Here is a 56,769-nt window from a genome sequence, read left to right as displayed (position 1 = left end):
AGAACCGTGTCTCGGACCCGAGGCACGCGCCGATCCCAGGAGCTGACACACATGGACCTTCGCGACTACCTCCACGCCGTTCGCAAGCGGTGGTGGTTCGTACTGCTCGCCGTCGCGGCCGCGGCGGGCGTGGCGGCGCTGGTGACCGCCCTGACACCGGCGCGGTACGCCACCTCGACGACGTTCTTCGTCACCACCGCCAACCAGGGCGTGGCCGACGCGTACCAGGGTGAGCTCTTCTCCCAGCAGCGGGTCAAGTCGTACACGGACCTGCTGACCAGCGACCGGCTGGCGCGGGCGGTGGCCGGCCGGGCCGGGCACGGGCTCAGCGCCGCCGAGGTGCAGTCGCGGATCAGCGCCAAGGCGGTACCCGGCACGGTGCTGCTGCGCTCCACGGTGACGGACCGGGACGGCGACCGTTCCCGCGCGGTCGCCGACGCGGTGGCCAGCGAGTTCACCGCGCTGGTCGAGGAGCTGGAGACGCCGCCGGGGCGCAGCACCTCGTCGGTCAAGGTGGCGGTGGTCTCCGGCCCGACCCTGCAGAGCACGCCGGTGGCGCCGCGGCCGGTGCGCAACTACACGGTGGCCCTGCTCGTCGGCCTGGTGCTCGGCGCCGCCGCGGCGGTGCTCCGCGACGTCCTGGACACCACGGTCCGCGGCGCCGACTCGCTGCGCGAGGTGACGCCGGCGCCGCTGCTGGGCACCATCCCGTTCGACGCGGCCGCCCGGCAGAGCCCGCTCATCGTCGCCGACCAGCGGCGCTCCGTGCGGGCCGAGGCGCTGCGCCAGCTCCGTACCAACCTGCAGTTCGTCGACGTCGACCGGGCCGCCCGGTCCATCGTGGTCACCAGCTCGGTGCCGGACGAGGGCAAGTCGGCCACGGCCGCCAACCTGGCCATCATGTTCGCCGAGGGCGGCCGGCGGGTCCTGCTGGTGGAGGCGGACATGCGCCGGCCCCGGGTCGCCGAGTACCTCGGCCTCGAGGGCGCCATCGGCCTGTCCAACGTGCTGGCCGGCCACGCCGAGATCGACGACGTGCTGCAGCGGTGGGGAAAGCACGACCTGTGGGTGCTGCCCAGCGGGGCGCTGCCGCCCAACCCGAGCGAGCTGCTCGGCTCCCAGGCGCTGGTCGACCTGCTGGACCGGATGCGCGAACGGTTCGACATCGTCATCATCGACACCCCGCCGCTGCTGCCGGTGACCGACGCCGCCGTGGCGACGGTCCGGGCCGACGGCGCGCTCGTGGTGGTCCGCTGCGGCCGCACCACCCGCCCGCAGGTCGCGACCGCGGTGCGGGCGCTGGCCGCGGTGGACGCCCGGCTGCTCGGCTTCGTGCTCAACATGACGCCGCCGACCCGCAACGAGGACTACTACTACCAGTCGCACGGGCCGGACGCCCGGCCGCGGCTGGACCGGGTCGAGGTCACGGCCGCGCCGCCCGTCGCCCGCTCCACCGAGAACGCCACGGAGAAGGTCGGAAACGCCGCGGAGAAGGTCGGCGACGTGGCGGAGCGGGTCAGGTCGGCACGATGAGGCCGAACACCACGTCCAGCGCGGCGGTGACCGTGCGCGAACAGGTCCGGAAGCTCTCCACCGGCTGGCCGACCGGGTCGAGCAGGTCGTCGTCGTCGGGCGGGACCGGCTGCGCGGTGCCCCGGGCGGCGGCCACCTCGTCGACCAGCGCCCGGGCCCGGGCGGCGGCGGGCAGGCCGGCCAGCCGGTCGCGGTCGACCGTCGCGGCGAGCCGGGCGAACTGCCGCAGCGTGAAGGTCCGCCGGACCGTCGCCGGGGCGAGCGAGACGCAGTGCGCGCGCTGCCGCCGGGTGGCGGTGAGCACCAGCTGCGAGCCCGCCAGCAGGGGCGCGGTCGCCGGCTGGCTGCGGAACCCGTCCGGTGCCGCGCCGAGCTCGGCCAGGACCTGCTCGGTGTACGGGTGCATCCGCCGCCCCGGCTGCGCGTGCGTACCGGCGCTGGCCACCGCGAGCCCCTCGGCCCGGGCGGCCCGCACACCGGCGAGCCGCTCCGCCATCGGCGAGCGGCAGAGGTTGGCGTGGCAGACGAAGAGGGTCTGGAAGGCGTCGTTCGGCTGTGCCATCGCGCACCAGGCTAGCGCCCGGGCCGGCGCCGGTACGGAGCCGCTCCGGTGACCGGCCGGATCCACCTGTCCGCGCCGGACGTGACCCAGCTGGAGGAGGCGTACGTGGTGCGTGCGCTCCGCTCCGGCTGGGTCGCGCCGGCCGGGCCGGACCTCGACGCGTTCGAGCGCGAGCTGGCCGAGCGGGTCGGCGTGGCCTGCGCGGTCGGGGTCAGCTCCGGCACCGCCGCGCTGCACCTGGCACTGCTCGCGCTCGGCGCCGGCGGCGGGCAGGCGGTGGTCCTGCCCACGCTGACGTTCGCGGCCACGGCGAACGCGGTCGTCTACACCGGCGCCGAGCCGGTCTTCGTCGACAGCGACCCGGCGACCGGAAACCTCGACGTCGGCCTCCTCGACGACCTGCTCGGCCGGCTGCGCCGGGAAAGGCGGCCGATCGGCGCGGTGGTACCGGTCGACCTCTTCGGCGCCTGCGCGGACTACACGGCCCTGCTGCCGGTCTGCGAGCGGTACGGCGTGCCGGTGCTCGAGGACGCGGCGGAGGCGCTCGGCGCGGCGCACGGCGGGCGGCGGGCCGGCTCGTTCGGGCAGGCGGCCGCGGTGTCGTTCAACGGCAACAAGATAATGACCACCTCCGGCGGCGGCATGCTGCTGACCGACGCGCCGGCGCTGGCCGCCCGCTGCCGGTACCTGTCGACCCAGGCGCGGCAGCCGGTGCCGCACTACGAGCACACCGAGATCGGCTACAACTACCGGCTGAGCAACCTGCTCGCCGCGCTCGGCCGGGCCCAGCTCGCCCGCCTGGACGGCATGGTGGCGCGCCGGCGGTCGCTGCGCGAGCGGTACCGCAAGCTCTTCGCCCCGGCCGCCGGCGTCACCGTCCTCGGCGCCGACGACAGCGGCTCGAACTGCTGGCTCACCGTCATCGTGGTGGACCCGCGGAACGCCGGCTGGCACGCCGACGACCTCCGCGCCGAGCTGGCCCGGCACGACGTCGAGACCCGGCCGGTGTGGAAGCCGATGCACCTGCAGCCGGTCTTCGCCGGCGCGCGGGGGGCCATCACCGGCGCCGGCGAGCGGCTCTTCACCCACGGTCTCACCCTGCCGAGCGGGTCCAGCCTGACCGACGCGCAGGTCGACCGGGTGACCGACCTGATCGGACACTTCCTGGAGGTACGGCGATGAGATACGACCACGTCAAAAGAGGCGTCGACATCGTGACCGCGGCGTTCCTGCTCCTGCTCAGCCTGCCGCTGCTGGCGGCCGTCGCGGTGGTGGTCCGCTCGGCGATCGGCCGGCCGGTGCTGTTTCGCCAGGTCCGGCCCGGGATGGCCGGGCGGCCGTTCACGCTGGTGAAGTTTCGCACGATGCGGGACGTGGACGAGCGGCGCGGGCTGCTGTCCGACGCGCAGCGGCTCACCCCGGCCGGCCGGGTGCTGCGCGCGCTGAGCCTGGACGAGCTGCCCACCCTCTGGAACGTCCTGCGCGGCGAGATGAGCCTGGTCGGGCCGCGCCCGCTGCTGATGGACTACCTGCGCCGGTACACGGCCGAGCAGTGGCGCCGCCACGAGGTCCGCCCGGGGATCACCGGGCTGGCCCAGATCAGCGGCCGCAACGCGCTGCCCTGGGCGGACAAGTTCGCCCTCGACACCTGGTACGTGGACCACCGCTCGCTCGCCCTGGACCTGTGGATCCTGGTCCGCACCGTACCGGTGGTGCTGACCGGTACGGGCGTGCGGGCGCCGGGCTGCGCCACCGCGCCGGAGTACGCCGGTCCCCCGGCCGGCCGGGCGGAGGAGCACGCGTGAGCACACCCCTCGTCATCGTGGGCTGCGGCGGTCACGGCCGGGAACTGCTCACCATCGTCCAAGCGGTCAACGAGGCCGCCGGCGGGAAGCCGCCGTGGCGGGTCGCCGGCGCCGTCGACGACTCTCCGTCCACTGTGAACCGGGACCGGCTGGACCGGCTCGCCGTGCCGTACCTGGGCCCGCTGGAGTGCCTGGGCGGCATGGACCCGCAGACCCACTACGTGATCGGCGTCGGCACCCCGCGGGTCCGCGCCGACATCGACCGGCGCCTGGCCGGCTACCGGCTGCCGGCCGCCCGCCTGATCCATCCCGCGGCGACCGTCGGCGGCGACGCCGCGATCTCCGAGGGCGTGGTCGTGTTCGCCGGCGCGCGGATCACCACGAACGTGACACTGGGCCGGCACGCGCACGTCAACCAGAACGCCACGGTCGGCCACGACAGCGTGCTGGCCGACTACGTCGCGGTGCACCCGCTGGCCGCCGTCTCCGGCGACTGCCACCTGGAGACCGGCGTACTGGTCGGCACCACCGCGGCCGTCCTGCAGGGGCTGCACGTGGGCGCCTGGTCGACGGTCGGCGCCGGCGCCTGCGTGACGCGCGACGTACCGGCCAACGCCGTCGTCAAGGGCGTGCCGGCCCGATGACCCCACCGATCGTCCAATCCGAGGGAGCAGCCCTGGTGACCGCGCCGAGCGAGGCGACCACGACCACGATCGAGACCGAGACCGTCACCGCGGGCGAGCCGGGCGAGACCCGGCGGCTGCGTATCGCCCTCGTGCTCAAGACCAGCGAGGGCGGCCTGTGGACGGTGCCGCACGTCGACGAGCTGCGCTCCCGCGGCCACGAGGTGATCGCGGTCCTGCCGCCGGCCGAGGGGCGGCTGCGGGAGGCGTTGACGGCGCGCGGCGTACGGGTGGTCGACTCCCCGTTCGGCTTCCGGTTCTGGCCCACGCTCCGGACGCTGCGCGGCCTGCTCGGGCTCCGCCGGCAGCTGCGTGACCTGCGCCCCGACGTCATCCACTACCACCTGTACGCGTCGGCGCTGGCCGCCCGCCTCGCCACCGCCGGCATGGGGCTGTGCCGGGCGCACATGGTGGCCGGGCCGCTGCCGCTGGAGTCCCGGCTGGTCCGGATCGCCGAGCGCGCGCTGGTCCGCCTCGACACCGTCACCATCTGCGGCAGCGACCACACCGCGAAGCTCTACCGGCGGCTGGGCCGGCCGCGCTCGCGTACGCCGGCGGTGCCCTACGGGGTGGACGTCGAGTCGTTCGCCCCGCTCCCGCCGGGGACGCGGGCCGCCGTCCGCGCGGATCTCGGCGTGGACCGGGACATGTTCCTGGCCGTCATGGTGGCGTACGTCTACGCGCCCAAGCGCCTGGCGCACCGCGCGCAGGGGATCAAGGGGCACGCCGTGCTGCTCGACGCCTGGCGCGCGTTCCACGCCCAGAACCCCCGCTCCCGGCTGCTGCTGGTCGGCTCCGGCTTCGACCCGGCCGCCGAGCGGTACCGGCTGGAGCTGGTCCGGCGCTACGGCCTGGACGGCGACCCGGCCATCTCCTGGCTCCCCTCGGTGCCGGACGTACGGCCCTACTACGCCGCCGCGGACGTCAGCGTCAGCCCGTCGCTGTCGGAGAACCACGGCGCCGCCCTGGAGGCGAGCGCGATGGGCGTGCCCTGCATCGTCAGCGACGCCGGCGGGCTGCCGGAGACGATCGACGTCACCACGGGCTGGCTGGTGCCGGCCGGCGACGCCGAGATGCTCAGCATCGCGCTGGACGCCGCGCACGACGAGTTCCGCCGGGGCCGGCTGGCCGCCCGGCGCGACCGGGCCCGCGAGCGGATGGTGTACCACTTCGACCGCCGCCGGGCGGCGACCGAGGTCGCGGACGTGATCGAGCGGGCCGCCGCGGGGCGCCTGCCGACCCGGCTCACCCGGTCCCGACCGCGCCGCTGACCTTGTCCACATCGGACGTACGAGAGAAAGAAAGAGCACATGACCGATGAGACAGTGGTGGTTGTCGGGCAGGGTTACGTGGGCCTTCCGCTGGCCATGCGGGCGGTCGAGGTCGGATACCGGGTCGTCGGTCTGGACACCGACCCGCGGCGGTCGACCCGCCTGCGGGCCGGCAGGTCCTATGTGGAGGACGTGGAGAGCGCGACGCTCGCCGCGGCGCTGGCCAGCGGCCGCTACCGGCCCAGCGCCGACTACCGGGACGCCGCCGGCTTCGACTACGCGGTGATCACCGTGCCGACCCCGCTGACCGACGGCGCGCCGGACCTTCGGTTCGTCGAGCGGTCCGTGACGGCGCTCGCCCCGTTCCTCACCGCCGGCGCCACGGTGATCCTGGAGTCGACCACCTATCCCGGTACGACCGAGGAGATCGTGCGGCCGCTGCTGGAGGCGGGCAGCGGGCTGCGCGCCGGGCACGACTTCCGGCTCGGGTACAGCCCGGAGCGGATCGACCCGGGCAACCAGCAGTGGTCGTTCGTCACCACCCCCAAGGTCGTGTCCGGCATCGACGGCCGGTCCCGGGAGAAGGTCCAGCGGTTCTACGACACGCTGGTGGACAAGACCATCCCGGTGCGCGGCACCCGCGAGGCGGAGATGACCAAGCTGCTGGAGAACACGTTCCGGCACGTGAACATCGCGCTGGTCAACGAGCTCGCGGTCGCCGCGCACCGGCTCGGCGTCGACGTCTGGGAGGCGATCGACGCGGCGTCCACCAAGCCGTTCGGTTACCTGCGGTTCACGCCCGGGCCCGGGGTCGGCGGGCACTGCCTGCCGGTGGACCCGTCGTACCTGTCCTGGGAGGTCAAGCGCTCGCTCGGCACCTCGTTCCGCTTCGTCGAGCTGGCCAACGACATCAACAACCAGATGCCGCACTACGTCGCCGACCGGCTGACCCAGGCGCTGAACCGGCGCGGCAAGGCGGTACGGGGGGCGCGGATCCTGCTGCTCGGGCTGGCGTACAAGAAGAACAGCAGCGACTGCCGCGAGTCGCCGGCGGTACGGGTGGCCGAGCGCCTGGCCTGGCTCGGCGCCGAGCTGCGCGTGGTGGACCCGATGGTCGACCCGGAGCAGGCGCCGCCGTTCGTCTCGCTCGTGCCGCTCGACGCCGCCCAGGTGCGCGCCGCCGACGCGGTGGTGCTGCTCACCGACCACGACGGCGTGGACTACCAGCTGCTGGACGAGGCGGCGCTGGTCTTCGACACCCGCAACCTGCTGCCGCCGGGGCGCAACGTCGAAGTGCTGTGACGCCGGCGTAACCAGAAACCGGGCCCCGGGACGTCGTCCCGGGGCCCGGTCGCTATCCGGTCGTACGGCTACACCTGCGCGCCGGATATGCGGCGCCGCCGGAGCACGGAGAGCAGTACCAGGACCGCGCCGAGCGCCAGCGCCGCCCCGCCGGCGATGACCATCGTGGTCAGGTTGAACCGGCTGGTACTCGTGACCGGCAGCATGGTGCCGGGTTCGAGCACGGTCACCGTGACCGACGCGGTCCGCCCGGTCGACGAACCGGTGGCCGTGATGACCGCGGTACCGACCTGGTTGAGCCGCACCGTGGTGGTGAAGGCGCCGAGGCCATCGGCCGTGACGGTCTGGGCGCGGCGCTGCGACACGACCTCGGCCGGTACCTCGGCCACGGGTGCCGCCTCGACCGCCCCGCCACCGCCGGAGCCGCCGGTGCCACCGAAGTTGACGTCGATGACCACCTCCTCGTTGGCGCCGAACCCCTGTCCGGTCAGCTCGACCTCCTCGCCGGCGAACACGGTCGCCGACGAGACCACCAGTGACGGTGACGACGGTGGGTAGGGCTGCGCGGCGGCCGGGACGGCCGCCGACAGCATGCACACCGCTGCCACGACGGGGATCGCAATTCTGCTGATCCTCATTTCCTTCCTCCTCTAGCTGTCTTGAGCAGCTGGTCGGCGGCCGCTAGCGCGGCCGCCCACAGACGTGGTCTGGTCCGACACTCGTCCGCCAGGCGGTGGCTGTGGGAGTCAGCCACAAGTCGGGCCGCGGGGCGACCCGTGATCCGCGCGGCATGGGCGCGGTCAGCAGCGTCATCTCGACCGTCCGGCTGGCGCCGGGCGGCACGTCCACCGTGATCACGCCGACCGCGCGGGCCCGCTCGGCGCCGGTGCCCAGGGCCGCGGCGGCGCCGTCCATCCGCGCCGTGACGATCGCGCCCTGAGCGGGCGAGAAGACCATCACGTTGGTACGGACGGTGTACGGGTCGCCGGCCAGGCCGAGCCCGAGCACGGAGCGGGGCAGGCCGGAGCGGGGCGCCGTGGAGCTCAGCGTGACCCGCACGGCCAGTTCCAGCCGGCCGTCCGGGCGGCAGCCGGTGACCCGCAGGTCGGCGGCGGGCCGCAGGTAGTAGCCGAGCTTGGCGCCGCTGCCGTCGTTGAGGAACACGCCGACCGTCGGCCGCTCCCCGTCCCGCTCCGGCAGCGCGCCTTCCAGCACGGTCCCGGCGATCGCGGCCCGTTCGCGCGGGTCCGCGGTCCAGAGCAGGATCCGCCGTTCCCGGGCGGCGCGGGCGAACATGTCCAGCGCGGTCCGGGGGTGGACCGCGGCGCCGCCGAGCGCGTCGAAGACCGCCCGTGCGGCGTTGGCGAAGTACCGGTCCTCGGCGCCGGCGTCCTGGGCGCGCAGGTACACGTCGGACAGCAGGGTGGCGACCGCGCCGTCGGCGGTCAGCGACCGGCCGCCGGGTACCCGCACCGGGCCGGTGGCGCGCAGCAGGTAGGAGAGCGCGACCGGGTCCACCGCCAGGACCCCGTCGACCGTCTGCCCGTACCGGCGGCGGTACATCTCGCGGGCGAGCGCGGCGGCGGTCGGGAAGTGCGGGGTCAGGTTGACGTTGGCCGGATAGGTGCCGAGCCGGTCGGTGTAGAGCAGCCGCATCGCCGGTGCGAGCGGCAGGACCGGCTCGGTGAACGCCTTCAGGTCGGTCGCGGCCGCTCCCTGGCGGACGATCCGCAGCTGGCCGCGGTCGGCCCGCAGGACGGCGAACGCGCCGGCCATGCCGCCGGTGGCGCGCAGCTCGGCGAGGTTCTGCACGAGCATCAGGTAGGTGCGCGGCCGGTCGGCACCGAGCAGGGACGGCAGCAGCGTCGCGGCGCGCACGGCCGCGCCGGTCAGCGAGACGAGGCGGTCCAGGCCCTCGCGGAACGCGGTCACCGCCGCGCGCACCTGCGGTACCAGGCCGTCGACCTCGATCGCGGCGACCCGCCCGAGTACCGCGCGCAGCTGGGCGTCCGCGCCGGCGAGCGCGGGTGCCGCCGCGGCGACGGCGGTCAGGTCCATCCGGCCGCCCCGGGGTACGACGGTGCTCAGGTCGATCCCGCCGGCGGCGTCGAGCAGTGCGGGCAGACCGTGCCGGGCCACGTCGTCGAGGGCCTGGACCAGCGTCTGCGCCGCGGTGGCGCTCGGCCCGGCGACGGGTGCCCGCCGGGCCAGCCACCAGTCCGGGCCGGTGGTCCGGATCCGGGCGGCCCGGGTCTCGGCGCGCAGCGCGGTCAGGGTCCGCCGGGCCGCGGCGATGTCGCCGCCGCGCGCCTCGCGTTCGAGCTGTGCGACGAGGCGGGAGGCCTGGGCCAGGTCTCCCCTGGCCCCCGCGGCCCGTGCCCCGGTCCAGGCCGCGCCGAGCAGCACGAGGCAGGCCAGGGCGAGGACCAGCCGCCGGACCCACGGTCCCCGCCGGCGGCGTACGTGGGCGCCGCTCACGGTCCGGACCCCCCGTCGCTCGCCGGCCACGGCGTGGCGGGCGCGGTCGCGGCGCGCTTGCGCAGCACGCGGCGCAGCAGGGCGGTCTTCAGTCCACATTGCACGAACGCGGGTATGGCGACGGCCCAGGCCGCGCCGGCCAGGCCGTACGCCGGGATGAGCAGCGCCGCCGCGAGGGCGGCCGCGGTCACCGTGACGGCGGCGGCCAGCTGGTTGCCGAAGCAGCGCGCCGCCGACAGCGCCGCGTCCAGGAAGTACGCGGCGGAGGCGAGCGCCACCGCGGGCAGCAGGACGACCAGGATGCCGGCGTACTCGGCGTACTCGGCGCCGTAGAGCAGGCGCAGCAGCGGGCGCCCGACCAGTGCCGTGGCCGGTACGGCCAGGACGGCCAGGAGCACGCAGAGCAGCACCAGCCGGTGCGACAGCACGCGCAGCCGCTCGATCTGGCCGTCGGCGTACATCCGGGTCAGGCGGGGCAGGATCGCCTGGGCCGCGGCGCCGCAGACCAGGTTCACGCCGAGCGCGACGTACCCGAGGGCGGCGAAGATGCCCAGGGCGGTCATGCCGAGCTGGTCCTCGACCACGTACCGGGGCAGGTTCGCCGCCACCGAGGTCACGGTCCCGGCCAGCCCCAGCGGGAGTGCCACCCCGGCCAGGCCGACCATCGTGGAGAGCCGGGTCGCGGGCCCGCCGTCCGGCGCCGCTCCGGTCCGCAGCCGCCGGGAGGCCGGCACGCAGTACCCGAGCGAGGCGAGCGCGGAGGCGGCGACCGAGCCGACGACGGCCCAGACGGCGCTGCCGGTCAGGTACAGCAGCGCGGTCATCGCGACGAGCGTCGCGGCGCCGTTCACGGTCATCGACACGGCGATGTCGCGCATGCGCCCGTGCCGCTGGAACAGCCCGCAGAAGATGTCGCCGACGGCGTCGAGGGCCTTGGCCGCGCCGACCAGGATCACCACGGCGGCGGTACCGGCGTCGAACACCATCGCGACCGCGGCGATGCCGCAGAGGGCGACCGCCGCGCCGGCCAGCCGCAGCCGCAGGTAGTCGCCGAACCGGTAGCGGGACCGCGCGTCGGTGACCTGGACCGTGCGCAGCGCCAGGCCGGCGAGCAGGATCAGCGGGGCGCTGACGGCCAGCCCGATGGCGTACCGGCCGACGACGTCCGGCCCGCCCAGCCGGGCGAGCATCACGATCACGGCCCACTGGGTGGCCGCCGCGGCGGCGTTGCCCAGCAGGAGCCAGCCCGCGTCCCGCCCGGCGGCCATCGCCCGCGTGGTGCGGCCGACGGCGGGCGAGAGCGTCGACGGTGCCGTCATAGGCGCGGCTGCCCCCACATTCACGTACCCCCGATGTCCGTAATGCGGTTTTGTTCCACTTTCTCCACGGCTGTCGCCCGGTGGGATGACGCGAATAACGGCATGTTCTCCGCGATTCACCTCCACGCCAGCAATCACCTCAAACTGGCACGCCGACTTACAAAGAATGTCTGTTTCATAACCTTTTCTGTGTTTAGCTCTGCCGGGGGAAGCGGTTTGCGCGGCTGTCGATTCGCCGTCGCAGATGAGAGGACGTGACGCTTGTGCTTGCCGATCGCAATTTCTTGATCACCGGGGGCACCGGCTCCTTTGGACAGACGATGGTGGCCCGGCTGCTCGCGGCGGGCGCCGCCCAGGTCCGGGTCTTCAGCCGCGACGAGGCGAAGCAGGAAGCGATGCGGCTCCGGCTGCGCGACGACCGCCTGCGGTTCCACGTCGGCGACGTACGGGACCCCGACTCCGTGGCCCGGGCGACCCGCGGCGTCGACTACGTGTTCCACGCCGCCGCGCTCAAGCAGGTGCCGTCCTGCGAGTTCTTCCCGCTGGAGGCCATCCGCACCAACGCGCTCGGCAGCGCCAACGTCGTGGAGGCCAGCGAGCGGGCCGGCGTCGCCGCGGTGGTCCTGCTCAGCACCGACAAGGCCGTCTACCCGGTCAACGCGATGGGGATGACCAAGGCGCTGATGGAGAAGGTGGCCCACGCGCACGCCCGCGCGGAGGGCACCTCCACCGTCGTCTCGTGCGTCCGGTACGGCAACGTGATGTACTCGCGCGGCTCGGTGATCCCGCTCTTCGTCGAGCAGGTCCGCGCCAGCCGCCCGCTGACCGTCACCGACCCCCGGATGACCCGCTTCATGATGTCGCTGGACGACTCGGTGCGCCTGGTCGAGCACGCGTTCCTGCACGCCCGGCCGGGCGACCTGTTCGTCCGCAAGGCGAGCGCCTGCACCGTCGGCGACCTCGCCACGGCGGTCAGCGAGATCTTCGACGCACCGGCGAAGCTGGACCTGCTCGGCGTACGGCACGGCGAGAAGCTCTACGAGACGCTGGTGAGCCGGGAGGAGATGGCCCGCGCGGAGGACCGCGGCGACTACTTCCGGATCCCGCTGGACGCCCGCGACCTCAACTACGCGCTCTACGTCGACGAGGGCCAGGCGCGGGTGGACGGCGTGCACGACTACACCTCCGACAACGCCCACCGGCTCGGCGTGCCCGAGGTCCGCTCGCTGCTGCTCACGCTCCCCGAGATCCGGGCCGAACTGGCCGCCGCGGCGGCGTCGTCATGAGGATCGTGGTCACCGGCGCGGACGGGTTCCTGGGCTGGCACGTACGGGTGCTGGCCCGCGCGCTGGGACTGTCCGACGTGGTCGGGGTACGCACCGACGGCGACCCGGAGGCGCTGGCCGCCACGCTCTCCGGCGCGGAACGCGTGGTGCACCTGGCCGGCGTGAACCGGGCCGAGCCCGAGCGGCTGCTGCGCGGCAACGTCGAGCCGGCCGAGGCCCTCGCCGCCGCGCTGCGCCGCTGCCCGGCTCCGCCCAAGACGGTCGCCTTCGCCAACTCGATCCAGGCCGGCAACGGCACCGCGTACGGCGAGGGCAAGCGGCGGGCCGCCGAGATCCTGGCCGAGGCGACCCGGTGGACCGGTACCGCGCTGGTCGACCTGCGCCTGCCCAACCTCTTCGGCGAGCACGGCCGCCCGCACTACAACTCGGTGGTCGCCACGTTCTGCGCCCGGCTCGCCGCCGGCGAGCGCCCCACCGTCGAGCAGGACCGCGAGCTGGACCTGCTGCACGCCACCGACGCCGCCCGCCTGCTGCTGACCGGCTCCGGGGAGGAGACCGGCGCGGACCGGTCCGGCCGCCGGACGGTCTGCGCCCTCGCCGAGCGGCTGAGCCGCTTCGACGCGCTCTACCGCGCCGGCGAGATCCCGGTGCTGGCCGACCGGTTCGACGTGCGGCTGTTCAACACGTACCGCTCGTTCTGCTTCCCGGACCGCTTCCCGCTGCCGCTGCCGCACCACGTCGACGCCCGCGGCGGGCTGGTCGAGTCGGTCAAGGTGCACGGCGGCGGCGGGCAGACGTTCTGCTCCACGACCCGGCCGGGCGTGACCCGGGGCGAGCACTTCCACCTGGCCAAGGTGGAGCGGTTCGCGGTGGTGCGGGGCGAGGCGGAGATCGCGCTGCGCCGGGTGCTGCACCGCGACGTGGTCCGGTTCCGGGTCGGCGGCGACCGGCCGGTCGCGGTGGACATGCCGACGATGTGGGCCCACTCGATCACCAACGTCGGGGACGGCGAGCTGGTCACCCTCTTCTGGGCCAACGAGGTGTTCGACCCGAGCGCGCCGGACACCTACCCGGAACCGGTCGAGCCCGCGGCGGCCAGACCGTGAGAGTCGGCATCGTCTCGCAGTTCTACGCGCCGGAGCCGGCGTTCATCCCGGCCAGCCTCGCCGGCGAGCTGGCCCGCCGCGGCCACGAGGTCCGGGTGCTCACCGGCTACCCCAACTACCCGTCCGGCCGGGTGTATCCCGGCTACCGGCAGCGGTGGCGGGACGTGACGGAGTCCGGCGGGGTCCGGCTGCGCCGCGTCCCGCTCTACCCCAGCCACGACACCTCGACGCTGCGCCGGGCCGCCAACTACCTCTCCTTCGCGGTCAGCAGCACGGCCGCCGGGGTCCGCTATCTGTCCGATGTGGACGTCGTGTACGTGTACCACCCGCCGGCCACCTCGTTCACCGCGGCCTGGCTGCTGCGGGTGCTGCACCGCGTCCCGGCCGTCCTGCACGTGCAGGACGTCTGGCCGGACTCGGTGACCGCCTCGGCCATGAGCCCGGCCGGCCGGGCCGGCCGGGCGGTGCACACCGCCCTCGGCGCGGTGATGCGGCGGATCTACGCGGCGGCCAGCTCGATCGCGGTGATCGCCCCCTCGATGCGGGAGCTGGTGGTCGAGCGCGGCGCCGACCCGGGCAAGGTCGAGGTGGTGCTCAACTGGACCGACGAGACGCTGTTCCGGCCGGTGCGGGCGACCGCGCAGGCCCGCGCCGCGATCGGGCACCGGGGCCGCCGGGTGGTCATGCACGCCGGCAACATCGGACCGTTCCAGCACATCGAGGGCGCCGTCCGGGCCGCCGCGGCGGTGGCCGGCTCGACCCCGCTCGACCTGGTGGTCGTCGGCTCCGGCACCGAGGACCGGGCGGTGCGCTCGCTCGCCGGCCAGCTCGGCGCCGACAACGTCCGCTTCCTCGGCCGGCGGGACCCGGCCGAGATGGCCGCGCTCTACGCCGCCGCCGACTACCAGCTGGTCAGCCTGAAGGACCTGCCGATCTTCCGCGGCACCATCCCGTCCAAGCTGCCGGCCGCGCTGGCCTGCGGCTCCCCGGTCGTGGTCGCCGCGCCCGGCGACTGCGCCCGGATGGTCGAGGGTACCGGCGTGGGTCTCTCCTGCCCGCCGGAGAACTGGCCGGAGCTGGCCGCCGGCTTCCGCCGGGCGGCGGCGCTGCCGGAGGGGCAGCGGTCGGACATGGCCCGGCGGGCCCGGGACAGCTACCAGCGGCACATGTCGCTCAAGGCCGGGGTGGACGCGCTGGAGATCATGCTGGACGCGGCCCGGACGGGAAGGGGTACGCGATGACGCGGGTCATGACGGTCGTCGGCACCCGGCCGGAGATCATCCGGCTGTCCCGGGTGATCCACCGGCTGGAGCGGACCGTCGACCACGTACTGGTCCACACCGGACAGAACTGGGACCCCACGCTCAGCGACATCTTCTTCGACGAGCTGCGGCTGCGCGCCCCGGACCGGGTACTGGAGCTGGACACCTCCTCGCTCGCCCGGGTGCTCGGCGGCGTACTGGTGGGGGTCGAGGCCGCCCTGCGCGACCTCCGGCCGGACGCGCTGCTGGTGCTCGGCGACACCAACAGCTGCGTGGCGGCGGTGATCGCGCGCCGGATGAAGGTGCCGGTGTACCACATGGAGGCGGGCAACCGCTGCTTCGACCTCAACGTGCCCGAGGAGACCAACCGGCGGCTGGTCGACCACGTCGCCGACTTCAACCTCGTCTACACCGAGCACGCCCGCCGCAACCTGCTCGCCGAAGGGCTGCACCCGCGGCGGATCCTGCACACCGGCTCGCCGATGCGCGAGGTGCTCGACCACTACGGCCCGGACATCCGGGCCTCGACCGTGCTGTCCCGGCTGGAGCTGGCCCCGGGCGGCTTCTTCCTGGTCAGCGCGCACCGCGAGGAGAACGTCGACGACCCGGCCCGGCTCCGGGCGCTGCTCGGCTGCCTGCGCGCGGTCCGCGACGAGTGGGGGCTGCCCGCGCTGGTCTCCACCCATCCGCGCACCCGCAAGCGGCTGGAGTCGCTGGCACCGGACCCCGGCACGCTGGAGGGCATCACGTTCCACGAGCCGTTCGGGCTCTTCGACTACGTGCACCTGCAGACCGCCGCCCGCTGCACGCTCTCCGACAGCGGCACGATCAGCGAGGAGTCCGCGATCCTCGGCTTCCCGGCGGTCACCCTGCGCGACTCGATCGAACGCCCGGAGGCGCTCGACCACGGCTCGATCATCATGACCGGGCTGGACCCGGCCGGCGTCGTCGAGGCCGTCCGGACCGCGCTCGCGCAGGCCGCCGCCGGGCCGCCGCCCTGCCCCGCCGACTACCAGGTCGCCGACACCTCGCGCCGGGTCGTCAACGCCATCCTCTCCACGGTCCGCCAGCACCACGGCTGGGCCGGGATCAGGACCCCGCATGGTCGCGATCCGCGCTGACCGACCCCCCGCCGGCCCGCGCCGGGCCGCGCACCGCCGGATGGCGTGGCTGCTGCACCGCTACCCGGTGACCGTCGTGGTGACCGGGCCGTACCTGCTGCTCGTGGTCGCGCCGGCGCTGGCCTTCGACAACCCCGACGCCGGCTTCGTGCTCCGGCTGGTGCTCGTCGCCGGGGTCACGGTCGCGGTGACCGAGACGCTGCTGCGGCTGCTGACCCGGGGGCGCGAACGCCGCGTCGGGGCGTCGGGACCGGAGCACCCGGCCGCCTTGACGGTGGCCCGGGTGGTGGCGGTGGTCAGCGTCGTGGCCGACGTCGTAGCCGCCCTCGCCGGCCGGGGCACGCTCGCCGCCCAGGTGGCCGTCGAGCTCCCGTCGTCGCCGGTGGCCGCCCTCGCCTCCCTCTTCTTCGGCTGGAAGTACCTGGCCATCGCCCTGCTGCTCTACTCGGTGCTGCGCGGGCAGGCGCGGGCGGCGAGCTTCTACCGCTGGGCCGCCGCCCTGATCGCCGCCCAGCTCGCGGTCGCCGCGCTGACCGCGATCACCGCCCCGGTCGCCGCGTACCTGGTCGTCGTGGTCGCCGCCGGCACGGTCGCCGGCGTGGTGCGCAGCGCCTACGTGGTCGTCGCGCTAGCCGTGCTGCTGCTGGCCTGGCCGGCGCTCTTCGCGCTGCGCAACGACATCCGGATCGCCGGCGGCGTACGGGTGGACACCACGGTCAGCGCGCACGACCGGCTCCGGCTCGACCTGCAGATGGCCCGGCTGGAGCCGTACTCGGTGCCGGCCGACGTCGGCCAGCCGGGCCTGGTCCAGGTGGTCGTGTACGGGCTGGTGCCGCGGGTGCTCGACCCGGACCGCTCGGCCCTGTCCACCGGCGCCCGGATCAACCAGTACCTGGGCGGCTCGGCCCGCTCCTCGTACAGCTTCCTGTCCGTCGGCAACGTCTACTTCCTCGACGGGCTCGCCGGCGTGATCGTCTACTTCGGACTCTGGAGCGGGCTCGCGGTCCTGCTGACGTACAACATCCGCGGCGCGCCCGGCCCGGTCCGGCTCAGCCTGTTCTGCTTCGTGGTGGCCGGGCCGCTCTGCTGGAGCAGCACCTACCCGGACACGATGGTCGCCGTGCTCCAGTACACGGTGGCGGCCGCACCGGTCTTCCTCGTCCTGCGGGCGACCCGGGCGGCGGCCGGCGGGACGCGCCAGCGGGCCGCGGCGTGACCGGCCGCCACGCCCTGGCCGGGCGCTCCCGCGCGCGGCGGGCACCGGGCCACCGGCGCGGCGGGGCGGCGCTGCTGGTCGCGGCGCTGTCCAGCACCGGCAACGTCTCCGTGTCGCTGGCCGTCGCGCACACCGGCTCGATCGCCGAGGTGGGTCACTTCGTGCTCGCCTTTTCCGCGTACGTGCTGGCCACCGGCTGCGTACGGGCGGCGGTCACCGACGGTGTGCTGGCCGAACCCGGTGCCGGGCCCGGCGAGCGGCGGGACGCGGCCGGGCGGGTGGTGCTGCTCGGCCTGCTGGCCGGAGCCGGGATCGCCGCGGCGGGGCTGGTGACCGGCTCGCCGTACCTGGCCCTGCTCGGCCTGGCCCTGCCCGGGCTGGCGCTGTACGAGCACGTCAAGGTGGTCAGCCTCGGCACCGGCCGGCCGCGCCGGGCGCTGCGGCAGGAAGCACTGTGGACGGTGGCCGCGCTCGCCGGTGTGGCGGCCGGCACGGTGCTGCGGTCCGGCCCGGTCGCGCCGTTCGCGGTCTGGTGCGCGGCCGGCGCGGCGATCGGCGTGGCCTCGGCGGTGACCGCCGGGCTGGCGCCGTGGCCGGGCTGGCGGCTGCCCCGGCCGGCCACCCTGCAGGCCGCCGGCTTCGCCGGGCAGCACCTGATCACGTTCGGGTCGGCGCAGGTGGCCCTGGCCGCCCTCGCGGTCACCGCCGGCGCCGCGGTGGTCGGGGCGATCGGCGCGGCCCGGGTCCTGCTCGGCCCGGCGGCGCTGCTGATCAACGCGGTGGGCATGCTCATCGTCGCCCGGCTGGGGGCGCAGTCGGGGCGGTCACCGGCCCGCCGGCTGCGCGGGGCCCGCCGGGTCGCGCTGCTGGCCGCCGGGCCGGCCGCGCTCGTCGCGCTGGGCTGCGCGCTGGTGCCGGACCGGGTCGGCCGGCTCGTGCTCGGCGGCAGCTGGTCGGCGGCGCGGCCGCTGGTGCCGGTGCTCGCGCTGGAGGCGGTCGCCGGGCTGCTGGCCGCGGTCGCGTACGCCGGGCACCGGGTGGAACGGCGGGCCGGCCGGGCGCTGGCCCTCGGCGCCACCCTGGGCGCGGTACGCGTCGCCGGGCTGGCCGCGGCCGGCGTGTGGTGGGACGCGCTGGGCGTGGCCGCCTGCATGGCGGGGCTGGCCGGCCTGACCGTGCTCGCCTGGTGGGGCAGCTACACCCGGCTGCTGCGCCCGGCGGCCGGCGCCTCGGCCGGGGACCCGAGCGACCCGAGCGCCCGGCGTACCCGGGACACGACCTCGTCCACGTCGGAGTTGGTCAGGTCGCCGTAGGTGGGCAGGTTGAGCCCGCGCCGGCCGAGGTCGGTGGCGACCGGGTGCGGCCGCCGGGGCGCCCCGGCGTAGGGCGGCAGCCCCGGGATCGGGCTGAAGAACGGCCGGGTCTCCACGCCGAGCCGGTCCAGCGCGGCGCCGAGCCGGTCCCGCTGCCCCACCGGCGCGCCGGCCGGCACCAGGAACGAGGCCATCCACGGCGCCCGGCGCACGCCCGGCGCGACCGGCTGCGGTTCCAGCGCGCCGGCCAGGCCCTCGTCGTACCGCTGGAGGATCTCCTCGCGCCGCCCGAGGATCTGCCCGGACCGCTCCATCTGGGCGCAGAGCAGCGCGGCCGCGACGTTCGTCATCCGGTAGTTGAAGCCCACCTCGAGGAAGTGGTAGCGCCGCCGCGGGTCCATGCCCTGGTTGCGCAGCAGCCGCATCCGCTCGGCCAGGTCGGCCCGGGCGGTGGTCACGCAGCCGCCCTCACCCGCGGTGATGATCTTGTTGCCGAAGAAGGAGAACGTGGAGACGTCGGCCAGCTCCCCCACCGGCCGGCCGGCCACGCTCGCGCCGAACGACTCGGCCGCGTCGGCGACCAGCAGCAGGCCGTGCCGGTCGCAGAGCCGGCGCAGCGCGGCGTAGTCGGCCGGGTGGCCGTACAGGTCGACGGCGAGGACCGCCCGGGTCCGTGGCCCGACCGCGGCCGCCACCTGCGCCACGTCGACGCACCAGGTGGCCGGCGAGACGTCGACGAAGACCGGCGTGGCGCCGCAGTAGGTCACCGCGTTCGCGCTGGCCACGTAGGTCAGCGCGGGGACCACCACCTCGTCGCCGGGGCCGATCCCGGCGGCGGCGAGCGCGAGGTGCAGCGCCACCGTGCCGTTGGCCGTGGCGACCGCCGCCGGCACCCCGCAGCGCGCCGCGAAGTCCTCCTCGAACCGCCGCAGGTACGGCCCGTGCGAGGAGACCCAGCCGCTGCGCACCGCGTCCAGGACGTACTTCTCCTCCAGTTCGCCGAGGCAGGGCTTGGCGACCGGAAACCGGCGGGTCATCGTTGCGCCTCCAGGCCGTCCCGGGTACCGGCGGCGAAGTCGGACCGGGGGACCGGCCCGGACCGGCCGGCGGCGGCCCATTCGAGGACCGCCGCGTAGTCGCGGGCCGTGTCGTCCCAGGTGCGCCCGGAGAGCCGGCGGCTGGCGGCGCACGAGGCGGCGGCGAACCAATCCGGACGACCGGTGACCGCTTGGACCGCGCCGGCCAGCGCGGCCGGGTCGTGCGGCGGGAAGAAGCCGACCTCGGCGCCGGCGAACGCGACCTGCGCCCGCAGCGGCTCCACGTCGGCGCAGGCCACCGGGATCCCCCAGCTGAACGCCTCGAACATCGCGCCGCTGGCCGCCTCCCAGGTGGACGGTACGACCACGGCGCCGGCGCGGGCGTACAGCCGCTCCAGCGCCGTCACGCTCACGAAGCCGGGGAACTCGACCCGGCCGCGCAGGTCCGGCTCCGCCGCGCGGGCCAGCAGCGCCGAGGCCTGCGGCTCGACCAGCGGGCCGGGACAGACCAGCCGGTACTCCGGCAGCAGCGCCATCGCCTCCAGCAGCGTCGCGTGGTTCTTGTGCGGCGCGGTCGAAGACGGGTACAGCAGCAGGCCGGGCTCGGGCGTCCACGGCGTGCCGGCCGGCCGGGGGTGGAACGCCGGCGGCGGGATCAGCACGGTCTTGTCGCGGGCCCGCGGAAACCGCTCGCGCAGCTGCTCGTACGGGTGCGGCCAGGAGACCACCACCGCGGCGGCCCGCGCGACGTTGCGGCTGATCGTCTCGGCGAAGCCGGCCCCGCCCAGCCCCGGCTGGAACTGCCGCAGGTCGTGCACCACCACGACGGCCGGGTCGGCGCCGGCGGGCACGCCGTGGAACGGGTACAGGTGCACGTCGGCCGGGGTCGAGGGGGCGCCGCGGCCGCGCTCGCGTACCTGGTTGACCAGCCGGCGCAGCAGCCGCGAGGAGCGTACCGCCGGGGGCAGGTGGCGGCGCAGCCCGCGGGCGACCGCCCCGCCGGACAGCAGCGGTACCGCCACCTCGGACCAGCCGACGTCGGGGCGGGGCACCCGGGCCCGCCAGGCGGCGAGCGTGCCGGGCAGGATCTCGACGTCGAGCTCGTGGCCGGTCCCCTCGGCCAGGCCGCCGACCAGGCCGTAGCTGAACGCCTCGACGCCGGCCGACGCCCCGGGGCGGATCGGGGTGGCGTCGACCCGTACCCGCATCAGCGGTCCCGCCGGATCAGCCGGCCGGAGCGCTCGTCGTCGAGCAGCTGCCGGTCCGCCTCGACCATGATCCGGACCAGGTCGGCGAACTCGGTCTTCGGTATCCAGCCGAGCCGCTCGCGGGCCTTGGTGGAGTCGCCGATCAGCGCGTTCACCTCGGCCGGGCGCACGTACGCCGGGTCGATCCGCACGTGGGCGCGCCAGTCCAGGCCGGCGTGGCCGAACGCCGCGTCCAGGAAGTCCCGTACCGTGTGGCCGGTGCCGCTGGCCACCACGTAGTCGCCGGGCTGGTCGGGGCGGAGCGAGAGCCACATCGCCTCGACGTACTCCGGCGCGTAGCCCCAGTCCCGGACGGCGTCGAGGTTGCCCAGGTAGAGCGCGTCCTGGATGCCGGCCTCGATCCGGGCCACCGCTCGGGTGATCTTGCGGGTGACGAAGTTCTCGCCGCGGCGCGGGCTCTCGTGGTTGAACAGGATGCCGTTGGAGACGTACATGCCCCACGCCTCGCGGTAGTTGACCCCGGCCCAGTAGGCGAACGCCTTGGCGCAGGCGTACGGGCTGCGCGGGTGGAACGGGGTGCCCTCGTGCTGCGGCGGCGGGCTGGCGCCGAACATCTCCGACGAGGATGCCTGGTAGACCCGGCAGTCCACACCGGAGCGGCGGACCGCCTCCAGCAGCCGCAGCGCGCCCATCCCGGTGATGTCCGCGGTGTACGTGGCGATGTCGAAGGAGACCCGGACGTGGCTCTGCGCCCCGAGGTTGTACACCTCGTCCGGCTGGATCTCGCGCAGCAGCCCGGCCAGCGAGCTCGCGTCGGCCAGGTCGCCGTAGTGCAGGAACAGCCGGGCGTCCGGGTCGCGCGGGTGCAGGTCGATCTGGTCGATCCGCTCGGTGTTGAACGTGGACGAGCGCCGCTTCAGCCCGTGCACCACGTACCCCTTGGCGAGCAGCAGCTCGGACAGGTAGCTGCCGTCCTGGCCGGTGATCCCGGTGATGAACGCTACTCGGGTCAAGAGCCACCTCCTGTTACGGCGAAACGGTCGGCCAGCGGCCGGGCGGGTACCCCGGCGACCACGGCCTCGGCCGGTACGTCGCGGATGACCACGGCGCCCGCGCCCACCACGGCGCCGGCCCCGACGCTCACCCCGTCGATCACGGTGGCGCCGGCGCAGATCGTCGCCGCCCGGCCGATCCGGGTGGAGCCGGCGACGACGCAGCCGGGCAGCAGGGTGGCGTAGTCGTCCAGCCGCGCGTCGTGGCCGACGCAGGCGTTCGTGCCGATGTGGACGTGGCGGCCGGCGGTGATGTCGGCGGTGAGCACGGCGCCCGGCCACAGCACCGTGCCGGGGCCGAGCGCGACCCGCGGCCCGACCGACGCCCGCGGGTGGGTCAGCCGCTCCGCGCGGCGGCCACCGGGCCGGTCGAGGCGGGCGCGGGTGGGGCCGCGGCCGATGCCGATGACGTAGCCGACGTCGTCCGGCGCGGTCTCCAGCCAGCCGTCCTCGCCGAGCCAGGGCACCGGCAGCCGGGCCGCCTCGGCGGCGTTCGCCGGGCCGACGCAGCCGAGCACGGCGACGTCGCGGGCCGCAGCGATGGCCAGGATCTCGCGGGCGTGGCCGGAGCCGCCGAGGACCACGAGCCGCGCCGCGGTCACCGCGCTCCCCGGGTCACGGCCGCGCCGGGCGCGGGGCGTACCCGCAGCAGCCGGTCGAAGTAGGCGTCGGGGTCGAACGCGGCCGGCTCGGCCGCCGCCGGCTCGGCGCAGCGCAGCACCGCCTCGCGCAGGTCGCCGTCGACGCCGAGCCGGTAGCCGCGGAGCGCGGCGCCGGCGATCTCCCGGTTTTGCGCGGTGTCCGCGGCGATGACCGGCACCCCGTACACCCGGGCCTCGGCGAGCGGGTAGCCGAACGACTCCAGCGCCGAGGGGTAGAACGCGGCCGTGGCGGTGCGCCACAGCGTGGCCAGGGCGATGTGCGGCAGCGAGCCGAGCGGCCGGATCCGGGGCTGGGCCAGCAGGTCCGGCGGCAGCTGCTCCGGCCGGGCGGTCACCCAGATCCGGTCCGGGCGGCCCATCGCGTCCAGCACCAGGAGCAGCTCGCGCAGCCGCGGGAACAGGTTCTTGTACGGCCCGGGCACGACCGGCACGAGCAGGAACGGCACCTCGGCGGGGAGCCGCGGGCCGACCGGGGTCACCGGGTGGGCGTGGACCACGACCCGGCCGGCGACCCGGGGCAGGCAGCGCCGCACCCGGTCGGCCATCGCCGTGGAGGGTACGACCAGCTCGTCCGCGCGGCCGGCGAGGCGGCGGACCACCGGGATCTGCGCCCGGAACGCGCGCGGCATGACGCGGGCCAGGTGCGCCTCGCCGGGATGCAGGAAGTGCAGCGCGTTGCGCAGCAGCACGACCCGGTGCCGGCCGGCGACGCCGAAGGAGACGTTGTTGCTGGCCACGGCGAGGTCGGCCGCGCCGACCTGCCACTCCCGCTCGACCAGCCAGCGGGGCGTGACCTGGCGGCCCCGGCCCAGCACCCGCGGCGGGGCGGGGTGACGGGCCAGGTAGGCGTCGAGCTCGGCGCGCCAGCGGGCCGCGCCACCGATGTCGCCCCCCGCCGTGTCGACGACCACCCGCGCCCCGCTCATGACCGCCAGACTAACAGCAATATGGACAGATGTTGCGGGTCGGACTTTTTACCTATAAGCCGTTCAATACCGTCTTCGCCGCCTATAGTCCATAAGGGAATCTTTGGAGATGCGACGTGCCGTACAACCCTTTCAAGGTCCTGATGACCTGCGGAGTCTTCGAACCCGGCTTCCGCGGCGGCGGCATGGTCCGGGCGGTCGTGCAGACCGTCGACACCGTCTCGGACCGGGTCGACCTGCTGATGGTGACCCGCGACCGCGACCTTGGCGCGCGGGCCGCCTACCCCGGGCTCTCCGGGCGCTGGGTCGCGCGGCGCGGCGCCCGGGTCTTCTACCTCCCGATCGCCAGCCCGCGGCAGTGGCTGCGGCTCTGGTCCCGGCTGCGCCGCACCCAGTTCGACCTGCTCTACGCCAACAGCCTCTGGGAGCCGCGCTTCTCGGTCCTGCCGATCGTCGCCGCCCGGCTGGGGCTCATCCGCGCCCGCAAGGTGCTGCTGTCCCCGCACGGCGAGCTGTCGCCCGGCGCCCTCGCGCTCAAGAACCGCAAGAAGCGCCTGTTCCTGGCGTTGTGGGGACCGCTGCTGCGGGGCATGAGGGTGACCTGGCACGCGGTCAGCGACCGGGAGGCGGACGAGATCCGCGCGGTCTGCCCCTGGGCCGACGTCGTGGTCAACCCGTACCAGGTGCCGCTGCCCCGCGAGCCGCTCCCGCCGCGGCGGGCCGACGCCGGCCCGGTCAGCCTCGTCTTCATCGGCCGGATCTCCCCGAAGAAGAACCTCGACCTGGTACTGGACGCGCTCGCCCGGGTATCGGCGCGGGTCCGGTTCGACATCTACGGCCCCTGCGAGGACGCCGACTACTGGGCCCGCTGCCAGGTGCTCATCCGCCGCCTCCCGGGCAACGTCGCGGTCGCCTACCGCGGCGAGGTCGCGCCGGACGCGGTGCGCGAGACCTTCGCCCGGTACGACGCGTTCGTCTTCCCCACCCTCGGCGAGAACTTCGGCTACGTCATCGCCGAGAGCCTCTCCGCCTCCTGCCCGGTGCTCTGCTCCGGCGAGACGCCGTGGAACCCGGTCCTCGCCGGGGGCGGCGGGCTCGTCCTGGACACCCCCACCGCCGCCGACCTCGCCAAGGAGCTCGAACGGCTGGCCGGGACGAGCCCCGAGGAGCGGTTCGCCGCGCGGCAGCGGGCCGGCGAGACGTACCGGCTGTGGCGCGACGAGCTGAGCAACGAGAACCTGCTGGACCGGGTCCGGGAGGCGACCTGGACGGTCCCGGGCGGGACGAACCCGGCATGACCACCGCGACGCGGCCCGGGCACGCGCCCGGACCGGCCGCCCGCGCGGTCCGGCTCGGGCTGGTCACCTCCGGCTTCAACGTCGCCTCCACCGCCGCCGCCGGCGTCGCGGGGATCCTCATCGCCCGCTCGCTGGGGCCGGCGGCCCGGGGCGAGTACGCCGCGATCATGGTGGTCTTCGTCGTGCTGGTGGTGGTCGGCGGGCTCGGCCAGTCCGCGGCCACCACCTTCTTCGTCGCCCGCGAACGGGACCGGGCGCCGCGGTACCTCGCGGTCTCCCGCAACCTGCTGCTCGCCTCCGGCGCGGCCACCCTCGTCCTCGGGGCGCTCGCCGCGCCGCTGTTCGCCTCCGGCGCCGGCGGCTCGGTCTGGGGCTACCGGTTGATGTTCGCCACCTGCCTGGCCGCGTTCGTCGGCACGGCGTACCTGGGCGCGTTGCAGGCGGCCCGCATCGGGCGCTGGAACGTCATCCGGATCTGCCAGCCGCTCGCCTACCTGGCCGGCATCGCCGTCCTGCACGCGGCCGGCCGGCTGACCCTGGTCAACGCGGTGCTGCTGTTCGGGGCCACCACCCTCGCGCAGACCCTGCTGGCCTGGCTCTGCTGCGCCCGGGACCGCCTCACCGCCGGCCGCCCGGACTACGCGCTGCTGCGCCCGCTGGCCCGGTACGGCGCCGGCCAGCTCGCCGCCACCATCCCGGTCGTGGTGGTCGCCCGCCTGGACCAGCTCGCCATGGCCGCCACCGTCGACCCGGCCGTGCTCGGCCACTACTCGGTCGCGGCCTCGGTGACCACGCTCGCCGTACCGGTCGCGGCGGGGCTCGGCTACGTCGCGTTCCCGCGCATCGCGGCCCAGCGCGGCGGCCAGCCCGGCCAGGTACGCCTCCAGCGCCGGGCGGTGACCGCCAGCGCCGGCATCGGCATCCTGATCATGGCGCCGCTGGTGCTGCTGGCCCCGTGGCTGGTACCCGCGCTCTTCGGCCCCGGCTTCCGCGACTCCGTCCTGCTGGTCGTGCTGCTCGCCCCCGGCGGCGTCTTCCTCGCCTGCCAGCAGGTCTGCGCCGACCTGCTGCGCGGGCACGGCAAGCCGTTCCTGGTGGCCCGGGCGCAGGCGGTCGCCGCCGCCGTGATGGTCGTGCTGCTCGCCGCGCTGCTGCCGACCTTCGGGGCGCCCGGCGCGGCGGTCGCCTCCAGCACCGCGGCGGCAACCGCGTTCCTGCTGCTGCGCCGGGCGCTGCACCGTGTCCTGCCCCCCGAACAGAAGGAACCCACCGCATGATCGTCTTCATCGTCGAATGCCCGAGCCCGTACCACACGCCGGTCCTCAACCGGCTGCACGAGCTGCTCGCCGACGAGATGCGCGTCTACTACCTGTACGCCGCGGACACCTCGCACGGCTGGGGCGCGATCCCGGCGACCCACCGGTACGTGGTGCTCGACGGCGGCCCGGCCTGGCGGACCCTCGCGGCCGACCTGCTCTCGCCGGCGCTGCGCGCGGTCTGCGTGTACGGCTACCGCGGCCGGGCCCGGGCCGCCGCGGCTCTGGTGGCCCGGCTGCGCCGCCGCCCGCTCGTCGTACGCGGTGCCGCCAACGTCCGCGACGAGCAGCGCCGGACCGTGCTGCGGCGGGCGGTCAAGCGGGCCTACCTGCGGGCGCTGCTCGGCCAGCCGGAGATCTGGGCCGGCGGCAGCGCCAACGCCGCGTACTGGCGGATGGTCGGGCTGCGCCGGCACCACCCGATCCCGTACGCCCTGCACCAGCTGCCCGGCGGCGAGGAGGGCGCCGAGAAGCTCCGCGCCGACCTCGGCGTCGCCGACCGGTTCGTGTTCGCCTTCGTCGGCCGCCTGGAGCCGATCAAGGGCGTCGGCGAGCTGCTGCGGGCGTACGACATCGTGCGCGAGCGGACGCCTCGGGACGCGACCGCGCTCGTCCTCGCCGGCCGAGGCTCCCTCGAGCCCGAGGTCCGCGACTACGTCGACCGCCACCGCGACGCCCACTACCTCGGCGCCGTCCCGCAGGAGCGGCTCGGTGCCGCCTACGCCGCCGCCGACGTCTTCGTCGCGCCGTCGCACCGCGAGCCGTGGGGCTGGGTCGTCAACGAGACGCTCGGCGTCGGCACCCGGGTGATCGCCTCGGTGGAGATGGCCGCCGCCGACGACCTGTGCACCGAGGCGACCGGCCGGCGCTGCTCGGTCGGCGACCCGGACGCGCTGGCCGGCCAGATGCTCGCCGAGGTGCGGCTCGGGCGGCGCCGGGCCCCGCGCCTGGCCTGCGTCGACACCGCCCGCATGATGGCCGATCGGCTAGCCGCGCTCACCGGCGGCGGCGTACGGCTTGACGTAGATCGCCGAGTCCCAGACCCCGTTGGTGGTCCAGATGTGCCGCCACGGCGCGATCCGCTCGGCCACCACTGACCACAGCGGCGTCGCCGGGCCGCGCGGGCAGGCGCGGGCCTCCGGGGAGCGGGACGCGGACGGCAGGAACCGGCCGACGTTGTCCACGATCAGCAGCCCGCCCGGGCGGAGCTTGGCAAGCGAGAGCAGCGCGCAGGCGTCCCGGTAGGCGCCGTCCACCAGTACGAAGTCCAGGCTGGCGTCGGCGAAGCGGAGCACGGTACGGGCGTACTCGCTGCGCTCTCCCCGCTCGGCCGCCACGTCGCGGGCCGCGAAGACGTGGTCGACGTTGCCCACCCGGCGGGCGCGGAGCTCGTCGGCGACCTTCCCGTACCAGCGCGCGTCATCGTCCACACTGGTCAGATGGGTGGTCCGGGCGGCCAGCCAGAGCGTGCTGCGCCCCGAGCCGAACTCCATCCCCCGGTCGCCGGGGCGCAGCATGGTGGTGAGGATCTGCGTGGCCTGCGGGGTCAGCCACGGCGCCTGCGGGTTGCGCCGGGTGTAGAGCAGGTCGCGGGTGCGGTCGACGACGTACCGGGGTGTCCAGTGGCGAAAGCTGCGCATTCGAATCCCATCAACGGTCCAGGACGGCAAATATGTCGCGGGGGCTCGTCGGCGTCACGTCGGTGTCGTGCAGCACCCCGGCGGCGTCCGGCCGGGCGAACCGGTAGCCGTACCCGTCGAGGAGCGCGACGATCGGCGACCGGTCCTCGCCGAGCATGCCGACGCTGCGGGCGTTCCACTCGATCTGCAGCGCGCCGATACGCCCCTCGGCGAGCGCCCGCCGGGCCCCTTCGAGCACGAGCCGCTCCGCGCCCTCCACGTCGATCTTCACGCCGGCGACGGCCCGGCCGCCGAGCACCTCGTCCAGCGTGTCGACCTCGATGGTGTCGCCGGCCGCGTCCGGGTCGAACAGCAGGTGGTTGGTGGTGTCCTCACCCCGGCTCAGGGTCATCCGCCCGGGCCGGTCCGCCAGTCCACATTGGAGTACCCCGATCGGGTAGCCGTTGAGCGCGACGTTCTCGCGCAGCCGGCGCGCCGCATCCGGTGCCGGCTCCACGGCGATCACCTGCGCGCCGGCGTCCCCGGCCCAGAGCGCGTACGCCCCGACGTTGCTGCCCACGTCGACGAAGAGGTCTCCCGGGCGGAGCAGGCGGCGCCAGGCCTGCATCTCGTTCCAGTCCGGCGGGTTGGCGTAGACCACTTTGGACGCCGCCGCGCAGTGCAGCTCGGCCCACATGCGGCCGCCGCTGCCGACCGTGGCCATGGTGCGCAGCCCCATCCGGCCGCGGATCTGGAAGCGGGTGGCGCGGGCGATGCCGCGCAGCCGCCGCCCCCGGTTGGCCGGGTGGGTCCACACATAGCTGAGCACCTGCCGGGCGACCCCGGCGGCCGTGGTACGCGTCCCGGTCACGGGCCCCTCCTGTCGAAGACGGTCGCGGGCGCCCGCCGGCCGAAGGCGACCGCCGGCGCCTTCCGGTCGAAGATCAGGAACCAGACGGCGAACAGCACCAGCAGCCGCATACCGGCCCGCACCGCGAACGTGAACGTCCCGACCCACATCAGGTCGGGCAGGCCGGCGGCCACGATGATCGCCGTGGTGCAGGCGAGCAGGGCATGCCGGCTGGCCAGCGGCCGCCGCGTCGACCACTCCAGGAAGCTGTCGACGGCGCGTACCGCGAGCCCCACCACGGGGATCATCAGGATCAGGCCGGCGATCCCGAAGTTGAACAGCCACTCGCCCTGGAAGAGCGCCGCGTCGGAGTGTCCACTCTGGGCGAGCCCGGGGTTGAGCAGCTTGGTCAGCTCGGCGCCGAACCCGTCCGGCTTGCCGGGCCAGAGGCTGCGCGGCACCAGCGACACCACGGCCACCCAGAACGTGTAGCCCCAGTGGGGCTCGATGAGCCCGGCGTGGTAGTAGTCGAGCAGGACGCCGAAGTCGCGCAGCGGGCTCGCCACCGACTCCAGCCCGGTCGACGACGCCACGTAGACGCCGGGCACGGCCTCCCGCACCGCCTCCTTGCGCATGACGCCGAACGTGAACAGCATCGGCGCCGAACCGAGGACCACGGCGAGCTTCACGAGCGGGGTACGCAGCCGCTGCGCCACCACGAACGTCAGCGCGAGCCCGAGCGAGCCGAGGGTGAGCCGGGCGAAGCTGTTGCTCGTGGCGAACGCGACCAGAAACCCGCCCGCAGCGACCAGGCAGCCGATCAGCGGCGGCCGGCGGAGGTCGCGCAGCAGGCCGGTCGCGGCGAGGACGGCGCCGACGAAGCCGGCGGCCTGGCCGAGGTGGCGCGCCGACCCGTCGAGCTTCAGCGACGCCAGCGCCGCGCCGACGACGAGCGCCAGCCCGATCCAGGTCACCCCCCACGGCACCGCGGGCACGGGGTCCACCGAGGGGCGTGCGGCGCGGCCCCGCCGTTCGGTCCCGTGCGGCTGCTCGGTCCCGGCCGGCCCCTCGGACGTGCCGGGCCGCTCGGCCCTGGCCGGCCGCTCCGACGTGCCGGGCCGCTCGGACCTGCCGGACCAGAAGAGGAGCCAGGTCGTGACGTGGCCGAAGTAGCACCAGGCGAGCGCCCGCATCAGCGAACCCTCCGCCGCGTAGTCCACGAAGTACAGCAGGTGCAGCCCGGCGAAGCCGACGAAGAGCGCGAACGCGTAGTTGTAGATGCCGATCCCGGTCAGCCGGGTGCCGCCGTGCCGCCAGAAGACCCAGAGTCCAAACAGGAGCGAGGCGCAGGACAGCACGAGGATCGGCCGTTCGTGGGCCTGGGCCGGGTCGCCGATGCCGAGCAGCAGGCCCACGACCCCGACGGCGTACCACGCGGCGGCCACCGGGAGGTTGGCGGTGATCGGGTGCGGTCCGCCGCTGGACGGGCGCCGGAGCCAGCTGGGAACCCGGACCAGCGGTTCGGATCGGGTCACGGTCTCGCTCATCGGTCAGCTCGTCTCCGTCCGCCGGTCCCGCCACCGGACGACCGCGGCGAGTTGGAGGCCGCCGAGCAGGAGCAGGAGCCCGCCGGCGACCAGCGCGGCGAGCCGCGGCCCGCTCGTCAGGGTGAAGCCGCCGGGGCCACCCGCCGGGTTCCGTCCCGGCGGGGCCGGTGCCGGGGCGGGTGCCGGCCGCGGGTCGTACGTGCTCACGGCGGTACAGGTGGCGCCGGCCCCCTGCGGGATGGTGACCACTGGCTCGGCGGCGCTGGTCCCGCCGAGGCCGCAGCTCAGGCCGGTCAGGGTGTAGCCGTGGACGCTCTCCTCGCCGATCTCGTACCGCTGGCCGGGCCGCAGGTCGACGGTGACGCCGGGCTCGGCGGTCCCCGCCACGGTCCGCGACCGGACGCCGGGCGGGTCGGGCGCCACCGGGTTGAGCGTCAACGTGAAGTCCGCTGCCCGCGCCGCGCCGCCCAGGACCCGCTTGACGAGGGTCAGCGGGGCGGTCTGGTCGGTGGCCACGCACTCGACGTCGAAGCCCATCGGCACCACCACGCTGCCGTCGACGCCGGCCACGTACCCGCCCTCCGGCCGCACCGGCCCGACGACCTCGCAGGCCATCGATCCGGTGGAGGCGGGGTGGGCGGCGGGGTCCGGCCGGAAGTCGTCCTGCCGGTAGTCGAGCAGGGCCGGGTCGTCGCTGGCCGGCCGCTCGGCGAGCTGGTACGGGACGCTGTCGGTCACCTCGGCGCTCACCCCGCTGGTCCCCTCCGGGCCGGCCCGGGCGCCGTCGGGCGGGACCGCCTCCAGGATCCACGCCGACGGGTCGGCGGCGCCGCCGATCACCCGCTTGGTCAGCGTCAGGTTGCTGTGGCACTCCACGTCGTTGACGACGGTGTACTCGTTGGCGCCCGCGGCCAGCCGCACGCCGGCGCTCAGGTCGCCCGGCGGCGCCCCGGTCCCCGCGATCGTGGCACCGGTCAGCGCGCAGCCGGGCAGCCCGACGAGCGGCGCCTCGCCGAGGGTGACCCGCTCGCCGGCGGCGTACCCGTCCCGGCGCACCGACCACGGCTGCCCGCTCGCGGCGCTGCCGCCCGGACCGCTCAGGCTCAGCCGGGCCTGCAGGTCGTGCGGCTGCTCGCCGTCGGCGTACGTCCGGGTGCCGGCCGCGGTCGTCACCCGCCACCGCGCGCCGACCGACACGGAGGCGCGGTCGAGGCCCGGCGCCCGGCTGTGGACGGCGCAGCTGACCGCGCCCCGGGCGCCCACCTCGACGTGGAACCCGGTCGCGCCGAGGTTCCGCACCGGTACCGGCGCGCCGCCCGCGCTCTTGTCGACGCAGACCGCGTTCGCCCCGCCGACCCGGAACGGCGTGTACCCCTCGCCGGTCCCCGGCTCCTCGGTGACGTCCATCCCGGTGGCGGAAGCGGCGGCGAAGGTGAGCGCTCCGGTCCGGGCGTCCGTCGTGGCGTCCGTGGCACCCGCCGTCGTGGTGGCGGTGAAGCCCCAGGCCTCGGCCGGCGGATATGCGTCGGCGACCGTCCCGCCGGGCGGCACCACCCGCTTGACCACCGACACCGAGCGGGCACAGGCCGACAGCACCAGGTCGCGCAGGGCCTCGCCGGCCGCCGCGTAGCTCTCCAGCCGGAGGTGGTCAGCCCGCTGGATGCCGCCGCCGTCGTACCCGGTGCGGCCGGAGATGGCGCGCAGGTTGCGGTCGGCGCCCTCGTCCAGGCCGGCACCCACCCCCACCGCGACGATCCGGGTGCCCTGGGACTTGAGCCGGTTGGCCGAGGCGACCGCCGCGCCGATCTCGCGGAAGCGGGTGTGGCCGGCCGGCGGCGGGTACCCGGCGTCCTGCGGCCCGTGCGCGGTCGGGTTGCCGTCGGTGAGCAGGACGGCCAGGTCGAAGCGCTCGGCGGGGTCGGGGTTCTCGTTCGCCGCGGCGACCGCGCCGAGCGCCCGGTCCCAGTTGGTGAGGCCGCCGGCGGTGGCGTCCGTCCAGCCGGCGTAGCGCGCCCTGAACGCGCGCGCGTCCACTGTGGAGGCCACCGGCATCAGGCCGCTGTTCGGGCCGGCGTCGACGGCCGGGCTGTCGGTGGAGAAGGTGAACAGCGCCGCCCGGGACGGCGTACCGCGCAGCGCGTCCACGAACGCGTCCGCCGCGCCCCGCACCCCGTCGACGAAGCCCGCCACCGAGCTGGACAGGTCGACCACCAGCGCCACCCGCAGCCCGCACCGGGCCGGCAGATCCGGGTCCACTCTGGACAGCGGCCAGGTCCCGCCGGACGCGGTCCGCGTGGTGTACCGCGGGACGCCCGAGGGCGGGTCGGTCTCGCTGCCCGGGTCGCCGAGGAAGCCGCCGCTGCCGGAGGCGTAACCGCGGCCGGGGTACAGCGGCGGGGTCTGGAAGGCGTGCCGGGTCGGCATCCGTCCGGCCGTACCGTCCGCCGGCGCGGTCTGCCAGACCGGGTTGGCGTACCAGCCGGCCGGCCCGGCGGTCGGCGCCACCCAGAGCCGGCTCCCCTCGGCCACGCCCCCGGCGCCGACCGGGACGGTGAACACGCAGTCGCCGTCCGCGTCCGAGACGCAGGTGTGCAGCGGGGTGCCGGTGGCGAAGCCGTCGAGCGGGTCGTAGCCGGCCGGCTCGGTGGCGAACAGTCCGAACGTGACGCCGGGCAGGGCCGCGATCGTGCTGGCGGTCTTCCGGTCGCCGCCGGCGTATACGCTGACGACCGCCGTGTCCGGGCCGGGCTCGGCGACGCGGGCGCGCGGGGTGCCCGCAAACGCGGCCGTGCCCGCGGTCACCACCGCCAGGACACCGGCCCACACCCCGGCCCGCCGGACGCCGCCCCACACAACCAGCCCTGTTCCCACGTACACCCCCGCGCCATTACAGCCGGCCATACGCGAATAATTAGGACTTTTTCGCTGCATTCACCCGAAGGGGTAATTGTCGGCGTTTGCGCGTAAGGGTACGGTCCCTGTCGCCCGCCGGAATAGCAGCGGACCGGCCGGGCGTTGCCCCACCTCGTGAACATGCTTGAGGAGTACCGGCAGGCCCTGCTGTTCATGGAGATGGGCCTCCCGGGCGACGCCGCCCGCCTGCTCGCGCCGATCGTGACCGCCGAGCCGGCCAACGCCGAGGCCCGCCTCCGGCTGGCGCTGGCCTACTACGCGTCCGCCCAGCTCAACCGCGCCCAGGCCGAGCTACGCGTCCTCATCGAGCGGGACCCCACCGACCACTACAGCCACCACCTGCTCGGCCGCACGCTGGAACGCCTCAACCGCCCCACCGAGGCCCTCCCGCACCTGCGCCTGGCCGCCGCGATGGCCCAGGTCCCCGAGTACGGCACCGCCGCCGACCGCGTCGCCGCCACCGTAGGCCGCACCCGCCGCTAGCGCGATTGCCAATAGCCTTGCCGGCTTCGCCGGCCTCGGGTGACCAGCCGTCGATCACCCGGTGAACGTTGGTGGCCACCGCACTGGACGCGGCATCCGCGGTGGTCCGAACCCAACGCCACTCACCGTATGACGGTGTACTTCGCCGTCAGGCCGTGCGCCCTTCCTTGCTCGACGCGGGAAGGTGGGGTCGCTGTCCGTCGCGAAGAACCGTTCCGTGCACGCCCAGCGCCGCCGCCGCACGCGCGAGCGGCACACGACCGACGCCGCGCAGCAGGTGGGAGGCGCGACACAACCCCTACGGCGTCCTAGGAAGGTAGGTTGAAGCTGTCGCCGCCGTGCAGGGCGAGCAGGGACTCCGCCTCGGCCGCGACCTCGTCGCGCTCCGGCCGGGTCAGCGGGCGCAGCGGCTCGACCCGCAGCACGCCCCCGGCCAGCGTCCACGTCGCGCCGACCCGCCCGTCCACCAGCACGAACCGGGCGCCCCGCACGCTCAGCCCGCGGTGCTCCTGGTCGATGATCCGGCTGCGGTCGTCGAAGCCGAGCACCGCGTTGTCGAACGCCGGCAGGAAGCGCACCGGCGCCGGCGTCTCCGGGTCGGGCAGCTCGCCCTCCGGCACGTCGAGCAGCTCGCGCCCGCGCTCGTCACGGAAGACCCGCAGCCGCGGGCGCAGCCGGCCGACCGACTCGCGCAGCCCGCTCAGGCCGGACCAGGCGCGGATGTCGGCGCTGGCGGCCGGCCCGTACGCGGCGAGATAGCGGAGCACCAGCCCGTCGACCGCCTCGGGTGTGTCTCGTACCAGGGATTGTCCCAACCACCGGTCGACGGTGACGTGCAGTGCGGCGCCGCGCTGGCCCCAGAGGCCGCGGGGTGGCACCTGGACCAGCGGGACCAGGCAGCTCAGCGCGTCGCCGAGGTCGCGGGCGGCCACCCCGGGCCAGCGGTCGGCGATCTCGCGGGCGGCCGCGGTGAGCATCCGCGGCTCGCTCTCGAAGAGCGGGCGGCCGGCCTCGGCCAGCTCGGCCAGGTCGACGCCGGGAAGGGCGCGGCGCAGGGTCGCCCACATCCGCGCCCGCAGCATCGGCTGGTGCACGGGGCGCAGGGTGAGCGCGTCGCGGGCGGTGACCACGTGCAGGGTGCGGCGCATCACCAGCGTGCGGACGGCGGTGCGCTCCTCGATCAGCGTCGACAGCTCCAGCGGATCGAACGCCGCCAGCCGGCTCCACAGCCCCACGTAGGGCTCCTGCGGCTCCTGCGCCTGGAGCCCGACCAGCCGCTCCACCGCCTCGAAGGCGGTCAGCTCGTGCCGCCGGAGCAGCAGCTGGCGGGCCAGGAGCGCCCGGTTGAGAGCGCGGCGACCGAGCACGACCATGCCGGTCACCGTAGCGCCCGGGTCCGACAAGGCGTTAAGTGACAACTGGCAGAGAGGAGCTGCGAATGTGCACTGAGGAGTGTCTGAAGCGGGCCGGCCGGGGCGGCGCGTTCGGCCGGCGGGCGGCGCTGGCGGGCGCGGCGGCGATCGCGGCGGCCGTCGCGGTACCCGAGGCCGCGCAGGCCTCGCCCAGGGTGGGCCACCGGGGCGGGCCGCTCGACCTCACGTATCCGCTGACCACCACGTTCCCGGCCTTCGCGCCCGGCGAGGAGGCGAGCCGCCGCACGTACGTGACGATCGAGGAGAACGGCTACTACATGCAGCAGTGGCGGATCCTCGAGCACTACGGCACGCACGTCGACGCGCCCGGGCACTTCACGCCCGGCGGCCGCCTCTCCCCCGAGCTCGCCGCGGCCGAGCTGGTCACACCCGCCGTGGTGATCGACATCGCGGCCCGCGCGGCCCACGACCCGGACACGACCGTCACGGTCGACGACGTCAAGCGGTTCGAGCGCCGGTACGGGCGCATCCCGCGGGACGCGGCCGTGCTCATGTACTCCGGCTGGGGCGCCAAGGTCGGCGACCCGGACGCGTACCGGGGCACCGACGCGGCCGGCACGCTGCACTTCCCCGGCTTCAGCCCGGAGGCGACCGAGTGGCTGCTGCGCCACCGCCGCATCCGCAGCCTCGGCGTAGACACGCTCAGCATCGACCCCGGCGTATCGTCCACATTCGACACCCACCTGATCCTGACCGGCGCCGACCGCTACGGCGTGGAGAACCTCGCCGGCCTCGACCGCCTCCCCCGCACCGGGTCGACGCTCTTCGTGGGGCTCATCCCGTACCAGCGGGGCTCCGGCGGCCAGGCCCGCGTCCTGGCCACCTGGTGACCGCGCGCCGGACCGGCGGGCCACGGTCAGCGCGGGCCCGCGGCCGGCCGTAAGATCATCGAAGTGTTCCGACCGAGCTACCCGATCCACACACGACGGTTGACGCTCCGCCCGTTCACGATGGGCGACCTGGACCCGGTGTGGGGATACCAGCGGCTGCCCGAGGTGGCCGAGCACATGCTCTGGGATCCCCGCGACCTGGTGCGGGTCAAGGTCGCCCTGGAACGGATGGTCAAAGAGGACCGCCTGGCCGCCGAGGGCGACTGCCTCAGCCTCGCGGTCGTCGACCGGGAGCGCGGCGTGCTGGTCGGCCAGGTCGAGCTGGTGTGGCTGAGCGACCGGCACCGGCAGGGCGAGATCGGGTACGTGCTGGACCCGCGCCACCAGGGCGCCGGCTTCGCCACCGAGGCGGCCCGCGAGGTGCTCCGGCTCGGCTTCGAAGGGCTGCGCCTGCACCGGATCGTCGGCCGCTGCTCCGCCGCCAACACCCCCTCGGCCGCCCTCCTGGAGCGGCTCGGCATGCGCCGCGAGGCCCACTTCCGGCAGAGCGCGCTGGTCAAGAACGCCTGGCGCGACGAGCTCGTCTACGCCATGCTCCGCGAGGACTGGCTCCAGAGCCTTTGAGCTACCGCGACGTCCGCGGTGGTCCGGACCGTTGCGCGGGGCCCCCGGGGAAACGTGGAGCGCAGCGGAGCGTTTTCTTGGGGTGCGATCCCGCGGCCTCACCCGCCGCGGTTGGTCGAGGCACCCCGGGCTGGTCGCGCGGACCCGGCAGCGCAGGTCGGGGGTTTCGGCGAGCGCCAGCGAGCCGCCGACCGCAGCGGTGCCCGCGGGAAAGCACCCGCGAAGGGTCCGCCGCCGGCGCGGACCGGGGAATCGCGCTGAAAGGTTCCTGTGGGTTTCGGGCCGTGCGCGGGCGTAACCCGCGGCCGCTCTCAGAAAGCTCCCAGGACCTCTGCGGAACGGGCCATCTCCGCGCGCCACCATCGCCGCATGATCGAGCTGAGAGGGTTGACCAAGCGGTTCGGCGGCCAGTTGGCGGTCGACGGCGTCACCTGCACCATCACGCCCGGCCGGGTGACCGGCTTCCTCGGCCCCAACGGCGCCGGCAAGACCACCACGATGCGCATGATCCTCGGCCTGGACGCGCCGACGGCGGGCGGCGTGACCGTGAACGGCCGGCGCTACGCCGACCTGCCGGTACCCATGCGCGAGGTCGGCGCGCTGCTGGACGCCCGGGCGGTGCACGGCGGCCGCACCGCGTACCACCACCTGCTCTGCCTCGCGCAGAGCAACCGCATCGACAGGCGCCGGATCGACGAGGTGCTCGGGCTGGTCGGCCTGGAGGCGGTGGCCCGGCGGCGGGCCGGACGCTTCTCGCTGGGCATGAGCCAGCGCCTCGGCATCGCCGCCGCGCTGCTCGGCGACCCGGCGGTCCTGCTCTTCGACGAGCCGGTGAACGGGCTGGACCCGGACGGCATCCTCTGGATCCGCAACCTCATGCGGGACCTGGCCGCCGAAGGGCGCACCGTGCTGGTCTCCAGCCACCTGATGAGCGAGATGGCGCTCACCGCCGACCACCTCGTGGTGATCGGCCGCGGCCGGCTGATCGCGGACACCGGCCTGGAGGCGTTCATGCGCGGCGGCGCCGACCGGTCGGTGCTGGTCCGCACGGCGCAGGCGGCCACGTTCGGCGACCGTCTCCGCGCCGCCGGCGCCGAGGTGCGGCGGGACCGGGCCGACGCGCTCACCGTGTCCGGTTTGGACAGTGCGGAGATCGGCCGGCTCGCCGCGCTCGACGGCGTACCGCTGGTCGAGCTCACCCCTCGCGGCCAGTCGCTGGAGGAGGCGTTCATGGCGCTGACCCGTGAATCAGTCGAGTTCGGAGTGGAACGGTGACCGGGATCCTGCTCTCCGAGTGGACGAAGCTGCGTTCGCTCCGCTCCACCGCGTTGACGCTGCTGGCCCTCGCCGTCCTCGCGGTCGGGCTCGCCGCCCTCATCAGCTCCGGCGCCGGTGCCGGGTACCCGGAGCTGGGCCCGGCCGAGCGGGACGCCTTCGACCCCGCCCAGATCAGCACGCAGAGCTACCTCGCGGCCCAGCTGGCGATCGGCGTACTCGGCGTGCTCGTCGTCACCGGCGAGTACGCCACCGGCATGATCCGCACCAGCCTCACGGCGGTACCCCGGCGGGCCCGGCTGCTCGCCGCGAAGGCCGCGGTGTTCGCGGCGGTCGCGCTCGTCGCCGGCCTGGTCGTGGGCTTCGGGGCCTTCCTGGTGGGGCAGGCCACGCTCGCCGCGGCGGGCGCACCGCACACCACGCTCGGCGACCCGCACGCGGCGCGGGCGGCGGCCGGCGCCGGGCTGTTCCTGGCCACGATCGGGCTGCTCGGCGTCGCGGTCGGCACGCTCGTCCGCTCCACCGCCGGCGGGATCACCGTGCTGGTCGCGACCACGCTGCTGGTACCCGCGTTCGGCCAGGGGCTGCCCGGCGGGTGGGGCGAGGCGCTGGTCAAGTGGTGGCCGGCGACCGCCGGTTCGCGGCTGATGACCGTAAAGTCGGATCCGGACCTGCTCGCACCGTGGGCGGGCTACGGCGTGCTCGGCGCCGCGGTGGCGGCCACGCTCGTGGCGGCGTTCGTGGTGCTGCGGGCGCGGGACGCGTAGGGCCTGTATCAAAGAGTCTGTCGGTGCGAGCCGGAGTCCAGGCGGCAATGTCGCATACCGGTGCCCGACGCCGCACGGCGTCGTCTGGCCTCCGGCGCAGCCCGGCAAGGAACTTGATGCGGGCCCTAGAGAGCGGGGAACGGATGGACGGCGCGGCGCGGCTGCTGGTGGTGGACGACGAACCCACCCTGCGCGAGCTGCTCTCGGCGACGCTCCGCTTCGCCGGCTTCACGGTCGCGTCCGCCGCCACCGGCGCCGAGGCGCTCGAGGCGGCCGCCGACCAGGCCCCCGACCTCGTGCTGCTGGACATCATGCTGCCCGACATGGAGGGCTTCGACGTGGTGCGCCGGCTCCGCGAGCGGGGGCGGCCGGTGCCGGTCCTCTTCCTCACCGCCCGCGACGCACCCGAAGACAAGATCAACGGGCTGACGCTGGGCGGCGACGACTACGTCACGAAGCCGTTCGACCTGGCGGAGCTGATCGCCCGCATCCGCGCGATCCTGCGCCGCACCACCGGCGCCGGCGGCGACCTGACCGTCGGCGACCTCACCCTAGACCCGGAGGGCCGCCAGGTGACCCGGGGCGGGCGGCCCGTGCGGCTCTCACCCACCGAGTTCCGCCTGCTCCACTACCTGATGGCGAACGCGGGACAGGTCGTACCCAAGGCCCGCATCCTGGACGAGGTCTGGCGATACGACTTCGGCGGCGACCCGAGCATCGTCGACACGTACATCAGCTACCTGCGCCGCAAGGTGGACACGACCGAGCCGAAGCTCATCCACACCGTGCACGGCGTCGGCTACGTGCTGCGCAGGCCCCGCTCGTGAGGCGGCTGTCGCTGCGGGCGCGGCTGCTGCTGATCTGCGTGGCGCTGCTGGCGGTCGGGTTCACGATCAGCGGCGTGGTGGTCGCGGAGGTGCTGCGCGGCCACCTGGTCAAGCGGGTCGACTCCCAGCTCACGCAGCTCACCGCCATCCTGGGCGGGGTGTCGCCGGGCGCCATCCCCGGCTTCGACCCCACCGTGCTGCCGGCCGAGCTCGGCGCCCGCCTCGACCTCATCGGCGAGATCGAGATCGTGTATCTGCGCCCGGACGGCGGAGTTGAACGCGTTATGCACAGCGCCGGATCCGGTGGACCGGCCCTGCCCCGCCTGGACGCGGCCGGCGTGGCCGCGCGGGACGGGCGCCCGTTCGGAGTGGCCGATGTGGACGGTGGGGCGGGCTGGCGGGTGGTGGCGCTCCCCCGCTCGGCGGCACCGTTGCTGGGCGAGCCGCCACCGACCGGCGCCAGCGTGGCCGTGGCCGCCTCCACGTCCACTGTGGATGGCACGGTCGCCCGGCTCCGCGCCGTCTGCCTGCTCACCGGGGTGGGGCTGGTCGCGGTGCTCGCGGTGGCCGGTTGGTTCGCGATCCGCGCCGGCCTGCGGCCGCTGCGCCGGATCGAGCAGACCGCGGCGGCCATCGCGGGCGGCGACCTCTCCCAGCGGGTACCGGACGAGGCCGCGTCCGGCACCGAGATCGGGCGGCTCTCGGCGGCCCTGAACGGCATGCTCGGCCAGGTCGAGACCGCGTTCGCGGCCCGGGAGGCGTCGGAGGCGCGGATGCGGCGGTTCGTGGCGGACGTGAGCCACGAGCTGCGCACGCCGCTGTCCGGCATCAAGGGCTTCACCGAGCTGTACCGGATGGGCGGTGTCACGGGCGAAGCCGAGGTGGCCCGCACGATGGCCCGGATCGAGAGCGAGTCGAAGCGGCTGGCCCAGCTGACCGAAGACCTGCTGCTGCTGGCCCGCCTCGACGAGGGCGACGCCGGCCTGCCGCTGCACCGGGCCCCGATGGACCTGCGTACCCTCGCCGCCGACGCCCGCCGCGACCTCACCGCGCTCGACCCCACCCGCACGGTGACGGTGACCGGCCCGGGCGGGCAGGGCCCGGCGGCCCCGGCACCGGTCGACGGCGACGAGGCGCGGCTGCGCCAGGTGGTCGCCAACCTGGTCGGCAACGCGGTCGCGCACACCCCCGCCGGCACCCCGGTCCGCATCGGCGTCGGCGTCGAGGGCGGCGCGGCGATCCTGGAGGTCGCGGACCGCGGGCCAGGCTTGGCGCCGGAGGAGGCCGACCGGGTGTTCGAGCGCTTCTACCGCGCCGGCGAGTCCCGCACCCGGGCGGCCGGCGCCGGCGCCGGCCTGGGCCTGGCGATCGTCGCGTCCCTGGTAGCCGCCCACACCGGCACGGTCACCGCCACCCCCACCCCCGGCGGCGGCACCACCTTCCGCGTAGCCCTCCCGGTCCTCCCCCGCACACCCGCGCCCCCGGGGAGTTGACCTCGCCCCGCAGCGGTTGACCTCCTCGCGCGCCGCGCCCTCCCGGGGGGTTGACCTCGCCTCCCGGGGCTGACCCCGGCCCCCGGCCGCGGGGACCTCCGCGCCTCCCGCGCCCACGGGCGGGGTTGACCTCGCCCCGCGCGGGTTGACCTCCGCGCGCCGTGCCCTCCCGGGGGTGACTTCCGCGCTTCCCGCGCCCTCCCCGGGATTGACCTCCGCGCTTCCCGCGCCCTCCCCGGGGTTGACCTCCTCGCGCGCCGCGCCCTCCCGGGGGGTTGACCTCGCCTCCCGGGGCTGACCCGGCCCCGGGCGGGGGACCTCCGCGCCTCCCGCGCCCACGGGCGGGGTTGACCTCGCCCCGCGGGGGGGTTGACCTCCGCGTGCCGCGCCCTCCCCCGGGGGTGACTTCCGCGCCTCCCGCCCTCCCCGGGCTTGTCCTCCGCGCCTTCCGCGCCCCAGGGATTGGCCTCGCCCCGCGGGGGTTGACTCCCGCGCACGGCCGCCCTTCCCCCATGGGGTTGATCAGGGAGTTGGTGGGCGTGTCGTGCGGCGTGTCGCGCCACGAGGTCCCTGATCAACGGGGCTCGGGCCGGGGCCCGTGCCCGCCGGGCTCCGCTGCACGGGCCATGATCGTGTGCGACGCTGACGGGGTGACGGAGGTGCACCGCGCGGCGCGGATCGAGGACGCGGTGCACGACGTCCTCGAAGGCTGGCTGCGCAAGCGAGGTTGGTCGGCGACCGTCGTGCCGTACACCGGATACGGCGCCCCAGGCTGGGTGCGGGTGATGGGCCGGGTGATGGTCAGCCGCCCCGAATCTCGCCGCGCCCACCACGACCGCCCGAGGCCCGGCCACGCCGACCACCCCGGGACCGGCGACGTCGAGCACTCCAGGCCCCGCGACGCCGCTCTCTCTGGGCCTGACCACGACGAGCACTCCGGACCCGGCCACGCTGCCCACTCCAGGCCCGGCGACCCCGACCACTCTGGGCCTCGCCACGTCGAGCACTCCAGGCCCCGCGACCCGGACCACTCCGGGCCCGGCGACGCCGACCTCTCTGGGCCCGGCGACCCCGACCACCCCAGGACCCGCCACGCCGGCGGGCCGGGGCCTGGCCACGACGAGCAGGACGGCCGCGCCGGGTCGGGGCACGTCGAGCAGGGCGGTGGCCGCGAGCCTGGCTACGGCCGGGCCGGCTCCGGCCAGGCTGAGCGCGGCGGTCGGTCCGAGCGGGACCGGCCGCGCAAGGCGGGCAAGGTGCGCGGCTGGCGCAGCTTCACCACGGTGGCGGCCAAGGACGCGCCGGTCACGGTCGAGGTGGCCGGGCGGCGGCACGAGACGGTCGCAGACCGCGGCGGCTTCATCGACACCGTCGTCAAGGCCGACCTCGAACCGGGCTGGCGCACCGTGCTCATCAGCAGCGGCGGCGGCGAGCCCGTCGAGGCGCCGGTACGCGTACTTGACCCCACCGTCAACTTCGGCGTGGTCTCCGACGTCGACGACACCGTGATGGTCACCGCGCTGCCCCGGCCGCTGCTCGCCGCGTGGAACACGTTCGTGCTGGACGAGCACGCCCGCGCCGCCGTGCCCGGGATGGCCGTGCTGTACGAGCGGCTCACCACCGCGCACCCCGGCGCCCCGGTCTTCTACCTGTCCACCGGCGCGTGGAACGTGGCGCCCGCCCTCACCCGCTTCCTCTCCCGTCACCTGTACCCGCCGGGCCCGCTCCTGCTCACCGACTGGGGCCCGCAGCGCGACCGGTTCTTCCGCAGCGGCCGCGCGCACAAGCTGGCGGCGCTCAACCGGATGGCGCAGGAGCTGCCGTGGATCCGGTGGCTGCTGATCGGCGACGACGGGCAGCACGACCCGGAGATCTACCGCACGTTCGCGCAGACCCACCCGGACCACGTGGCCGCGGTGGCGATCCGGGCGCTCTCCCCCACCCAGGCCGTCCTCGCCGGCGGCCTCCCGTCACCGGCCGGCAACCAGCTCACCGCCTCCGACCAGGCGGGCAAGCGGTGGTTCTCCGCCCCGGACGGCGCCGGCCTGTGGAAACTGCTCTCCGAGTCCGGCGCGCTCGACCCTTCCTGAGGCCGGCGTCAAGTTCCGCGCCCGGCAGGGTCGGGGCGGTCCGCGCCTGGCCGCGCCGGGCTGGGCCGCGCCGAGCCTGGCGATGCCGAGCCGAGCCGCGCCGAGCCTGGCGGTGCCTGGCGGCGCCGCGTCGCGCTGGGCCGAGCCGAGCGAGGGCAGCGCCGGGCCGGGCCGGCCGAGGAAGCCGCCCAGGTCGACGCCGATGAGCGGGCGGGCCCGGCAGCGGACCGCGGCGGTGGCGTGCAGCGGCTACGATCCCCAGCGATGATCGCCACTTCGATCCGCGTCTCCGCGTTGTTGCCGGCGACCCTGCTGTGGATGGGCGCCTGTGGACAGGGCGACCCGCCGCCGCCCGCCGGGGCGGTCGACGGCCTCGGCGAGGGCCTCATCCTCACCTCCGCCCAGCCCGCCGTGGCCGACCTGGGCCCGCGTCTGTCGGTCCGCTACGACGGCCCGCGGGACACCCGCTGGTACCGGCTGCCGGCCGGCACCACCTGGGAGCCGGTCGTCGCGCACCACGCGCGCGAGCTCGGCGCGGGCTGGTCCGAAAGGGACTGACAGCGAGAGGGAACCACCACCCGAAAGGGACCGACACACAAACGGAACCACCGTTCCGAAGAGGACTGACACCGAAGGGAACCATCGTGCGGGGGATACGGGGGATGCTGGCGGCCGCCGCCAGCCTGGTGCTGGTCGCGGCCAGTGCCCAGATCGCGCGGCCGGAAGCGGAGGCCGGGACAGCCGGGGCGACGCCGCCGGTCGTGGCGTTCGCCGCCGCCGGCCAGGGCGCGGTCCGCGACCCGCTGCCGTTGCTGCAACTGGAGAACGGTGCCGGCACACCACTGTGGACGCTCTCCCGGGCGGAGGCGGACGCGGCCGTCGCGGGGCACGGCTTCCGGCTGCTGCCCAACCGGCTCGGCTACCTGCGTCAGGCGGCGTTCACCGGTTCGCAACCGGTCTACCGGCTGACCCGGGTGGTCGCCACCGGCTGGCTGCTGACCGCGTCCACATCGGAGCGTGACTCGCTCGTCGCGTCCGGCGCGTTCCGGTACGAGGGTGTGGTCGGGCACACCGCGGCGCGGCCGGCGACCGGGCTGGCGCTGCTGTCCCGCTTCTCCGGCCCGGCCGGCTGGCGCCTGTCGATGGAGGCGCCGTACGGCGACCCGGACGCGCTGCTCGCCCAGGGCTACCGGCGGGACGGTCCGCTCGGCTACGTGCATCCACAGTGGAACCGGGTGGGTGCCCTCTACTTCGGCACCTGGAACGCCGACTCCAACGCCCGCATCATCCAGGGCGGGTACGACTTCTACAAGCGCACCTACCCCGACTGGTGGGCCGGCGTCCGGGACTACTCGGGCGGTGACCCGTCGGTGCCGGTGTACAAGGGACAGTGGCCGGACGCCGACTTCTCCGACCGGGTACCGTCGATCGGGTTCTACGACGACGCCCAGGTGTCCACCGTGGAGAAGCACATCTCCCAGGCCTCCTCGGCCGGCCTGGACTACTTCACGTTCTACTGGTACTGGAACGCGGCCGAGCGCACCGAGCGGCACGCGGCCGGACTGCGCTCGTTCCTGCGGGCCGGCAACCGGGACGCGCTCGACTTCGGGATCAGCGTCTGCGCGCACGCCTGGGACGGCGGCATCCTGAAGATCCCCGCCGACCAGTACGGGCTGGTCGCCGACACGCTCGTCAGCCGCTACCTGGCGCAGCCCACGTACCTGCGGGCCAACGACGGGCGGCCGATCGTGTGGCTCTGCGACACGCGCGGCATCGGCGCCGGCGCCGCCGCGGACGTACGGTCCTTCGTGGACACCCTGCGCGCCCGGGCCCGCACCGCGCTCGGCGAGGAGATCCTCGTGCTGGCCCACCAGGATCTGGGGTTGGCGCTCGGCCCGGTCGGCGCGGACGGCGACTACTGCGCGGCGCCGTACGCGGCGGTGCGGGCGGGCAGCTACGCCGGATACGTGCGCGGGCAGAAGGCCACGTTCGACCGGGGCGCGCCGGCGTACGTGCGATGTGTCATGTCCGACTTCGACGAACGCCCCCGCTACCCGATCCTCGTGCCGGACGCCGCCGACGCGCTCTTCCTGCCGGACCAGTCGTTCGACCTGTTCACCCAGGCCGCGCGAAACACCGCGACCGACATCGCCCGGTCCACCCGTACCTCGGTTGTGGACAACCTGGTGCTCGTCTACGCCTGGAACGAGTGGCACGAGGGCGGCTACATCGAGCCGAACGCCCGCGACGGCTGCCGCTACCTGGACATCCTCCGCCAGGAGCTGAAACTGACGGCCGGGTCAGGTTGCGTCGCGCGGCCCTGAGGATCGCGAAAAGCCAGACGCGAAAGCCGAGACCGGAAACCAGAGGTTCACAAACGGCCATCGATGTTGCTATCTTGTTGCGATGCTGTGAAAGTTCTTGCAGTGATCGCAAGGACTTCCACTGAACCTCACCCCGGGAGGCGCAGTGACACATCGCAGAACGGCCGCGACCGGCTGGGCAGCGGCCGTGACCGTCCCATTTCTCCTGCTCACCGCCGTCGCCGTCACGGTCGCCACCGCACCGGCCGCCCAGGCCGCCGTGGCCAACGGGTCGTCGATCGTGCACCTGTTCCAGTGGCGGTGGAGCTCCGTCGCACGGGAGTGCGAGACCACGCTCGGCCCCGACGGCTGGGGTGGCGTCCAGGTCTCGCCGCCGCAGGAGCACGTCGTGCTGCCGAGCGCCGAGGGCGCCAGCTACCCCTGGTGGCAGGACTACCAGCCGGTCTCGTACCGCCTCGACCAGACCCGGCGCGGCACCCGCGCCGAGTTCGTCGACATGGTGAGGCGCTGCCGCGACGCCGGCGTCAAGATCTACGTCGACGTGGTGCTCAACCACATGACCGGCAGCGGCTCGGCGGGCGGCGGCCCGGGCAGCGCCGGCACGGTGTACAGCAAGTACGAGTACTTGAACTTGTTCAACGACGGCTCCGGCGACGCGTACCGGTACCCGGACTTCGGGCCCTGCTACACGACGATCAGCGACTGGAACAGCAAGGCCGAGGTGCAGGACTGCGAGCTGCTCGCGCTCGCCGACCTCAACACCGGCGATCCTGAGGTACGCCGCAAGATAGCCAAGTACATGAACTCGGTGATCGACCTCGGCGTCGCCGGCTTCCGGGTCGACGCGGCCAAGCACGTGCAGGAGGCGCACCTGGCCGACATCATCTCCCGGCTGCACGACGTGCCCGGCTTCGGTGGCCGGCCGGACGTGTTCCACGAGGTGTACGGCGACGCGACGATCCCGTACACCGCGTACGCGCCGCTGGGGAAGGTGACCAACTTCGACTACCAGCGCGCGGTCGCCGGCGGCTTCCAGAGTGGAAACATCGCCCAGTTCGCCAACCTGCCGGACTACGGCGGGCTCTCCGGCGGCCAGGCGGTCGTGTTCGTCGACAACCACGACACGCAACGGGCCAGCCCGGCGCTGACCTACAAGAACGGCGACCGGTACTACCTCGCGGACGCGTTCATGATGGCCCACCCGTACGGCACGGTGCAGCTCATGTCGAGCTACGCCTTCGGCTCCAACCAGGCGCAGGGCCCGCCCAGCTCCTCGAACGGCACCACCAACGCCACCGACTGCGCCAACGGTCAGTGGGTCTGCGAGCACCGCAACGAACAGGTCGCCGGCATGCCCAGCTTCCGCAACGCCACCGAGGGCACCGGCATCACGAGCACGGTGACCGACGGCAACGGCCGGCTCGCGTTCGCGCGGGGCAGCCGCGGGTACGCCGCGTTCAACGCGACCGGCGACGCGTGGAGCCGCACGTTCGGCACGAGCCTGCCGGACGGGACCTACTGCAACGTCGCGCGCGGCAGGTACGACGCGGCGACCGGCGCCTGCACCGGCGGCACCGTCGCGGTCTCCGGCGGCGCGTTCACCACGAGCATCCCGGCCAACCGTGGCGTCGCGCTGCACGTCCAGGCGCGGACGGGCGGAGGCGGGGGCACGGCGGCCGTCAGGTTCGACGCGACGGCCACCACCTACTTCGGACAGAACGTCTTCGTGGTCGGCTCCACGTCCCCCTTGGGCTCGTGGAACCCGGCCGGCGCCGTCGCGCTCTCGCCCACCAACTATCCAGTGTGGACCGGGACGGTCGGCCTCCCCCTCGGCCAGCCCGTCGAGTACAAGCTGATCAAGAAGAACCCGGACGGGACGGTGACCTGGCCCCCCGGCCCCACCCGCACCCTGCCCCCCGCCGGCGCCGCCCCGGCCCCGATCACCTGGCGCTGACCTCCGCGGTGCCCGCCCGTCCCCGCGCGGGCGGGCACCGCGCCTTGGCTAATCCGTAACCAATGGGTTACGCTTTCGGCGTGGACGAGGTGGCCGGTGCGATCGCCGACCCGGTGCGGCGGGAGATCCTGGCGATGCTCCGCGAGCGGCGGATGTCGGCCGGGCAGATCGCCGACCGGTTCGCGATCAGCCGGCCGGCGGTGAGCCGCCACCTGCGCGTGCTCCGCGCGAGCGGGCTGGTCCACGACGAGCTCACCGGCCGGCGGCGCTTTTACCGCCTCGACCCGGCGCCGCTCGCCCGGCTGGCGGAGTGGCTGACCCCGTTCGTGGCGGACCACCCGGCGTCCGCGGCTTGGTCGCGCCGCTTCGACGCCCTGGAGACCGAGGTGTACCGCACGCGGCGCGACCGCCGCCGGACGCCGGCCGGCGAGCCCCCGGCCGGTACGGGGCGCGGGCCCGCCACGAAGAGCGTGAGACCGTCCACGAAGGACGGCGGAGAGGAGCGCAGCGCATGAGTCCCGTGCCGACCGGGCGGTTGTTCCGCACCGACACCGGGGTCGACCTGGTGCTGACCCGCAGGTTTCGGGCGCCCGCCGAGGACGTGTGGGCCAGCCTCACCGAGCCGGAGCGCACCGCGAGGTGGTTCGGGCCGTGGGAGGGGCAGGCCGCTCCGGGGCGCTCCGTGAAGGTGCGGATGGTGTTCGAGGAGGGCGCACCCTGGATGGAGATGCGCATCGACGCCTGCGAGCCACCCCGGCACCTCGCCCTGTCCACGGTGGACGAGGCCGGCAGCTGGCACACCGAGCTGCTGCTGTCCGACGTGGACGGTGGCACGGAGCTGCGCTTCGTCCACCATCTGCGCGGCGCCGAAGGGGTCGGCGAGATCGGGCCGGGCTGGGAGTACTATCTGGACCTGCTCGTCGCCGCCCGGGACGGCACGGCGCGGGCCGAGTTCGGCGCCTACTACCCGGCGCTGAAAGGCCGTTACGAGGCGCTCACAGCCGAGTGAGCAGCCGCCCCTCGATCCGGTCGAGCGGGACCGGGCTCCACTCGCGCGCCACGCCGCGGGCGTCGCCGAGCACGTAGACGGTCCCGGCCGGCACCGTCATGGGCGCGCAGCCGGCGGGCGCGGCGGGACCGGCGAGGTACGGCTCGTCGAGCACCGCGCCGTTGCGCAGCACCGCACCGTCGCGGCAGCCGATCTCGTCGCCGGCGAGGCCGATGACCCGGCGCACCGCGGTAAACCGCCGCCCCTGCTCCACCCGCGCGAACGCGACCACGTCCGCGTGCCGCAGCCCGGTGAGCCGGAAGCTGACCCGGTCCATCAGCCAGCGGTCGCCGGGGGCGAGGGTGGGCGCCATCGCGGCGCTCGGCACGTACACCGGGGTGAGCAGCCAGTGCTGGACGCCGAACGGCGCGAGGACCGCGACCGCCGCGGCGACGGCGATCCGGCGCCGGAGCGTGGCGGCCCGCGAACGGGCGGCGCGGCGCTCGCGAAGGGCGGTGCGGACGCCCCCGACCGACCAGCGCAGCGCCTGCCACCCGCCGCTCGTGCCGGGAAACTCGGCCAGCACCGCCTCACCCCAGTCGCCGCCGCGATCGCGCCGCCCGCGCACGGCCAGCACCAGCATCCGGTACGCCAGGCGGCGCACCAGCCCGGTCACGCGCCCGCTCCCGTCGCGAGGGCCGGGCCGGCGGCGCGCCTGGGCGGCCGGGCGGCGGCGAGGCGCTCCCGGGCGAGGGCGGCGCCCTCGGCGGTCAGCCGGTAGGTGTGCCGGGGCGGCCGGCCCGGCTCGGTGGACGCCTCCCAGTCGGCGTCGAGCAGCCGCTGCCGGGTCAGGCGCATGAGGATCGGGTAGAGGGTGCCGGAGGCGAGGCCGGTCTCCCGGCTCAGGTCGTAGCCGTAGCGCCGGCGGGTGGGGTCGGCCAGGAGCGCGGCGAACAGCCGCAACGTCTGCGGCGACGTGTGTGGGATACGAGGCACATCGAAAGTCTACATATAGAGACTATGACTGTCCACGCCGCACCACGAGCCTCTCGTAGAGCGCCAGGTGGCCGGCGGCGGCCGCGTCCCAGGTGTGCCGGGCGGCCAGCGCGGCGCCGGCGGCACGGCGCTCCGGGTCCGGGCGGTCGAGCGCGTCCCGCAGCGCCGCCGCGAACGCCGCCGGGCCGGCCGCGACCCGGGCCGCGCCGCCGAACACCTCGCGCAGCACCGGCAGGTCGGAGACGACCAGCGGTACGCCGGCGGCGAGCGCCTCCAACGCGGCGAGCCCGAAACCCTCCTTCGTGGACGGAAACGCGAACGCGGCGGCACCGGCCACCAGCGCGGGCAGATCGCCGTCCGGTACCGGGCCGAGCACCACCGGCGCGACGTCGAGCCGGGCCGCCCGCGCCTCCCACACCGCCCGGTAGTCGCGGTAGTCGAAGAGCGTCTCGCCGCCGGCCACGACCAGTCGGGCGTCCCGGTCCAGCCGCGCGTACGCGTCGAGCAGCTCCAGGGAGCCCTTGCGCGGCTCGATCCCGCCGACCGTCAGCACGTAGCGGCCGAGCCGCTCCCGCCAGGCCGCCCGGGCCGCGACCGCGTCCGGGGACGGGCCGGCGGCGGTGGCGAAGCGGGCCGCGTCCACGCCGTTCGGGATGACGGTCGCCGCGATCCCCCACCCCGCGCGGAGCTCGGCCGCGACGGCGGCGGAGACGCAGACGTGCGCGTACGGGGTGACGATCGCCCGCTCGTGGCACTCGGCGAGCTCCGGCGTGGTGAAGCGGTCGAGGTGGTGCACGGTGCGCACGCAGCGGCCGACCGCGTTGGCGCTGAGGCAGTCCTGGGCGTGCACGACGTCGTATCCACTGTGGTCGAACGCGTCCCGCAGCGCGGCGATCGACCGCAGCACCCGGGCACCGACCGGCTCGCCGTCCACATCGCGGAACGGTACGACGCGCACCCGCACCGCCGGGTCGACCGGACGGAAGAACGCGGTGTCGCCGCCGCGCCCGAGTGTCCACACGGTCACGTCCCGCCCGGCGCGGGCGAGCGCCTCGGCGAGGGCGAGCGTGTGCACCACTCCCCCGCGCGGCCGGGTCGAGTAGCTGAGCAGGGCGATGCGCATCAGTACGCGTCCGGGCGGCGCTCGTCCAGGTGGCTCAGCACCCGCCGGGCCCGGGCGATCTCGGCGGCCACGTCGAGCTCGGCCACCGCCAGCCCGGCCTTGGCCCAGGTGCGGGCGAGGATGTTGCCGGCCGGCCCGACCACCTTGGCCTGCCCGAGAAAGCGCATCCCGCCCATCGCGCCGGTCTGGTTGGAGGAGACCACGACGACCTGGTTTTCCGCGGCGCGGGCGCAGTCGTACAGGTCGAAGAGGCGGGACTGCCGGTCCTGCGACATCCGGGGCGCCTGGTTGGTGATGCTGGCCGGCCAGGCGGAGAGGCAGGCGAGGATCTGCGCGCCGCCGAGCGCGAGGCTCCGCGCCGACTCGGGGAACGTCTTGTCGTAGTCGATCAGCATCCCCAGCCGCCCGACCGGGGTGTCGAACGCGGTGAACGCGTCCCCGGCCCGGTACGCGGCGGTCTCCCCGGCCGGCAGGTGCACCTTGCGGTGCCGGCCGAGCACGCCGTCGCCGTGCAGGCAGGCGGCCGCGTTGTACCGGCCGCCGTCGCCGTCCGCCTCGCAGTAGCCGACGCAGACCACCATCTCGCCGGCGAGCGCGGCCACCTTGGCGAAGACGGGGTCGTCCGGGTCGAGCGCGGGCGGCAGCGCGTCCGGGTCGGGGTGGCGCAGGTCGGCCAGGTACCCGCCGAGGGCCGCGTCCGGCAGCACGAGCAGCGCCGCCCCCGCGTGCCGGGCGTCGCCGACCAGCTTGCCGATCCGGGCCAGGCACCACTCCAGGTCCCGCCCGAAGTGCGCGGCGGCGCCCGCGATCCGCACCTGGCTCACGGGGCCGGCGCCAGGTACGCCTCCGGGCGCCGGTCGCGCAGGTGCGCCATCGACCGGCGGGCGGTGGCCAGGGCCGCGCGGACGTCGAGCTCGGCCACCGCCATGCCGGCCGTGACCCCGGTGGTGGCGAGCACGTCGCCGCCCGGGTCGACCACCTTGGCGCTGGCCACGAAGCGCAGGTCGCCGAAGGTGCCGGACTGGTTGGCGGAGAGCCAGACCATCTGGTTCTCCAGTGCCCGGGCCCGGTCGAAGAGGTCGAACCGCCGGGTCCACCGGTCCTGCGCCAGGTCGGCGGCGGGGCGGGTGCGGCTGCCCGGCCACGCCGAGACGCAGACCGCGATCTCCGCGCCGTCGAGGGCGAGCGCGCGGGCCGACTCCGGGAACGCCTTGTCGTAGCAGATCATCATGCCGAGCCGCCCGACCGGCGTGTCGAACGCCGCGAACCGGTCGCCGGCCGCGTAGCTGGCGTCCTCGCTGAGCGGCTGGTGCACCTTGCGGTGCCGGCCGAGCACGCCGTCGCCGCTGACGCAGACCACGCTGTTGTACCGCGTGCCGCCGGCCGCCTCGCAGAAGCCGGCACAGACCACCATGTCACCGGCCAATGTGGAGAGGCGGCGGATCTCCGGCCCGTCGGCGTCGAGCGCGGGCGGCCCCTCGGCGTCACCGTCCAGGTTGGCCAGATAGCCGCCGAGCGCCGCCTCGGGCAGGGCGAGCAGCCGTACCCCGTCGGCCCGGGCCGCGTCGATCAGCTGGGCGATCAGCGCGAAGCCCGCCTCCAGGTCGCGCCCGAACGGCGCCGCCACCGCGGCCATCCTGAGCGTGGTCACATCGCCTCCCCGTGGCGTGCGGGGGCGCGGTCCGCGAGCTCGGTCACGCCGCCCCCAATCCCGTCACCGCACCGGCGATCGCCTCGGTGCGTTCCCCGTCCGGCCAGCGCAGCCACACGCCCTGCCCGGCCACCAGCGAGCCGCAGACCGCGCTGGCCGCCGGCCCGGCCGCCGGTGCCGGCGCGCCCGCCGCGTCGGCGGTGAGCATGCCGAAGCCGGGAAAGCAGGTCAGCCAGTCGCCCATCGTGGCGCCGTTCGGGCGCGGCACGCGGGCCACGTCGAGCACCGCGCCGCAGCCGCTGGCCTCGGCGAGCATGCCGAGCGTGCCGGCGATCCCGGCCATCGAGACGTCCTTGGCGGCGGCCGGCCGGGACCGCCCCACGGTGGAGAGCATCGCGCGCAGCTCCGGCGTACGGCGGCCGGTGGTCGAGTCCCACTGCCGCCCGTGGTACCCGGCTCGCCAGCCGCCGCCGGTGTCCACGGTCAGCCGTAACCGGTGTCCCGGCTCGCCTCCGCCGGCCGGCACCGGTCGCTCGGTGCGGCCCAGCGCGGTCACCGACAGGGCGGCCGGCACGCCGAGCTGGGTGTGGCCGCCGAGCAGCGGCACCCCGTACGCGGCGCAGGCCTTGCGCAGTCCACTCAGGACCCGCGCGGCGAACGAGGCGTCCCGGGCGCCGAGCGCGTCGAGCAGCCCGACCGGCGTGGCGCCCATCGCGGCGAGGTCGTTGAGGTTGACCAGCACCGCGCACCAGCCGGCCCAGACCGGGTCCCGCTCCACCATGGACGGTACGACCGCGTCGCAGGCGGCCACCAGGTCGCTGCCCGGCACCGGCGCCCCGTCGTCGCCGACGAAGCCCCGCCCGCCCGGCGCGAGACCGGACAGCAGCGGGCCGAGCGGGCCCTTGGTGGCGGCGGCGAGCGCGGCGATCCGCCCGATCGGCCACCGCATCAGCACGTGCGGGGCGCGGGCCACGGTCACCGCGCGGACCCGCCGCCAGCCCAGACGGGCGAACATGCGCTCGTTGCGGGCCTGCACGGTCGCCTCGAAGCGGAGCACTCCGGCGCTCTCGGCGCGGGCGCAGGCGGCCCGGACCAGCGCCGCACCGACGCCCATCGAGCCGCGGGCGGCCGGGTCGACGGCGAGCCGGCCGCCGGTCCACCAGCCGAGGTCGCGGCCGCCGTCGACCGGGCCGAGCCGGACGCCGCCGACAACCGTCCCCAGTGGATCGCGGGCGACCAGCACCACCGTGCGCGGGTCGTCGTCGCGGGGGTCCCGGTCGGTGCCCCGAAACAGCCCCTGCTCGTCGACGAAGACGCGGGTGCGCAGGGAGCGGTACGCGGCGAGCGTGGCCGCGTCGCCCGCCTCCTCGATCCGGAACGCGGCCGTCCGTTGTGGACGCTCGCCGAGCAGGGCCGGCACGTCGAGCATCCCGCTCACCCCCCGGCCGCCTGGAGCGCACCGCAGGCACCGCACGCGGCGCAGCCGGCCTCCTGCTCGGCGCCGGTCATCCCGGCCGCGCGCAGCAGCGCGCCGACCCGCGCGGTCACGTCGCGGACCAGCGCCACCGGCGGCGCGCTCGCCCCGTCGCGCCGGGCCAGGGTGCCGAGCATCGGCCGGAACGGCACCACGAACGGGTACACCCCGCGCGCGATCAGCCGCCCCGCGCCCGCGACGAGCTCGTCCGGGTCCTCGCCGAGCCCGACCAGCAGGTACGTGGAGACGCGGTTGCGCCCGAAGACGCGGACCGCCTCGTCCCAGGCCGCCTCGTACGCCGCCAGCGGCACCGTCGCCTTGCCCGGCATCCACCGCCGGCGTACGGCGTCGTCGAGCGACTCGACGTGGATGCCGACCGCCACCGCGCCCGCCTCGCGCAGCTCGGTGAGGGCGGAGAGGTCGGCGGGCGGCTCCAGCTGTACCTGGATCGGCAGCCCGGGAACGGCGGCGCGCACCGCCCGCACGCACCGGGCCAGGATGCGGGCGCCGCGGTCCGGCCCGGCCGTGGTGCCGGTGGTCATCACCATCTGGCGCACCCCGTCGAGCCGTACCGCCGCCTCGGCCACCTCGGCGAGCTGTGCCGGCGTCTTCGCCGCGACCGTGGCGCCGCCGCGCAGCGACTCCTCGATGGCGCAGAAGCGGCAGCGCTGCTCCTCGGCGTACCGGACGCAGGTCTGCACGACGGTGGTGGCGAGCACGTCCGCCCCGTGCAGCCGGGCGATCCGCTCGTACCGCACGCCGTCGGCCGTCTCCAGGTCGTAGAAGCGGGGCCGGCGGACCGCCACGATGGACAGTCCGGTGTCGACGGTGCCGTTGAGCAGCCGGCCGTCCCGCACCCGGTACGGGCTGGCCGGGTTGATCGGCAGCGCGGCGTTGGCGCCGTCGAGCAGCAGGTGCCCGTCGTCGCTGGGGCCGGCGCCGGCCGGGCGGCGCACCGGGGCGTCCACCCGGACACCCCGGACCGCGACGTCGACCCGCGTGGTGAGGCGGTCGTCCGGCATGGCGATCAGAACATGTACGTGGAGTTGATGATCGCGCCCTTGCGCGCGTAGTGGATGAGCGCGTCCTGCACGTCGAGCGGGTGGGTGGGGATGACCCCTTCGATGAGGTCCTCCTCCCGCGCGCCGTGCAGCGACAGCCCGAAGCGGCAGCAGTACACCTTGCCGCCCTCGGCGATGAACGTGCTCAGCGAGTTGTTGATGTTGTGCTCGCCGGGGAACGCCGAGTTGCCGGTGGTCGGGAAGCCCCGGGTGGCCAGGCAGTTGAGCGAGCCGGGGCCGTAGAAGTAGATGGCCGACTCGAAGCCCTTGCGCAGCGCGCGGGTGGCCTGCAGGATCGCGACGAAGCTCACCGACGACTCGTGCGCGATGCCGTGCACGAGCGTGAAGTACACCTCGCCGTTCTCCGCCTGGTAGTCGGGAAACACCTTGGTGCCGCCGTAGATGCTGGAGCCCTGCGGCAGCGAGGGGTGGGGGATCTCGTCGAGGCTCTGCTTCTCCAGGTCGCTCAGGTCGGTCACAGCTCTCCTCCTCATGGGTACAGACGGGCGAAGTTGTCGCGGAAAACCAGGTCGGCCAGGGCGCCGTCCCCCGCCGCGGCGCGCAGCTTGGCGTACTCCCCCGCGTGGTCGCCCCACGGCTCGTCGCTGGCGAAGAGCACCCGGTCGTGGCCGAGGCCGCGCCGCTCGATCTCGGCGGCTAGCCAGCGCGGGGCGAAGCCGATGGCCCAGGACATGTCGGTGTAGACCCGCTTGCCGGCCGCCACCCAGTCGAGGAAGCGGGCGCCGGCGAGCTTGATGTGCCCGCTCATGCCGCCGCCGAAGTGCACCAGGTGCACCGGCACGCGGTCGGCGTACCACTCGACGAGGTGGCCGACCTCGTCGACGTCGGAGGCGGCGCCGGGCGAGGTGTGCACGTGCACGACCAGGCCGTGCGCCTCGGCGGCGGCGAAGACGCGGTCGAGCGCCGGGCGGCAGGCGGGGTCGGTGGCCCGGCCGCCGAGCAGGAAGCTGAGCTTGAGCGCGCGGACGCCCGCCTCGCCGGCGAGGGCGAGCGCGGCGGCGGTACGCTCCCCGTCCTCGGGGCGCGGCGACACCCACAGTCCACATCGGATCCGCTCGTCGGCGGCGGCCGCCTCGACGCAGAGCTCGTTGAGGGAGAAGGCGAGGTCCGGGTCGGGCACCCCGTAGTTGGGCAGGACGAGGGCCCGCTCGGTGCCCTCGGCGTCGAGGTCGGCCAGGAGCTGCTTGAGCGTCGCGCGGGCGGTCACGTCGGGGTGCACCGGCGGGCCGCCGTAGAACGGGTACGCCGGCAGGGTGCCCAGGTGCCGGTGGGCGTCGCAGACCCGCTTCACGAGGCCACCCGCTCGGGCGGCGTGCCGGCGATCCAGCGCACCTCTTCGACGGCCCAGCGCAGCTCCATCGCGGCGATCCGGTCGGCGAGGTGCTCGGCGTCCCGGGCCACGCCGGAGAAGCGGCCGGAACCCCAGGTGTGCTGCCACGGCAGGCCGAGGAAGTAGAGCCCGGGGCAGGAGGTGACGCCGCGCCGGTGGGTCGGGTAGCCACGGCCGTCGAAGACCGGCACCCGCACCCACCGGTGGTCGCGGTGGAAGCCGGTGGCCCACACCACCGCCGACACACCCGCCGCCGCTAGGTCCAGTGTGGACGGGTGGTCGGACGGTGGCGCCCACACCGGCACGTACCGCGGCTCGGTCGGCGCTTCGATGCCGCACGCCAGGATGAACTCGTCGATGGTGTCCTTGATGGACTCGGCGACCGCGTCGGCGTGGTCGAGGTTGTGCCGCAGGTCGCCGGCGAAGGCGGCGCTGCCGCCGGCGATCGCGGCGAGCCGGCCGTGCAGCCGCATGCCGTCGCGGGCGAAGGCCCGCAGGTCGATGTCGCGCCCGCCGTCGCGGCCGGTGACGTAGTGGTTGACCCGGAAGCGCACCGCCTCCGCGTCGGCGAACTCGTCGATGCCCTTGTCGTAGTAGCCCATGTCGGCCAGCCAGGCCACCACGTCACGGCCCCGGTAGAAGCGGGCCACGCGGGGCGCGCCGCCGACCGCCAGGTGGACGCGGCGGCCGGCGAGGTGGAGGTCTTCGGCGATCTGGCAGCCGGACTGCCCGGTGCCGACCACGAGCACCGCGCCCTCGGGCAGCTGGGCCGGCTCCCGGTATCCGGAGGAGTGCAGCTGGGTCACGCCGGCCGGCAGCCGCTCGGCCATCCGCGGCACGGCGGGCGTGTGGTAGGGCCCGGTGGCCACCACCACCTGGTCGGCGGTGACCGTGCCGCCGCTGGTGACGAGCTCGAAGACGCCCGCCTCCGTGCGCCGCAGGCGGGTCGCCTCGACGCCCTCGCGCAGCGGCGGGTCGAACGAGGCCGCGTACTCCTCCAGGTAGCGCACGACCTCGTCGCGCCCCATGAAGCCGTCCGGATCCGGCCCCGGGTAAGGGAATCCGGGCAGCTGGCACTGCCAGTTCGGCGTGACGAGGCAGAACGAGTCCCAGCGCCGCGCCCGCCATTCGTACCCGACCCGGTGCCGCTCCAGCACCAGGTGCTCGATCCGGCGCCGGCGCAGGTGCCAGCTCATCGCCAACCCCGCCTGCCCGCCACCCACCACGACGACGCGGTGGTGGCCGCCGAGGATGTCGCTGTCCGGCATGGCACCTCCCGCGGTCCGATGCCGAACACTCCAGCCGCCGCTGGTTTCCGCGCGGTTTCATCCGGAACAAGC

At 75.1% G+C, this 56,769-nt stretch carries 51 protein-coding genes and 1 pseudogene; 28 read left to right on the top strand and 24 right to left on the bottom strand.

The features are described from left to right. Positions 1 to 51 precede the first annotated feature (51 nt). Positions 52 to 1,533 (top strand): tyrosine-protein kinase domain-containing protein, encoded by a 1,482-nt coding sequence (locus RB614_RS27255; RefSeq protein WP_308715495.1) that lies wholly within the window; start codon positions 52 to 54, stop codon positions 1,531 to 1,533. Here RB614_RS27255 and RB614_RS27250 read toward each other — a convergent pair. After that, positions 1,517 to 2,095: an arsenate reductase/protein-tyrosine-phosphatase family protein gene (locus RB614_RS27250; protein ID WP_308715494.1), complete on the bottom strand. Its 579-nt coding sequence runs from the start codon at positions 2,093 to 2,095 to the stop codon at positions 1,517 to 1,519. The two genes, RB614_RS27255 and RB614_RS27250, sit on opposite strands and share 17 nt — an antisense overlap. A 48-nt stretch (positions 2,096 to 2,143) precedes the next feature. Here RB614_RS27250 and RB614_RS27245 point away from each other — a divergent pair, with 48 nt between their 5' ends. From RB614_RS27245 to RB614_RS27225, 5 genes are read left to right on the top strand one after another with little or no spacing between them, the layout of a single operon-like run. Then, on the top strand, positions 2,144 to 3,277 hold the full coding sequence (locus RB614_RS27245; RefSeq protein WP_308715493.1) for a DegT/DnrJ/EryC1/StrS family aminotransferase: 1,134 nt from the start codon (positions 2,144 to 2,146) through the stop codon (positions 3,275 to 3,277). Beyond that, positions 3,274 to 3,900 carry a sugar transferase gene (locus RB614_RS27240; protein WP_308715492.1) on the top strand — a complete coding sequence of 209 codons (627 nt, stop codon included), beginning with the start codon at positions 3,274 to 3,276 and terminating at the stop codon, positions 3,898 to 3,900. The genes RB614_RS27245 and RB614_RS27240 overlap by 4 nt, the downstream gene beginning before the upstream one ends. Continuing rightward, positions 3,897 to 4,544, top strand: coding sequence for an acetyltransferase (locus RB614_RS27235; RefSeq protein ID WP_308715491.1), 648 nt, complete (start codon positions 3,897 to 3,899; stop codon positions 4,542 to 4,544). The genes RB614_RS27240 and RB614_RS27235 overlap by 4 nt, the downstream gene beginning before the upstream one ends. 35 nt (positions 4,545 to 4,579) lie before the next feature. Continuing rightward, positions 4,580 to 5,854 (top strand): glycosyltransferase family 4 protein, encoded by a 1,275-nt coding sequence (locus RB614_RS27230; protein ID WP_308715490.1) that lies wholly within the window; start codon positions 4,580 to 4,582, stop codon positions 5,852 to 5,854. Positions 5,855 to 5,893: 39 nt separating this feature from the next. Beyond that, positions 5,894 to 7,156: a nucleotide sugar dehydrogenase gene (locus tag RB614_RS27225; protein ID WP_308715489.1), complete on the top strand. Its 1,263-nt coding sequence runs from the start codon at positions 5,894 to 5,896 to the stop codon at positions 7,154 to 7,156. A gap of 68 nt (positions 7,157 to 7,224) precedes the next feature. Here the strand turns inward: RB614_RS27225 and RB614_RS27220 are convergent, their stop codons facing one another. The 3 genes from RB614_RS27220 to RB614_RS27210 are packed head-to-tail and all read right to left on the bottom strand — an operon-like array spanning position 7,225 to position 10,953. Continuing rightward, the gene (locus RB614_RS27220) at positions 7,225 to 7,794 is read right to left on the bottom strand and encodes a hypothetical protein (protein ID WP_308715488.1); all 570 of its coding nucleotides are present in this window, start codon (positions 7,792 to 7,794) and stop codon (positions 7,225 to 7,227) included. A 43-nt stretch (positions 7,795 to 7,837) separates the two neighbouring features. Then, positions 7,838 to 9,634, bottom strand: a complete 1,797-nt coding sequence (locus tag RB614_RS27215) for a DUF4012 domain-containing protein (protein ID WP_308715487.1) — start codon at positions 9,632 to 9,634, stop codon at positions 7,838 to 7,840. Beyond that, positions 9,631 to 10,953 (bottom strand): oligosaccharide flippase family protein, encoded by a 1,323-nt coding sequence (locus RB614_RS27210; RefSeq protein WP_308715486.1) that lies wholly within the window; start codon positions 10,951 to 10,953, stop codon positions 9,631 to 9,633. Before RB614_RS27210 ends, RB614_RS27215 begins: the two co-directional genes overlap by 4 nt. A 254-nt stretch (positions 10,954 to 11,207) precedes the next feature. On the opposite strand from RB614_RS27210, the gene RB614_RS27205 reads away from it, so the two are divergent. Genes RB614_RS27205 through RB614_RS27180 form a run of 6 tightly spaced genes read left to right on the top strand, consistent with a single transcriptional unit; the run spans position 11,208 to position 18,257 of the window. Next, complete coding sequence (locus RB614_RS27205) at positions 11,208 to 12,239, top strand: polysaccharide biosynthesis protein (protein ID WP_308715485.1); 1,032 nt, start codon at positions 11,208 to 11,210, stop codon at positions 12,237 to 12,239. After that, positions 12,236 to 13,345 (top strand): polysaccharide biosynthesis C-terminal domain-containing protein, encoded by a 1,110-nt coding sequence (locus RB614_RS27200; protein ID WP_308715484.1) that lies wholly within the window; start codon positions 12,236 to 12,238, stop codon positions 13,343 to 13,345. The genes RB614_RS27205 and RB614_RS27200 overlap by 4 nt, the downstream gene beginning before the upstream one ends. Then, the gene (locus RB614_RS27195) at positions 13,342 to 14,586 is read left to right on the top strand and encodes a glycosyltransferase family 4 protein (RefSeq protein ID WP_308715483.1); all 1,245 of its coding nucleotides are present in this window, start codon (positions 13,342 to 13,344) and stop codon (positions 14,584 to 14,586) included. The genes RB614_RS27200 and RB614_RS27195 overlap by 4 nt, the downstream gene beginning before the upstream one ends. Next, complete coding sequence (gene wecB, locus RB614_RS27190) at positions 14,583 to 15,728, top strand: non-hydrolyzing UDP-N-acetylglucosamine 2-epimerase (protein WP_308715482.1); 1,146 nt, start codon at positions 14,583 to 14,585, stop codon at positions 15,726 to 15,728. The genes RB614_RS27195 and wecB overlap by 4 nt, the downstream gene beginning before the upstream one ends. After that, positions 15,709 to 16,944, top strand: a complete 1,236-nt coding sequence (locus tag RB614_RS27185; protein ID WP_308715481.1) for a hypothetical protein — start codon at positions 15,709 to 15,711, stop codon at positions 16,942 to 16,944. The genes wecB and RB614_RS27185 overlap by 20 nt, the downstream gene beginning before the upstream one ends. Beyond that, a complete protein-coding gene (locus RB614_RS27180) occupies positions 16,941 to 18,257 on the top strand; it encodes an MATE family efflux transporter (protein ID WP_308715480.1) in 1,317 nt (438 codons plus the stop codon). The genes RB614_RS27185 and RB614_RS27180 overlap by 4 nt, the downstream gene beginning before the upstream one ends. Here the strand turns inward: RB614_RS27180 and RB614_RS27175 are convergent. From RB614_RS27175 to RB614_RS27155, 5 genes are read right to left on the bottom strand one after another with little or no spacing between them, the layout of a single operon-like run. Then, complete coding sequence (locus RB614_RS27175) at positions 18,140 to 19,294, bottom strand: DegT/DnrJ/EryC1/StrS family aminotransferase (RefSeq protein WP_308715479.1); 1,155 nt, start codon at positions 19,292 to 19,294, stop codon at positions 18,140 to 18,142. The genes RB614_RS27180 and RB614_RS27175 overlap by 118 nt on opposite strands. Further along, positions 19,291 to 20,502 carry a glycosyltransferase gene (locus RB614_RS27170; protein ID WP_308715478.1) on the bottom strand — a complete coding sequence of 404 codons (1,212 nt, stop codon included), beginning with the start codon at positions 20,500 to 20,502 and terminating at the stop codon, positions 19,291 to 19,293. Before RB614_RS27170 ends, RB614_RS27175 begins: the two co-directional genes overlap by 4 nt. Further along, positions 20,502 to 21,515 carry a GDP-mannose 4,6-dehydratase gene (gene gmd / locus RB614_RS27165; RefSeq protein ID WP_308715477.1) on the bottom strand — a complete coding sequence of 338 codons (1,014 nt, stop codon included), beginning with the start codon at positions 21,513 to 21,515 and terminating at the stop codon, positions 20,502 to 20,504. The genes RB614_RS27170 and gmd overlap by 1 nt, the downstream gene beginning before the upstream one ends. Then, a complete protein-coding gene (locus RB614_RS27160; RefSeq protein WP_308715476.1) occupies positions 21,512 to 22,156 on the bottom strand; it encodes a NeuD/PglB/VioB family sugar acetyltransferase in 645 nt (214 codons plus the stop codon). The genes gmd and RB614_RS27160 overlap by 4 nt, the downstream gene beginning before the upstream one ends. Next, the gene (locus tag RB614_RS27155) at positions 22,153 to 23,142 is read right to left on the bottom strand and encodes a glycosyltransferase (protein WP_308715475.1); all 990 of its coding nucleotides are present in this window, start codon (positions 23,140 to 23,142) and stop codon (positions 22,153 to 22,155) included. Before RB614_RS27155 ends, RB614_RS27160 begins: the two co-directional genes overlap by 4 nt. 116 nt (positions 23,143 to 23,258) lie before the next feature. Between RB614_RS27155 and RB614_RS27150 the strand changes: the two genes are divergently transcribed. The 3 genes from RB614_RS27150 to RB614_RS27140 are packed head-to-tail and all read left to right on the top strand — an operon-like array spanning position 23,259 to position 26,853. Next, complete coding sequence (locus tag RB614_RS27150; protein ID WP_308715474.1) at positions 23,259 to 24,440, top strand: glycosyltransferase; 1,182 nt, start codon at positions 23,259 to 23,261, stop codon at positions 24,438 to 24,440. Next, the gene (locus tag RB614_RS27145) at positions 24,437 to 25,717 is read left to right on the top strand and encodes a lipopolysaccharide biosynthesis protein (RefSeq protein WP_308715473.1); all 1,281 of its coding nucleotides are present in this window, start codon (positions 24,437 to 24,439) and stop codon (positions 25,715 to 25,717) included. The genes RB614_RS27150 and RB614_RS27145 overlap by 4 nt, the downstream gene beginning before the upstream one ends. After that, positions 25,714 to 26,853 carry a glycosyltransferase gene (locus RB614_RS27140; protein WP_308715472.1) on the top strand — a complete coding sequence of 380 codons (1,140 nt, stop codon included), beginning with the start codon at positions 25,714 to 25,716 and terminating at the stop codon, positions 26,851 to 26,853. Before RB614_RS27145 ends, RB614_RS27140 begins: the two co-directional genes overlap by 4 nt. Here the strand turns inward: RB614_RS27140 and RB614_RS27135 are convergent. From RB614_RS27135 to RB614_RS27120, 4 genes are read right to left on the bottom strand one after another with little or no spacing between them, the layout of a single operon-like run. Next, the gene (locus RB614_RS27135; RefSeq protein WP_308715471.1) at positions 26,743 to 27,396 is read right to left on the bottom strand and encodes a class I SAM-dependent methyltransferase; all 654 of its coding nucleotides are present in this window, start codon (positions 27,394 to 27,396) and stop codon (positions 26,743 to 26,745) included. The two genes, RB614_RS27140 and RB614_RS27135, sit on opposite strands and share 111 nt — an antisense overlap. A gap of 10 nt (positions 27,397 to 27,406) precedes the next feature. Next, positions 27,407 to 28,246, bottom strand: coding sequence for an FkbM family methyltransferase (locus tag RB614_RS27130; RefSeq protein ID WP_308715470.1), 840 nt, complete (start codon positions 28,244 to 28,246; stop codon positions 27,407 to 27,409). Next, positions 28,243 to 29,772 (bottom strand): hypothetical protein, encoded by a 1,530-nt coding sequence (locus RB614_RS27125; protein WP_308715469.1) that lies wholly within the window; start codon positions 29,770 to 29,772, stop codon positions 28,243 to 28,245. Before RB614_RS27125 ends, RB614_RS27130 begins: the two co-directional genes overlap by 4 nt. Before the next feature lie 3 nt (positions 29,773 to 29,775). Continuing rightward, positions 29,776 to 32,649 (bottom strand): hypothetical protein, encoded by a 2,874-nt coding sequence (locus RB614_RS27120; protein WP_308715468.1) that lies wholly within the window; start codon positions 32,647 to 32,649, stop codon positions 29,776 to 29,778. Between the two features lie 150 nt (positions 32,650 to 32,799). Here RB614_RS27120 and RB614_RS27115 point away from each other — a divergent pair, with 150 nt between their 5' ends. Then, positions 32,800 to 33,168, top strand: a complete 369-nt coding sequence (locus RB614_RS27115) for a tetratricopeptide repeat protein (protein WP_308715467.1) — start codon at positions 32,800 to 32,802, stop codon at positions 33,166 to 33,168. Positions 33,169 to 33,476: 308 nt separating this feature from the next. On the opposite strand, the gene RB614_RS27110 is transcribed toward RB614_RS27115, so the two are convergent. Continuing rightward, positions 33,477 to 34,541 (bottom strand): winged helix DNA-binding domain-containing protein, encoded by a 1,065-nt coding sequence (locus RB614_RS27110; protein ID WP_308715466.1) that lies wholly within the window; start codon positions 34,539 to 34,541, stop codon positions 33,477 to 33,479. 65 nt (positions 34,542 to 34,606) lie between these two features. Between RB614_RS27110 and RB614_RS27105 the strand changes: the two genes are divergently transcribed. The 12 genes and pseudogenes from RB614_RS27105 (at position 34,607) to RB614_RS27050 (ending at position 47,794) form a co-directional block, all read left to right on the top strand. Next, the gene (locus tag RB614_RS27105; protein ID WP_308715465.1) at positions 34,607 to 35,431 is read left to right on the top strand and encodes a cyclase family protein; all 825 of its coding nucleotides are present in this window, start codon (positions 34,607 to 34,609) and stop codon (positions 35,429 to 35,431) included. A gap of 63 nt (positions 35,432 to 35,494) precedes the next feature. Next, positions 35,495 to 36,055, top strand: a complete 561-nt coding sequence (locus tag RB614_RS27100; RefSeq protein ID WP_308715464.1) for a GNAT family N-acetyltransferase — start codon at positions 35,495 to 35,497, stop codon at positions 36,053 to 36,055. A 369-nt stretch (positions 36,056 to 36,424) separates the two neighbouring features. Beyond that, on the top strand, positions 36,425 to 37,330 hold the full coding sequence (locus tag RB614_RS27095) for an ATP-binding cassette domain-containing protein (protein ID WP_308715463.1): 906 nt from the start codon (positions 36,425 to 36,427) through the stop codon (positions 37,328 to 37,330). Beyond that, positions 37,327 to 38,097 (top strand): ABC transporter permease, encoded by a 771-nt coding sequence (locus tag RB614_RS27090; RefSeq protein WP_308715462.1) that lies wholly within the window; start codon positions 37,327 to 37,329, stop codon positions 38,095 to 38,097. The genes RB614_RS27095 and RB614_RS27090 overlap by 4 nt, the downstream gene beginning before the upstream one ends. A 116-nt stretch (positions 38,098 to 38,213) precedes the next feature. Then, entirely contained in the window at positions 38,214 to 38,924 is a 711-nt protein-coding gene (locus RB614_RS27085) for a response regulator transcription factor (RefSeq protein WP_308715461.1), read from the top strand. Further along, positions 38,921 to 40,417, top strand: coding sequence for a sensor histidine kinase (locus tag RB614_RS27080; protein WP_308715460.1), 1,497 nt, complete (start codon positions 38,921 to 38,923; stop codon positions 40,415 to 40,417). The genes RB614_RS27085 and RB614_RS27080 overlap by 4 nt, the downstream gene beginning before the upstream one ends. 1,175 nt (positions 40,418 to 41,592) lie before the next feature. Continuing rightward, positions 41,593 to 42,507, top strand: a pseudogene (locus tag RB614_RS27075) (App1 family protein phosphatidate phosphatase); the annotation flags it as partial. Positions 42,508 to 42,771: 264 nt separating this feature from the next. Beyond that, the gene (locus RB614_RS27070; protein WP_308715459.1) at positions 42,772 to 43,065 is read left to right on the top strand and encodes a hypothetical protein; all 294 of its coding nucleotides are present in this window, start codon (positions 42,772 to 42,774) and stop codon (positions 43,063 to 43,065) included. Positions 43,066 to 43,151: 86 nt separating this feature from the next. Then, the gene (locus RB614_RS27065; RefSeq protein WP_308715458.1) at positions 43,152 to 44,831 is read left to right on the top strand and encodes a glycoside hydrolase family 99-like domain-containing protein; all 1,680 of its coding nucleotides are present in this window, start codon (positions 43,152 to 43,154) and stop codon (positions 44,829 to 44,831) included. Between the two features lie 145 nt (positions 44,832 to 44,976). Further along, positions 44,977 to 46,785 (top strand): carbohydrate-binding module family 20 domain-containing protein, encoded by a 1,809-nt coding sequence (locus RB614_RS27060; protein WP_308715457.1) that lies wholly within the window; start codon positions 44,977 to 44,979, stop codon positions 46,783 to 46,785. An 80-nt stretch (positions 46,786 to 46,865) separates the two neighbouring features. After that, positions 46,866 to 47,300, top strand: a complete 435-nt coding sequence (locus RB614_RS27055) for an ArsR/SmtB family transcription factor (protein ID WP_308715456.1) — start codon at positions 46,866 to 46,868, stop codon at positions 47,298 to 47,300. Next, positions 47,297 to 47,794: an SRPBCC family protein gene (locus tag RB614_RS27050; protein ID WP_308715455.1), complete on the top strand. Its 498-nt coding sequence runs from the start codon at positions 47,297 to 47,299 to the stop codon at positions 47,792 to 47,794. The genes RB614_RS27055 and RB614_RS27050 overlap by 4 nt, the downstream gene beginning before the upstream one ends. Here RB614_RS27050 and lepB read toward each other — a convergent pair. The 10 genes from lepB to RB614_RS27000 are packed head-to-tail and all read right to left on the bottom strand — an operon-like array spanning position 47,781 to position 56,697. Beyond that, a complete protein-coding gene (gene lepB / locus RB614_RS27045) occupies positions 47,781 to 48,449 on the bottom strand; it encodes a signal peptidase I (RefSeq protein ID WP_308715454.1) in 669 nt (222 codons plus the stop codon). The two genes, RB614_RS27050 and lepB, sit on opposite strands and share 14 nt — an antisense overlap. Then, a complete protein-coding gene (locus tag RB614_RS27040; RefSeq protein ID WP_308715453.1) occupies positions 48,446 to 48,769 on the bottom strand; it encodes a PadR family transcriptional regulator in 324 nt (107 codons plus the stop codon). Before RB614_RS27040 ends, lepB begins: the two co-directional genes overlap by 4 nt. A 22-nt stretch (positions 48,770 to 48,791) precedes the next feature. Next, the gene (locus tag RB614_RS27035) at positions 48,792 to 49,892 is read right to left on the bottom strand and encodes an MSMEG_0565 family glycosyltransferase (RefSeq protein WP_308715452.1); all 1,101 of its coding nucleotides are present in this window, start codon (positions 49,890 to 49,892) and stop codon (positions 48,792 to 48,794) included. Continuing rightward, the gene (locus RB614_RS27030; protein WP_308715451.1) at positions 49,892 to 50,716 is read right to left on the bottom strand and encodes a carbon-nitrogen hydrolase family protein; all 825 of its coding nucleotides are present in this window, start codon (positions 50,714 to 50,716) and stop codon (positions 49,892 to 49,894) included. The genes RB614_RS27035 and RB614_RS27030 overlap by 1 nt, the downstream gene beginning before the upstream one ends. After that, positions 50,713 to 51,543 carry a carbon-nitrogen hydrolase family protein gene (locus RB614_RS27025; protein ID WP_308715450.1) on the bottom strand — a complete coding sequence of 277 codons (831 nt, stop codon included), beginning with the start codon at positions 51,541 to 51,543 and terminating at the stop codon, positions 50,713 to 50,715. The genes RB614_RS27030 and RB614_RS27025 overlap by 4 nt, the downstream gene beginning before the upstream one ends. Positions 51,544 to 51,586: 43 nt before the next feature. Continuing rightward, positions 51,587 to 52,972 carry an MSMEG_0567/sll0787 family protein gene (locus tag RB614_RS27020; protein ID WP_308715449.1) on the bottom strand — a complete coding sequence of 462 codons (1,386 nt, stop codon included), beginning with the start codon at positions 52,970 to 52,972 and terminating at the stop codon, positions 51,587 to 51,589. A 5-nt stretch (positions 52,973 to 52,977) separates the two neighbouring features. Beyond that, the gene (locus RB614_RS27015; protein WP_308715448.1) at positions 52,978 to 54,039 is read right to left on the bottom strand and encodes an MSMEG_0568 family radical SAM protein; all 1,062 of its coding nucleotides are present in this window, start codon (positions 54,037 to 54,039) and stop codon (positions 52,978 to 52,980) included. A gap of 5 nt (positions 54,040 to 54,044) precedes the next feature. Further along, positions 54,045 to 54,557 (bottom strand): MSMEG_0572/Sll0783 family nitrogen starvation response protein, encoded by a 513-nt coding sequence (locus RB614_RS27010; protein ID WP_308715447.1) that lies wholly within the window; start codon positions 54,555 to 54,557, stop codon positions 54,045 to 54,047. Positions 54,558 to 54,568: 11 nt separating this feature from the next. Continuing rightward, the gene (locus RB614_RS27005; protein WP_308715446.1) at positions 54,569 to 55,390 is read right to left on the bottom strand and encodes an amidohydrolase family protein; all 822 of its coding nucleotides are present in this window, start codon (positions 55,388 to 55,390) and stop codon (positions 54,569 to 54,571) included. After that, positions 55,387 to 56,697 (bottom strand): MSMEG_0569 family flavin-dependent oxidoreductase, encoded by a 1,311-nt coding sequence (locus tag RB614_RS27000; protein ID WP_308715445.1) that lies wholly within the window; start codon positions 56,695 to 56,697, stop codon positions 55,387 to 55,389. Before RB614_RS27000 ends, RB614_RS27005 begins: the two co-directional genes overlap by 4 nt. Between the last annotated feature and the right edge of the window lie 72 nt (positions 56,698 to 56,769).

It is taken from the genome of Phytohabitans maris, assembly GCF_031085175.1.
Classification (GTDB): domain Bacteria; phylum Actinomycetota; class Actinomycetes; order Mycobacteriales; family Micromonosporaceae; genus Phytohabitans; species Phytohabitans maris.
This window is presented reverse-complemented; position numbering and strand designations above follow the sequence as displayed.

What these genes read in the sequence shown, in the direction of transcription:
- RB614_RS27135 (WP_308715471.1), bottom strand. Translation starts at nt 27,396, where the DNA reads ATGCGCAGCTTTCGCCACTGGACACCCCGGTACGTCGTCGACCGCACC.
- RB614_RS27240 (WP_308715492.1), top strand. Translation starts at nt 3,274, where the DNA reads ATGAGATACGACCACGTCAAAAGAGGCGTCGACATCGTGACCGCGGCG.
- RB614_RS27085 (WP_308715461.1), top strand. Translation starts at nt 38,214, where the DNA reads ATGCGGGCCCTAGAGAGCGGGGAACGGATGGACGGCGCGGCGCGGCTG.
- RB614_RS27225 (WP_308715489.1), top strand. Translation starts at nt 5,894, where the DNA reads ATGACCGATGAGACAGTGGTGGTTGTCGGGCAGGGTTACGTGGGCCTT.
- RB614_RS27250 (WP_308715494.1), bottom strand. Translation starts at nt 2,095, where the DNA reads ATGGCACAGCCGAACGACGCCTTCCAGACCCTCTTCGTCTGCCACGCC.
- RB614_RS27145 (WP_308715473.1), top strand. Translation starts at nt 24,437, where the DNA reads ATGACCACCGCGACGCGGCCCGGGCACGCGCCCGGACCGGCCGCCCGC.
- RB614_RS27220 (WP_308715488.1), bottom strand. Translation starts at nt 7,794, where the DNA reads ATGAGGATCAGCAGAATTGCGATCCCCGTCGTGGCAGCGGTGTGCATG.
- RB614_RS27020 (WP_308715449.1), bottom strand. Translation starts at nt 52,972, where the DNA reads ATGCTCGACGTGCCGGCCCTGCTCGGCGAGCGTCCACAACGGACGGCC.
- wecB (WP_308715482.1), top strand. Translation starts at nt 14,583, where the DNA reads ATGACGCGGGTCATGACGGTCGTCGGCACCCGGCCGGAGATCATCCGG.
- RB614_RS27125 (WP_308715469.1), bottom strand. Translation starts at nt 29,772, where the DNA reads ATGAGCGAGACCGTGACCCGATCCGAACCGCTGGTCCGGGTTCCCAGC.
- RB614_RS27105 (WP_308715465.1), top strand. Translation starts at nt 34,607, where the DNA reads ATGTGCACTGAGGAGTGTCTGAAGCGGGCCGGCCGGGGCGGCGCGTTC.
- RB614_RS27050 (WP_308715455.1), top strand. Translation starts at nt 47,297, where the DNA reads ATGAGTCCCGTGCCGACCGGGCGGTTGTTCCGCACCGACACCGGGGTC.
- RB614_RS27140 (WP_308715472.1), top strand. Translation starts at nt 25,714, where the DNA reads ATGATCGTCTTCATCGTCGAATGCCCGAGCCCGTACCACACGCCGGTC.
- RB614_RS27175 (WP_308715479.1), bottom strand. Translation starts at nt 19,294, where the DNA reads ATGACCCGCCGGTTTCCGGTCGCCAAGCCCTGCCTCGGCGAACTGGAG.
- RB614_RS27015 (WP_308715448.1), bottom strand. Translation starts at nt 54,039, where the DNA reads ATGCCGGACGACCGCCTCACCACGCGGGTCGACGTCGCGGTCCGGGGT.
- RB614_RS27155 (WP_308715475.1), bottom strand. Translation starts at nt 23,142, where the DNA reads ATGAGCGGGGCGCGGGTGGTCGTCGACACGGCGGGGGGCGACATCGGT.
- RB614_RS27070 (WP_308715459.1), top strand. Translation starts at nt 42,772, where the DNA reads ATGATCGCCACTTCGATCCGCGTCTCCGCGTTGTTGCCGGCGACCCTG.
- RB614_RS27095 (WP_308715463.1), top strand. Translation starts at nt 36,425, where the DNA reads ATGATCGAGCTGAGAGGGTTGACCAAGCGGTTCGGCGGCCAGTTGGCG.
- RB614_RS27000 (WP_308715445.1), bottom strand. Translation starts at nt 56,697, where the DNA reads ATGCCGGACAGCGACATCCTCGGCGGCCACCACCGCGTCGTCGTGGTG.
- RB614_RS27035 (WP_308715452.1), bottom strand. Translation starts at nt 49,892, where the DNA reads ATGCGCATCGCCCTGCTCAGCTACTCGACCCGGCCGCGCGGGGGAGTG.
- RB614_RS27210 (WP_308715486.1), bottom strand. Translation starts at nt 10,953, where the DNA reads ATGACGGCACCGTCGACGCTCTCGCCCGCCGTCGGCCGCACCACGCGG.
- RB614_RS27110 (WP_308715466.1), bottom strand. Translation starts at nt 34,541, where the DNA reads ATGGTCGTGCTCGGTCGCCGCGCTCTCAACCGGGCGCTCCTGGCCCGC.
- RB614_RS27170 (WP_308715478.1), bottom strand. Translation starts at nt 20,502, where the DNA reads ATGCGGGTACGGGTCGACGCCACCCCGATCCGCCCCGGGGCGTCGGCC.
- RB614_RS27255 (WP_308715495.1), top strand. Translation starts at nt 52, where the DNA reads ATGGACCTTCGCGACTACCTCCACGCCGTTCGCAAGCGGTGGTGGTTC.
- RB614_RS27185 (WP_308715481.1), top strand. Translation starts at nt 15,709, where the DNA reads ATGGTCGCGATCCGCGCTGACCGACCCCCCGCCGGCCCGCGCCGGGCC.
- RB614_RS27200 (WP_308715484.1), top strand. Translation starts at nt 12,236, where the DNA reads ATGAGGATCGTGGTCACCGGCGCGGACGGGTTCCTGGGCTGGCACGTA.